Origin of the sequence: Acidithiobacillus albertensis (genome assembly GCF_001931655.1) — a bacterium.
Taxonomy (GTDB): domain Bacteria; phylum Pseudomonadota; class Gammaproteobacteria; order Acidithiobacillales; family Acidithiobacillaceae; genus Acidithiobacillus; species Acidithiobacillus thiooxidans.
The window spans coordinates 2,666,532-2,724,202 of the sequence record NZ_MOAD01000001.1 but is presented as its reverse complement, the minus strand read 5'-3'; the positions used below and the strand labels follow the sequence as shown (position 1 = coordinate 2,724,202).

Sequence of the window (57,671 nt, the reverse complement as noted above, 5' to 3'; positions counted from 1 at the left end):
GAAATAATATCCACCAGCGTATTTTCGATAAAACCCAATTCAGCCATGTCTTCAGGATGCATGAAGCAAATATTGCGGGCACCCGATACTCCCCGGTAGCGATCTTCGTAACCATAAATGGTGGTGTTGTATTGATCATGGCTACGAATCGTCATGAGATTGAAAACCCGCTCAGAACTTTTGGGAATAAAGCGGTCTTCGGTGATGTGATGCAATGGCTGGGCAATAAACTGAGCCTTGCCCGATGGGGTCGTCCAGCGCCGGGAGCGTGGCGGCAGATCGAGATGAAACCCTCTGGGTTGATGGACCCGGGCATTGAAGTCCTCAAAACCTGCAACTACCCGTGAGATGCGATCGCGAATCCGGTCGTAATCCTCTATCAGTGCGCGCCATGGGGTTTTGCTGTCGGGCAAGGTGGCTTCAGCCAGTTCGGCGATAATGGCACATTCGGATTTCAGTTGGGACGATGCCGGTGCCCGCATTCCCTGGGAAATGTGCACCATGCTCATGGAATCCTCAACGGTAATGCCCTGGGGCTGACCATTTTGAATGTCTATTTCTGTTCGACCCAGACAAGGAAGAATCAGGGCGTTTTTTCCGTGGACCACATGAGAGCGATTGAGTTTGGTGGTTACATGCACGGTCAGTTCACAATGGCGCAAGGCTTCATGCACGCGCCGGGTATCCGGGGTGGCGTTGGCAAAATTGCCCCCCATCCCGAAAAACACCTTGGCCTCACCTTTTTCCAGAGCGGCAATGCTGGCAATGACGTCATGGCCGGGTTCTCGGGGCGGCTCAAAACCAAACTCCTTGCCCAGACGATCCAGAAAATCGGCAGCGGGACGTTCCCATATCCCCATGGTGCGATCACCCTGAACATTACTGTGTCCGCGAATGGGGCAGGCTCCCGCTCCGGGCTTACCGATATTCCCTTTGAGGAGAAGCACATTGACCAGCATCTGAATGGTAGCCACGGCATGCTTGTGTTGGGTGATGCCCATGCCCCAGGTGATGATACTGGCTTTGCCCGAATCATAAATTTTACCGATTTCCATAAAATCGGCATGGCTGAGACCGCTTTCCGACTCAATTTCTGCCCAGGGGGTATCCAGGGTAATTTTTTTCAGAGCAGTGAAACCCTCAGTATGCGTATCAATAAAATCCTCATCCAGAGAGCCTTGCTCCAACAGATAACGCACTATGCCGAGGGCAATGGCATAGTCGCCGCCAATGCGGGGCTGATAGTAATGGGTAGCGATTTCGGTCCCATGATTGGTGAGCATCTCGCCGGGATCCTGAGGGTTAACAAAACGCTGCAGGCCACGTTCCCGAAGCGGATTGAAAACCAGAATCCGGCAGCCACGTTTGGCCGCATCTCGCAAGGTGCCGAGCATGCGCGGGTGATTGGTGCCGGGATTATGGCCAAAGAGGAGCAGTGTATCGGCGTGGTCAAAGTCTTCCAGGGTGACGGTACCTTTGCCAATACCAATAGACTCAGGCATTCCGAGACTGGTAGGTTCGTGACACATGTTGGAGCAGTCCGGCATGTTGTTGGTACCAAACTCACGGACAAAAAGCTGATAGAGAAAAGCAGCTTCGTTGGAAGTTCTGCCGGACGTATAAAAAATAGCCTGGTGGGGGGAGTCGAGCACCTGCAGGTGATGGGCTATCTGGGCAAATGCCTGCTCCCAGGAAACGGGTTGATAATGGTCGCTGGCGGCATCATAGATCATCGGTTCGGTCAGGCGGCCGAATTCTTCCAGATCATAATCACTTTGCTGGGCAAGCCAGCTCACGGAATGCCGGGCAAAAAAATCCGCTGTTACGCGTTTGCTGGTGGCTTCGGCAGCAACCGCCTTGACGCCGTTTTCACAAAATTCAAAGGTGGAGTGGGCATCGGGATCAGGCCAGGCGCAGCCCGGACAATCAAAACCTTCGGCCTGATTGGACTTCAGCAGCAGGGCTGTACCTTCCGAGAGAATACCTTGCTGGCGCAGGCTCTGCATGGAAGCACGAAGTGCTCCCCAGCCTCCTGCTGGTTGATGATAAGGACGAAATTTCAGTTCAGACATGGTTTTCTCCTTGTGAAGCATCACCGATATTCAGGGCAGAAGACCGGCATCCTGCGCGGCCAATGCCCCTACGGCAGACCAGTCACGGGTGGTGCCGCCTTCGGCAGCGAGACGAATAAAGCGATCACGCAGGAGGCTTGCAAGAGGCAGCGGAACATCCAGATGTTCCGCTGCTGCCAGAACCAGACGCATATCTTTCTGGCCCAGCGGCGCGGCAAATCCTGGCGGCGTAAATTTCCGGTCGGCAATCAGTGCGCCATAATTTTTGTAGAGGGGCACATTGAACAGGCTGGAGGTCAGCAAATCCAGATAGGCATGGCGGTCTACTCCCCCTTTTTCCACCAGTGCCATGGCTTCACCCAGCGACTCAATGACCGAAGCTATCAAAAAATTACCACTGAGTTTGACCAGATTGGCCTTTTCCGGCGCATCTGCCACCACAAAACTACGTTGACCCATCACATCAAAAAGGTTTTGCAGGCGGGAGATGATCTCCGGCTTTCCTGCCAAGGCCAGGAACAGCTTGCCGGCAGCCGCCGCATCGGGCCTTCCGAAAACCGGGGCGGCCAGATATTCCTGCCCGGCTCGGGCATGGGCTGCGGCCAGCTGCGCTGAAAGGTTGACACTGATGGTGCTGCAGGACACATGCACGGCCCCTGTCCGCAAATGCGTTATCAGGCCGTTTTCCTCCAGAACCAGGGATGTTACGGCTGGATCATCGGCGAGCATGGTGAATACCACATCGGCATCGGCAAGATCCTGAAGGCTACTGGCGGCTTTTGCGCCCTGATCAACAAGCGCCTGTATTTTCTCGGGAGTGCGGTTAAATACCTTCAGACTTACTCCGGAAGTGAGCAGTCTGGCTGCCATTCCCGAGCCCATCTGCCCCAGTCCTACGAAACCCACTTGCATGGTGACCTCCTCGTTTTGCATCTGCTACATACCGGACGGTTGGTTCTAACCTTAGTCAGAATCCCTGTTTTCGTCAACATTGAATGATTTGGCGCGAAATTTTTGCGAAATGCCTTGCATGTCTCAAGAATAGTCCCTATGCTCGCTCATGGACACGTGGTCCGAATTTACGCAATAGGAAGTGCATCAAATGGCAACAGGTACAGTAAAGTGGTTCAACGATAGTAAAGGTTTCGGTTTCATTACTCCTGAAGATGGCAAAGAAGATGTATTCGTACATCACTCCGCCATTCAGGGCAGCGGCTTCAAGACCCTGGCAGAAGGCGCACGTGTATCGTTCAACAGTGTTCGCGGCCCCAAAGGCATGCAGGCTGAGGACGTGCGCGAGATCTAATCCCTAGCGGATGATCATCGCCCAGGGCGCCGCAATTGCGGCGCTTTTTTTTTGGGCTCGTGAAATTAGGCTCAGGGCGCGCATGGCACCCAGCACTGCGTATGTCAGATAACCCTGGCCAGCAATAAATCCTGAATACCTTCAGATAGAGACCAGGACGGTTGGCATAAGTCCTTGCGCATTTGCTCGTTATCCGCAATGGAACAGAGGATGTCTCCTTCTACGGGTGGAACCCATTCAATACGGGATGGCGCATTGACAAGTTCTTGGATGGTTTTTGCCAGATTGAGAATGGTAGTCGCTTCTCCTCGGGCAATGTTAATGCTTCCCTGCACCTTTCCTGTTAGAGCCGCCACGTTGGCCTGAGCAACATCTTTTACATGAATGAAATCGCGTTCCTGGTTGCCATCACCACGGATGGTCAGTGCCTGCCGGGATAGCGCCTGGGCCACAAAACGGGAAATCACCCCGCTATAGGGGGATTGGGGATCCTGCCGGGGGCCATAAACATTAAAATAACGTAGGCCTAAATGCGAAAGTTGATGCGTACGGCCATAGAGGTCTGCATATAACTCGTTCGTATATTTTTCCATTCCATAAGGAGAAATTGGCAAAGCTGGTTCATCTTCATTCAGAGGCAGTTTTGTGGGGTTGCCATACACGGCTGCCGAAGAGGCGTACACAAAGCGCGCATGGTGTTTCCGCGCCTCTTCGAGAACACCAACATAAGCCAGAATATTCTGCTGACAGGAAAAAACAGGATCCTCCTGACTTCTGATGACGGAAACCTGGGCGGCGAGATGTAATATGTGGGTCACCCCTTCACAGGCGCTATGCAGTAGTGTGCGATCAGTCATGTCGCCCAATATAAAATCCAGGCGTTCATGGCTTACGGGTAAGTTATCCCTTTTCCCGGTGGAGAGATTATCCAGAACACGGACGTGATAACCTTCAGAAAGCAGAAGTTCAACCGTGTGGGAGCCGATGAAGCCGGCACCACCAATAACAAGCATTATTGTAGGCTCTATGCTGAGCGTATCCATCCATTCTCCCGAATTTTAACTTATGGCCAAGCCTGAAAATTTACCTTTACGGGCATATCCTTCACAACATCATGCAATTGTAATGGGTACTTAAGACGGAGTTTTATCCGTAATGTATTTCCTCGCGTCGAGGAAAACACAGAAAACTGAGGGGGCAATCTACTCGCTTCAGCTGAAACACTCATAACGACACCCGGAATATGTTGTCCATTACTAAAAATAATGGTTGCAGGTGTGCCAGGATGTGCATAGCGTATGTCTTTTGGGCTAAGAAATGCCTCGATCCATGGCTGACTATGGCTAAGTAGAGTCAATATTGGGGTATCATGGGACACCCATTGGCCTGGATAGACAAGTGGACGGATAACCTGTCCAGCAAAAGGTGCCCTGGATGCCTCCGTGACCTGTGGAAGGACAGAAGTTTGCGCAGCCAATCGCTCCAAAGCTGCTTTGGATTGATCAGCCGATGATTCAGCGGATAAAAGTTGCTCTTGAGCCTCAGTAAGGTCCGCTGTCGTAGCTGCACCCTCATCCAAAAGTTTTTTTAAGGCCTTAACTTTGTTCTGCCGTATAACAACCACTCTTGCCTGCAGATTCAGCGCTGTCTGCAAGGATCGTAGAGCACTTTTGGAAATTCTATTGCTTCTGGAAGCTGCAATCGTATCATTCTGTTCATAGGGTTGGATACGGCATAAGGCTTCTCCGCTCTTTACGGTTGCTCCACTAGTTAAAACAAATAAAACATGCCCAGCGGTACCTGCAGTGATAGTGACTTGCTGCATTTGCACAAAACCTGGAGCGCTCACGACCAGTAAATCGTGGATAAACTGAATACCGTAGTATACTGGTAGGGCTAGCACGGCGAGCACAATAAGATACCATCGCCAACGTGGTACATGACGCCTAGAAGCTGCATACCGCACCGATAGATCGTTACTAGAATCGGGAGTTGCAGGTGGCGTATCAAAACTGATTTTCAAAGGGTTATCCTCATCGAAGTGAAGCTTCGCGAAGCTGTTTCAGTCATGGTTTTGCTTTGTAAAAATCTTCCCATGATTGTATATCTATGCCGTCAAAGTTTGGGAATGCATTAAGTGAACGTGATAAGTTTTGCCAATGAGTCATCGCAGCACTTTGTCCCTGTGGATATAGACTTTCAACCGCTGGAAGACCGGGTTCAATACTTTGCACGATACTGATAGACAAATTTGAATATTTTTGTAGTATTGGTATCACAATCTGTTTAACACGATTCGGATTGCTTATATAAATCATTATCGCAGCATTACTAAGTCCTGCTCCTATCAACTGATTGATTAGATTTTTATTTTTGAATTCTTTATAATTAATAGTCAAAGTGATAGGTCGTCCAGTTTCACTGTGAATCACAGCTATAGTTTTGATAATCCCAGATTTCCAGATATTTTGTTTATTCTTCGGAAGTTGACTGCGTTCAACATCAAGGTCTACACCATCGAAACCAAGTGCATAAATTGCCGGTAACCATTGCATTAATTTTCTGCGTCCATTTGCTGTAACTAAATCAGGCTCACCAATCAACCAATTCACAGTAATTCCCATATCTTTGGCTTTTTCCAAAAAATTTGCCAGTCCTGGTAATTTATGTAGCTCCATAATAGTTTGCATCTGCGAGGGAGTAAAAGATAATTCAACCCGTCTTGTTTGGTATAGAAATTTTTCATTATTGTGCCACTCACGAATAAAATCTGCAGCGTTCCAAGTGTACCATCCATAAATTTTAGCACTTCTATTGCTTATGGTTTTAATTGGCTTGTGACCAAGATATAGGGCAGCTTGGACTACTTTTTTCCAATTATGTTTCAGTGAATTAAGCGCGCTGTTTACATTATTATTTTGTATGTTTTCTAGTTGAATATTGGACGTTTCTGATTGTTCTTTGTCTATTAGTTTATTTGCAGATAACTTTCCCTCGAAATTTTCAGCATGAATAATGTTTTTTGCTAATAATTCTTGACTATAGCTGTAGTTTATTGCTGCTTGATAGAGCAAGTAAGTTTTTTTTAAGTCTTTCTCTATGGCATCATCAGGAATTGCCTGAGCGCGAAGATGGGCTATCTGCCAAGCTGAAAATGCGGCTTCCAATTGTCGCCATGACGCTATTGTATCCATGTCACTTTTTTGTACGTTATTTAAGGCTATTTGTGTATCCTGATTTGCTTTTAGTTGAGCTTTTCTTAAAGATAACTGCGCCTGATCGATCAATGCAGCTTTCTCGCGATGAATTACAGAACGTTCATGCAGGATATCTATAGGCATATCGACTTGTACACCAATGGTCGTAGCAAAGCCTGAAGGTACACCAATGCCTTTTGTGAGTGATTGTGAAAGTATAAGGTTTCCATTTATCCCTTCCCAATTTAGCTTTTCAGCAGAATTTTCTGAGGCAGCTAGTACAGCCTCAGCACTTTTCACGGAAGCAGCACTTTGAGCGGCACTTGAAAGCACCTTTTCAAGATCTGTTGGAGGAGAAACAGTCGGGGCTTGTGGCTGATAAGTGGTGAGGGTTTTTTCAGTGAGTTCCTGCAAAACTAACATGGCCTCACTTTTTTCGGCTTCGTTTTTGATCAGTTCCCTCTTTGCAATGTCGAACATTGAATCAAAATCTAGTTGCCTTGATTTAAGTAAGTAATGCTCTTTTAATCTATAGGAAAGAATTTTTTTTGCGTTATCCTTCCTTGACAAAAATGAATTGTCAAATTGAATTCGCTCTTCGGCGTAATATAGTTGTGCATTAGCAGTAAAAAGAAGATTTAAAACGTCCCCCTCAATTCTCTTGTGATTTATCTGAGCTAGTTTAAGTGAAAGTTCAGTGTTCATTACCTTCTTTTCTAGTTTCTCTGCGGAGCCCAATAATGGTAGAGTCAATCCTAATTGCATATTTGCAGACTGATATGTGAGAGTGGATGTATTAGAAATTACCGCACGGTTATTTCCAAAACCTGATCCCAAAAAAAGATTTAAACCTTGATTGGCTTGGTCAATTTTTAATTGCTGTTGCAAAACGTCTATGTCTGCTTTGGCAAGCTGATTATCAATAGCCGAATAGTTTGCCCAATGAACAAGATCATCCACTGTTACTTCGGCAGAAGCTGGAGTGCAGATTACCAGGAGCCACATCATAATTAATCTAATTGGCAGTGTTTTCATGTTAGAATTTTGTTTTACGTAATACCCACCATGGTGCCATGGCAGAATCATAATGAGTACCGATAAATATTTCTTGGATGATTGCAAATGCACTGTTGACTCTGGTAATGAATGCAAAAAATGGATATAATAATAAAAATGGTAAGTATTTTATATCTTGACTAATGCGTTCTGATATCCCAATGATGTAAAAAATGAATAGTATTAATAGTGCAATAAGGTATACGCAGTATATAAACATGAGAAGGCCTACTATTACCCCTGTATCAAATAATATGAAAAGTGCTACAGTATAAAAAGTGATTATGAAGGGCATTAATATCTGCTGGATTAATCCGGAGTATAAGATAAAAAAGAAATTCTTCCAGCCTAATAGTTTTGGACGAATATTGTAACGGTATTTTCGTATAAAAATATAAAAAAGATCACCGTCCCATCGCCATCGCTGTTTGATGAAATCTTTAAAAGTCACTGGTACATCCGTGTGGCCTATAGCCATCGGATCGAAAACTATTCTTAAACGGCTATGCCGTCCAAAGTGCTGCTTAATTCGCAGAGTCATATCCAGATCTTCCGCAGTACCAGCATCCCAACCTCCAGTTATTCGAATAAAAGATGTGCGAAAAACTCCAAAAGCGCCAGATATATTATTGACTACATTGAATTCGGAAAGTCCAGTTTTTCCCGCTGCGATGGAAAGCATGTATTCGATATTTTGAAATATGGTTGTCAGTGATTTATCTCTGTTGCGTACACGTAAACAACCAGCTACACCAATCACATTCGGATCGTCAAAATGCTGCGTAGCATTTTGTATCATATCATTATCAAAAGAAGTATCGCCGTCTAAAGCCATTATTATTTCCCCGGTGGCAAACATCAGGCCTGTATTCAGAGACGATACGCGTCCACCTCGTTGCCACTTCGGTATCACCTGTAGGTGTCTATTTGGTAATTTGTTTACCTCTTGTATGCAACTAAGGGCTGCGCTTAGAGTGTTAGCATTTTGCAGTGCGCCATCAATAACAGGAATTATTTGAATGAATCCAGGATATTCTTGATATGCGAGAGAAAGAATGGTTTTTATAACATCTCTTCCTTCTGAGTAGCAAGTGATTGTGCATGATACAGAAGGATATTTTTCACGCCATAATACTGGGCGAGTCTTAGCCAGAGTGTAACGAATTATTCCAATTAATACAAGTAGGTACAGTGGAAGTTCAAGTATGATAGCGAACGGAAAAAACTTTAATGCGAGATTCAGTGCGGAACCGTGCTTCGTTGTATCCATCAATCGCATAAATGTCCATACCGCTTCAGCCCACATGCTTTTGTACTTTTTTGCTGAGTTTTGCCATAACATCATTTACCGTAGTCTTAGGTATGATATCTTGTGGACATTGTAGTGAATGTATTTCCGCCTGAATATTTGATTGTTGGGGTATATTTAACGTAGATAATATGCCTTTAAGCCTATTCGCAAAGCCTTCTGCTGATGACATAGGTAAAAATATCCATAATCCATATTCACCAAACCGAGTTGCCAGGTCAGAATCTCGTTGCAATTCACTAATTCTCAATGATATTTCATCAAATAATGCATATGCACGCAATGCTCCAATCTGTTCCATGATTTCTTGAGCGTTTTGAATGTTAAAAAGTACAAGCCCAAAGCCTATATCTGGATGGCGTTCTTGGATGCTGAGTGACCATGCGATTGTTTGGCGAAAATAAGCACCTACTACATAGTTTGAAGTCTTCACATTGGTGAAGCTTTCGTTTGAGGCTCCTGAGCGAAGTAGCATCCGGCCTTGTACTGATAGTACTAGGGTCGATATATCATGGGGAATCAGTTGTTCAGGAAGATTTTCTGATCCACAATCCAAGCAATTCGCTCTGATCTTAGGCTCGATAAATATATGATGGCAACTTTGACACGCGTATTGAGTCAGTGGCCGATCATAGTCTACACCGATGTGTCGGAGTCTGGTGTTACATTGAGGACAAAGCATTCCACTGGGTGACTGAAAGTCTGTTTCCGGACCGACATGCCCGCAAGTAAAACAGTGTAGAGCTGCTGTTTTGTGAATTTCTATACTTTCGCATTGTGGGCAAACATCAATAAAGTGCGGGTGTGCGCTTCCGCAATGCGGGCATTCTCTGGTTCGATCCAGCAATGTTCTTGGAATTAGTGTTTGCCTTTTGAGTAGATCGATTAGTACGATGTCTGCTAATTCTTCTGTTTTTGAAAGAACGTCTATCACAGGATATCGGTACAGTCGCTTGCTGTTTCGATCGAGTACCGGTCGAAGCTCAGACTGCTCACGAATATATTGGTAGAGCATTATTTTTTCATCAGTCTGCAGGGCTTGCGGGTCAAGCTTGAGGCTTATAAGTAATTCTTGCATTTGCTGTGCAGAACTCATCGCTTCAACAAGTGTTTTATGACCATCTAACAGAGGATTCTTGTTGTTGGTGTTATCTGTATATACAGGATGGACCCAGTACTGAGACTGACGGATATGCGAAACGGCCTTGTTTTGTTCAGCTTCAGAAAGCCCCTGTAACAAGAAGCCGAATAGATTGATATTCCCTTCAACTACAGCGGTCTGGTCTGTGACATGAATTACGTTTTCTGGAAGCTGGCCCGGCTTGTCGGGGCTGATCAGTACCAAAAAAAAGCGTTTTGAAGTTGGAAAGGAAGTCATACTCGAAACTGACTCATCTGAAGCTGTCATTTTGGTTTCAGGGGATTTCATAGGCTAATATCCATTGGACACAGCGAATAAAAATTCGAAGCATGGAAGCAACATCTAGTTTTCTCTTGAAAACTATACACGATTTTCATGGTAATTTCTATGGGTTATATAACTAGCAACTCAGTGGATAACGCCCATAAAATCAAAAGGATGATTACAGTAAAATGTAACAAGATAAGAAAAAAGCTCAGACCGAGGTCTAAGCCTTTGTAATATTTGGTGGCGCTTCAGGGATTCGAACCCCGGACACGCGGATTATGATTCCGCTGCTCTAACCGACTGAGCTAAAGCGCCAAGAGCAGCAAATTAAAGCGTTTGCAGTCGCTGTTGTCAAGTTAACAATAGCGAACGAAGCAGGAAAATTCTCCATCCCGATGACCCGGTGCAGTCTTTTTATAATTCGCAATTAATTGATTTTAAATTGTTTAAAATATATTTACTGGTGGGTTGGATCAGGATCCCCGGCTTGTAACTGTTTTGCGAGCGCATCCAGTTTTTGCAGGGCAGGTATGACCGGTTTCTGTAGTTGCTGCAGGTTCGCTTCAGGAAGTTTTACCGGGCAAGTTGCTGATATCCAGCGACCTTGTTGAGTGAAGTGATCGCCGAGTTCAGGAGAGGAGGAAAAAGTCAGTCTGCCGGAACCCGACATGATGGCGCGGTGCAGGACACTACGATTGTCACTGAAAATCATGGTGATATTTTGTGTTGCCGTACCGTTGGGGAGATTTTGAAAACTGTGGAGATGCACCGTGGTACGGTGTGGAGAGTTGATGACGGCATTGTCGGTCTCCAGATTCCGGCTATTTCCAATGCTTGGGAGAAAGGCCTGCAGGCTGCCTGTTTGGGCGTTCCAACATTCATATTGAGTCATCTTACTCTGCTGCTGCCAAGGCCCCTGGATGATCGATACTATCCGCCACAGTCCCGATGCAATCATGGGCTGGGTATCGGGGCTAGCCGCAGCCGGCGACAATGACAGTGTGATAGCCAGGCCTAAAAATGAGAGTACCCATAGCCTGAGGGCTTTATTCATATACGCTCAATGGTAAGAATATTCTAATTGATTCAAAGTATAAACAGGCATACCAAAAAACGCAAAAAACCTTCCCGCGTTTAAAATCGGGAAGGTCTGCGAAATTCCGGCCTAGGTACTCAAGCCATGGCAGGCTTTTGAAAGCGTCGCCGCAAATACGGGGTGAGAGACATTCCCATTATCATAGTCAGGAAAAATACGATGCCACTGATTCCGTTCAGGCCCAATCCAGCTACGGCCGGTCCGGGACAAAGACCGACAAGTGCCCATCCGGCACCAAATAAGGCAGCGCCGAAAAATAGCTCCCTATCAATACGAACCGAGGCTGGTCCAGGCAGGACGTTGCCCAGCAGGGCTTTGCCTCGACGGGCGCTTAAGGGCCATGCGAGGAGCATGGGCAGAATGGCACCCCCGAGAACAAAGGCGAGGGTCGGATCCCAATTACCCAGAACATCCAGCCAGCCCTGGACCCGATCGGCATTGAGCATATCAGAAACAATCAATCCCAGGCCAAAAAGAGATCCTGCAAACAAGGCGCTGATCAGTCGTAACATTAAATCACCCCCAAAAGTTGCCGGAAAATAGAAATGGCGATGACCCCGCTCATTAAATAAACTGCCGTTGCGAAAATACTGCGTATGGAAAAGCGCGAGATCCCGCAGACACCATGTCCGGAAGTACAGCCATTGGCCAGACGACTACCGATACCGACCAAGAGGCCGGCGATGATGATCAGGCTGAGGTTGTTGGTGACGTGAGTTTCGACCGGGGCAATAAAGCGGACCCAGAGCACCGGAACCATGAACAGGCCGAACAGGAAAACGATTCGCTCCCGGCCATTTCCCCAACCAGAACGATCAATAAGACCGCCAATAAGACCACTGACGCCCATAATGCGACCGTTGACCACCAGAAAGATCAAGGCCGCAGTGCCAATCATCAAACCTCCGATAAAACCTATGAGCCATTCATGTTGCATCAGAATTTCTCCAGTCTGCTTCGGGGCAAATTAAACCGCATTGAGAGGAATGCGGAGGTAGGCGACGCCGTTATCCTCCTTCGGGGGGAGCTCGCCAGCGCGGATATTGACCTGAAGTGCTGGCAAAATCAGTTTGGGCATGGCCAGGGTTGCATCCCTTTTTTGGCGGAGTTCAACAAAATCGGCCAGACTCCGATGATTGCCGAGATGAATGTTGTGGGCTTTTTCCTCGGCGACTGTGCTCTCCCAGCGGTATTCGTCACGTCCCGGAGCCTTGTAATCATGGCAAACAAACAGACGTGTTTCCTCCGGAAGCGCAAATATGCGTTGCACCGAATGGTACAGTGTCTCGGCGCTACCACCCGGAAAATCACAGCGGGCAGAGCCGTAGTCCGGCATGAACAGGGTGTCGCCGACAAAGGCCGCGTCGCCGATGACGTAAGTCAGGCAAGCGGGTGTGTGGCCGGGCGTATGCATGACCTGCACGGACAGTTTGCCGATGGTAAAAGTCTCGCCATCGGCAAAGAGATGGTCAAACTGTCTGCCATCCTGAGGAATCTGATCGGACTCGTTATAGATCTGGGCGAAAGTTTTTTGCACCCGGGTGATGTCAGCCCCGATGCCTATTTTGCAGCCGAGTTCCTTGCGGAGAAAATGTGCCGCACTGAGGTGATCGGCATGGGCATGGGTATCGAGTATCCACTCAACCTGCAGATTTTCCTCGTGGACGCGCGCAAGGAGTTTGTCAGCCGAGCTGTGCGAAGTGCGCCCGCTGGCATAATCAAAATCCTGGACCGGATCAATAATGGCGCAAGAGCGGCCCTCGGGCTCTTTGACCAGATAGCTGGCGGTGAACGTGGCTTCATCAAAAAAGCATTCAACAATGGGTTTCATACGCTCGCTCCTCATTTAGATCATATTTGTATATTTAATTATTCTAATTCTATAGTCAATATGGTCGCGAGTCCACAAGCTGTTGCCAAGGAGCAACTTAATCTGTCAGCGCAACAGGCGTCGGACCAGTAAACGCCAGGCGATCAGGTAGGGAATTACGGTATATAGCAGTAGAACGCCGAGATGGTAAGGCACTTGCCGGGGGAGTTGTCCGGTCAATAGTGGGCGCATCAAGGCTACTGCATGGGTCAGCGGCAATACCTGGGCAATATCCTGGGCAAAGGCGGGGAGTGAGTGCAAAGGATAAAATACCCCGCAAAATAAAAACATGGGGGTGACAGCCAGGGTGAAGTAGTACATGAAAAAGTCATAACTGCGGGCCATGGCGGTCATGACCAGGGCGAGGCTGCCGAAGCTTAATCCCGACAGCAGAATGACCGGAATGCTCAGCCATACCCAGGGTCCCTGAATAGCCCCGAAAAAGCTGGCCACGATGATAATGGCGATAGCACTGATCAGGCCTTTGATGGCAGCCCAGAGCACCTCGCCGGCCAGAATGTCGCTGACCCGTAAGGGGGTGGCCAGCATGGCGGCATAAGTATGTTGGGCGCTCATCCGGGTAAAAGCCGAATACAATCCCTCAAAACTCGCCGTATTCATGACACTGCTGGCAACAATGCCCGAAGCAATAAAAGTGATGTAGGGCATGCCGTCCATGTGTCCGACAAAATGCCCGAGTCCATAACCCAAAGCCAGTAAATACAGTAATGGATCACCGAAATTGCCAAGCATGCTGGGGAGCAGGAGTTTCCGCCATACCCCGAAATTGCGCTGTACCACAGCCAGGGCTCCGGGATTGGGAATGGCATCTTGCCAGGACATCAGTGCTCGTCCTCACGCAGATTGCGGCCTGTGAGTCTTAAAAATACATCTTCAAGACTGGCGGGACGCTGCAACCATCGGTAATCCGGGTTATGGACAAAATGCGCCAGCACTTGCTGCAGGTTCTGCCCATAACAAATGAGGGTGTCCCCGACTCTTTCACTGAGCGCTACCTGCTGTTGATGCCAGTTTTCGGGATCCGGGGTGCTGCCATCCAGGCGGCGCAACTCCAGCACTTCACCGGGAATATGAGATTCAATCAGACCTCCGGGGGTGTCCTGCGCGAGAATGTGACCCTGATCAATAATGCCGACCTGATCGGCAAGTCGTTCTGCCTCGTCCATGTAATGGGTGGTGAGCAACAGGGTGGTTCCCTGCCGGCGTAAGTCCCGCAGACGTTGCCAGATCAGGTGCCGTGCCTGCGGGTCGAGTCCGGTGGTCGGTTCATCCAGCAGCAGGAGCTGCGGCGCGTTGATGAGCGCGCGGGCAATGGTGAGGCGACGTTGCATGCCACCAGACAGGGCGGAGATAGGTTGCCGGGCGTAGCCGCTCAGGGCCATGAAATCCAGCAATTCCGCACTGCGTTGACAGATTCTGGTCTTGGGAAGACGAAAATAGCGTCCGTAGGTCCAGAGGTTCTCTTCTACAGTAAAATCCGGGTCGAGGTTGTCCATTTGCGGAACGACGCCGATTCTGGCACGGCCCGCTGCCCCCAAGGTGGAAAGGGCCTGTCCATCCATGCGGATTTCTCCGCCGTCCAGGGGGGTGAGGCCCTGGATAGCCCGTACGGTGGTGCTTTTGCCCGCGCCATTGGGTCCTACCAGGGCATAACAACTACCCGCAGGAATGGAAAAATCCACCCCCCGCAGGACTTCACGGTTACCGTACTGCTTGTGCAGATGTTTCAGTTCAAGAAAAGCGGGATTGAGCACAGGGGCTTGTTCCCGTATAGCGCATTTTGGCTACGTCGTCTGCAAGGGATTGCAGCAGCGCTGTCTGCAGGGTGTTGAGTTGACCATGAAAAAAATGATCCGCAGGCAGCAGCAGGGTTGTGGGGTTGACGGGTAAGGCTGCCAGCCACTGTTTGACGTTGGCTGCGGGTACCAACTCGTCCTGCTCACCCTGAATCAGGGTCCAGGGACAGCGGGGTGGCGACAGGTGCTGGAAGTCGAACAGATTGACGGGCGGGGCCACCGTCAGCAGGCGCGTGATATGGGGATGACGGTGTACGGCCCGATAGGCCACGTAAGCGCCAAAAGAAAATCCGGCCAGCCAGATATCAAAACCCGGACGTCTTTCCTGCACCCAATTCAGGACGGCCAGACAGTCTTCTGTTTCCCCCCGGCCGTCGTCATAACTGCCGGCGCTTTCGCCAACGCCCCGAAAATTGAAGCGCAGGGAGGGAATCCCCAGCAGGTTGAAGGTTCTGCTGAGATAGTGCACCACCTTGTTGTGCAGGGTGCCGCCATAGAGCGGGTGCGGGTGGAGAAGGACGGCCACTGCCCCCCGGGTTTCCTTTTCAGGACAGGCGGTAAGGCCTTCCAGATCACCTGCCGGGCCGGGGATGAGGACTTTCTGGCCGACGCATTCCAGGCCCGCCAGCTCCCCTCCGTCATACAGGTGACTGCGGTCTATGGGCAGCATCAGATGCGCAACCTGTCTACGGGAACCCCGTCACGCAGATGGGATTCGACAATTTCCCGCACATCATCTCCATCGACAAAAGTGTACCAGATGGCGTCCGGATAAACGACGGCCACCGGGCCTTCCTGGCAGCGTCCCAGGCAGCCACAGCGATTGACGCGGACCTGATGATCACCATGAATACCCAGGGATTTGGCATGTTTCTTGGCCAGATGAAACATTTCGTCGGCCAGCCCGCTGTTGTTGCAGGCCTGTTCACCATTGTCGCGATGATTCAGGCAAATGAACATGTGCCGTTGATAAAAACCTTCTTCCATAAGCGTTGACCCTTTCTCTGCTCAGGGACATCATACCCGAATCAGCTTTTACAAACAGCGTACGGAGAAATCATGCTCAGCGATTTGCTTGTCGCCAATCTGGATAATGCCCTGCGTACCCTGACCGGTCAGCACGTCGGGAGTAATCGCCCCTATCCCGGCCGGGCGGTGCCCGATACCTTGCTGCGTCCCTGGGAACGTCAGGAGGCAGGGCGAATGATGCGGGTCAATCATGCCGGTGAAGTGATGGCGCAGGCCCTGTATACGGGCCAGGCGGCAGGTACCTCTGATCCAGAATTACGCGCGCAATTGGAACATGCCCGCAGCGAAGAAGAAGATCATCTGCGCTGGTGCCAGACCCGGCTGCAAGAACTCAACAGTCGTCCCAGTCTTTTATCCCCTCTTTGGTACGGAGCGGGCTGGAGCATGGGCTTTCTCGCCGCCCGCCAGGGTCGTGCAGCCAATCTCGGTCTGGTGGTGGCGGTGGAAAATCAGGTGGAAGAGCATCTGAACGGGCACCTGGATACCCTGCCGGCTGATGATGATCGCAGCCGGGCCGTGGTGGCGCAGATGCGGGATGATGAAGTAGGACATGCCGAGACTGCAGAATCCCTGGGTGCCGGGAAACTGCCCATGCCGGTGCGGATGGCCATGGCGGCGTTTTCCAGGGTGCTGACGCAGGGAGCACTCTGGATTTAAGCCTCCCGAAAACTCAGGATGCCTGGTTTTTGGTGGCCAACGGCCGGATATGGAGTTCTGAACCCCCCGGCAGATGAATACGGTAACGACCGGCCCGTACGGCTTCTGCCATGCTGCCAATGGTTTGCTTGCCGAGTAAACTCATGACTTCGGCCTTCAGAGGCTTCCACTGATAGTGGACCGGGCAGGCGGTTTCGTCGGCACAGGCCTTGAGTCCCAGCACGCAACCCTGGCCGAAGGGTTGTCCTTCCACCACTTCGACAATATCCAGAATGTTCATCTGGTCGGCTCCCGGCCTCAGCACAAAGCCACCACCACGGCCCTTAAAAGAATCCAGTACCCCGCGTTTGGCCAGATCCTGAAGGATTTTTGCCAGATATTGGGCCGGAACCCGCAGATAATCGGAAATATCCCGGCTCAGCACCGGTTCGCCCTCCGGTTGGGCGGCAAGATAAATTAATGCTTGTAAAGCATATTCGCTGGTTTTACTCAGTAGCATGAAAACATCCTCAGGATTCGTCGACGACTGTAAAGTCGTGGGTGATTTCCGCTGTTTTCCCCAGCATGACGCTGGCTGAACAGTATTTTTCCGCCGACAGGCTGATGGCGTGTGCTACTCGCTTGGGATCCAGTGCGTTGCCGGATACCATAAAATGCAGGTGTATTTTGGTGAATACCTTGGGGTCGGTATCCGCCCGTTCGGCCTGGATGTCAACCACACATTGCTGGATGGCCTGCCGGGATTTTTGCAGGATCATGACCACGTCAATGCTCGCGCAACCACCGAGACCCATGAGCAACATTTCCATGGGACGTGCGCCGAGATTGTGTCCACCAATTTCTGCGGATCCATCCATGACCAAGGCATGACCACTGTCAGCATTGGCCACAAAACTCATTTGACCCGGGCCCATCCATTGTACGCGTGTCTGCATGCGTCGCCCCCTTTTACTTTTGAACAACAATCTATCATTAGATGACAATATGGGCGTCATGTAAACCAAACAGCTTACTCAAAGCCGCACCGGGTTGCGCTTCGCGCATGAAGGCTTCGCCGACGAGGAAAGCGTTGACGTCCGCCGCACGCAGTTGCAGGACATCCTCAACCTGGCGAATGCCGCTTTCGGTGACCACAATGCGGTCTTCGGGTATCTGTGGAAGTAACTGCAGGGTGGTTTCAATATCGGTCACGAAGCGATGCAGATCGCGGTTATTGATGCCAATCAATGGAGTACGCAATTTTAGGGCACGCTGGAGTTCTGCGCTGTTGTGTACTTCGACGAGTACGGCCATACCCAGGTAATGTGCAGATTCTTCCAGGGTTTGCAGTTGTTCATCAGACAACGCCGCGACAATGAGGAGGATGGCATCTGCGCCAATGGCGCGTGCTTCCCAGACCTGATAGGGATCAATGCAGAAATCCTTTCTCAGCACTGGAACGGAACAAGCTTCCCGGGCAGCCGTCAGATAAATGTCGGCGCCCTGAAAATAATGTTCATCCGTCAGTACTGACAGGCAGGCAGCGCCGTGGGCTGCGTAATCCTGGGCAATGCTGACGGGATTGAAATCTTCCCGGATAATGCCTGCGGAAGGGGAGGCCTTTTTGATTTCGGCGATGACTGCGGCTTGCCCGGCGCCGATTTTACTGCGGATAGAACCGATGAAATCACGCGCTGGCCCGCTCAGGGCTACAGATTCCTGCAATTCAACCAGGCCAAGGCGAGCCTTGCGTTCAATGATTTCAGCGTGTTTGCGGGTAATAATTTCCTGGAGTATGTCCGTCATACGGATCCTTTATTGGTTTTTGCCCAGTAATTCCTGCCATTTATTCCAGGCAGCTCCTGACTTCAAAATGTCTCTTGCCAACACCACACCAACCGCCATATCGGGTACCACATCTGCCGCATAAAGTGCCGCCCCCGCGTTCAGTAAAACCACATCCAGGCGCGGTCCAGCCCGGTTTTGCAGGACCTCTTCAGCGGCCGACAATGCTTCTGCTACGCTGTTAATTTGCAGGCTGGCAAGCGGTGCGCGCGCAATACCGAAGTCCTCCGGCTGAATACGGCTGCGCGAAATCACCCCATCCTTCAGTTCGGCCATGTCCGTGGGGGCAGAAAGACTGATTTCATCCAGGCCGTCATGACCATGAACCACCAGTACGTGACGGGAGCCCAGTTCCCGTGCCGCTTCGGCCAGTGGCATCAGCCAGCGTTCGGCATATACGCCGAGCACCTGATGCGGGGCTCCCGCCGGGTTACTCAGGGGACCCATCAAATTGAACAATGAGCGAATAGCCAGTTCCTTGCGCGGACCGACGGCATGGCGCATGGCACCATGATGCGCCGGTGCAAACAGGAAGCCGATGCCGATTTTTTCGATGCTCTGGGCCACCGCTTCGGGGTCCATATCCATGGGCAGACCCGCAGCTTCCAGAACATCTGCACTGCCACTGCGACTGACCATGGAACGGTTGCCGTGTTTGGCTACCCGGGCGCCCCCCGCTGCTGCGACGACGGCAGATACCGTGGAAATGTTGAAGGTGCTCAGGGCATCTCCGCCGGTCCCGCAGGTGTCGAGCAGATGATCGGTGGAAACTTCTACCCGGGTCATGCAGGCGCGCAGCGCCAGGGTGGCACCAACCAGTTCTTCGACCCGTTGTCCCTTCATGCGCAGGCCCATGAGGAGGGCACCAATTTGCGCAGGCGTCCAGTCATCGGCCATGATTCCGGCAAATACATGCTGGGCTTGCTCTCGGGACAAATCCTGCCCGGCGGCAATTTGTTCAAGAATGTCGCGGACCATCATCGGGTTGCTTCTCCCTGTAAGAAGTGCTGGAGGAGGGTTTTACCACATTCGCTGAGAATGGATTCAGGGTGGAACTGCACCCCTTCCACGGCCAATGCGCGGTGACGTAAGCCCATGATTTCTCCCGCTTCCGTCCAGGCCGTAATTTCCAGACTCTCTGGCAGACTGTCGCGTTCGACAATCAGGGAATGATAACGGGTGGCGGGAAAGGGATCGGGCAGGTCGTGGAAGATTCCCTGACCATGGTGATGGATGGGCGAGGTCTTGCCATGCATCACCTGATCGGCGCGGATCACCGTGCCACCAAAAGCCTGACCGATGGCCTGATGGCCGAGACAAACGCCCAGCAGCGGGATTTTTCCGGCAAAGTGCTGGATGGTGGCAATGGAAATGCCCGCTTCATTGGGGGTGCAGGGACCGGGCGAGATGCAGATATGGCTGGGAGCCAGTTTTGCAATGCGGGCAATATCAATGGCGTCATTGCGTTCTACCCGTACTTCTGCACCAAGCTCACCAAAATACTGCACCAGGTTGTAGGTGAAGCTATCGTAATTATCGATCATGAGCAGCATAATTTCACCATCCTATTGATTTTTATGCATTCAACCATAAAACACTCGCGAATCATGCCCTTTCATACCCTCTTTAGCGACGGCTACTTGGCAGGGACAACGACTGCAGGTGTAACACCAAGACGTTTGGCGCGGCGCGCAAAGCGACGGTCATCAAAGCTTATGAATTCCGTGCAGTGGCTGCTGGCCAGCAAGTGCAGGGCATCGGCGAAGTCCAGCCCCTCTGTGTGCCAGGCCAAGGCATCGGCGATGCGCGACCATTCCTCGACATTGACGTTGGGCAGACCAAGCAGATGTTTGACGACCCTGACGAAATCCTCGTCCGCGAAGCCATAAAAGGCGCGCAAGACCCATTCGAGCTCAAGGATTACGGTCAGGGGCACGAACACCTGGGGAGATTCGGTCAGGAGTCTATGGGCAATCGGTCGTTGTCTGGCGGCCTCGGGGTCAGCCGGGTCAGCCACATAGAAACGTGCCAGAATGTTGGTATCAAGGGCGATCATCTTTGCTTTCCCGCATGGCGAGGGCGACATCAAAATCGGCAAGACGGCGCTTGCCCGGCCGCGTGCAAACCAGCATGCCAAAGCCGTCTTCGGCAGCGGTTTGAGTGACTTGGCGCTTCACCTCGGCGTGGATGACATGACCTTCCAGGCTGAAATCGAGTTGACAGCCGGGGGTGATGCCCAAGCGGCGACGGATTTCCACCGGAATGACAACTTGGCCTTTATCGGAAACAGTTGTTAACATGGCAACATTCCCCTCTTACCTAGTAAGAATATTTTAGCACAAGGCATTACTCCGACAACAGAATGCAGGTGGCGTAGTCTGTAATTGTCAATCATGAGCAGCATGATCTGCCCTCCCTTCGGGGTCGAGGCCGTTTTCGGCCAGTGCTACAGCCCGGAACATGGCGCGGCGCTTGTTCATGGTTTCTTCCCACTCTGCTGCGGGTTCGGAGTCGGCCACAATGCCTCCTCCGGCCTGAATATGCAGGGTGCCGTTTTTGATGACTGCAGTGCGGATGGCGATGCAGGTATCCATGTTGCCATTCCAGCCCCAGTAGCCCACGGCCCCGGCATATACGGCTCGGGATACTGGTTCGATTTCCCGGATGATTTCCATGGCACGAATTTTCGGCGCTCCTGATACGGTGCCCGCCGGAAAGCTGGCACGCAGGGCATCCATGGCATCCAGCTCCGGGCGCAGCCGACCAGTGACCTGGGAAACAATGTGCATGACATGGGAGTAGCGTTCAATGCCAAAGGAATCCGTCAGCGTGACCGAACCGACTTCGGCAATTCGGCCCACATCATTGCGGGCCAGATCAATCAGCATGAGATGTTCGGCACGTTCTTTGGGGTCTGCCAGAAGCTCTTTTTCCAGGGCTTCATCTTCTGCCCGGGTTTTGCCCCGGGGACGGGTTCCGGCAATGGGGCGTACGGTGACCTGCTGGTCTTCCACCCGGACCAGAATTTCTGGCGAAGAGCCCACCAGATAAGTGTCGTCCAGATCTACATAAAACATGTAGGGAGAAGGATTGACGCCCCGCAGGGCCCGGTAAAGGTCCAGAGGATGGGCACTCAGTTCGGTGGACAGGCGTTGCGAAGGCACGACTTGCATGACGTCGCCAGCAGCGATGTAGTCCTTGATGTGATCCACTGCGGCCATGTATCCCTCACGGCTGAAACTGGCGGTGAAGTCTTCTTCCCTCACCCTGCGGGTTTGCACGGGGGGGGGCGGCGGCATGGCGCTTTGTCGTAGCCGCTTCTGCAGCGCATCCAGGCGCTGAAGACCCTGGTGATAGGCCTTGTCTTGACTGGGATCCACATGAACCAGAAGACGGATGGTTCCACGTAAATTGTCAAAAATCAGCAGTTCATCGGCCACCAGCAACTGGATTTCCGGCAGATCGAGCGGATCAGGGAGGGTTGCGCTACGCGCAAGACGCGGCTCAATATAGCGAACAATATCGTATCCGAAGTAACCGACCAGTCCGCCACTGAAACGGTCATCAATGGCTTCTTCCAGGGGCGCGACCCGAAAGCGCGCGCGAAATGCACTGATCCATTCGAGCGGGTCTTGCGGCTGGACCCGTTCCGTTTCGACCCCCTCATTATGAACGGTCACCAACCCGTGATGCACGCGGATGATCTGCCGGGCAGGGAGCCCGATGATGGAGTAACGCCCCCATTTTTCACCGCCCTGAACGGATTCGAGTAGATAGGCATAGGGACCATCCACCAGTTTCAGATAGGCGGAAAGAGGGGTATCGAGGTCGGCAATGACCTCGCGGGAAAGGGGAATGCGGTTATAGCCCTGGTTTGCCAGGGCAGCAAAAGTGGCTTCAGAAATCACGGATCACCTCGTTGGAACGATAAAAAGAAGGGCACTGCTTTTCAGCAGCAACGCCATCGTTTTCCCGCACGTTCCAATTTCCGCATAATTTCCGTTACTCCTGTCTCAGGCGAGAATATCCAATAATTCACTCATATTGTCCAGTACAGCATCGGGATTGAGCGTGTGTACGGGTTCGTCACCATGATATCCATAGGTTACACAAGCTACGGGCATGCTAGCTGCGCGGGCTGCCTGGGTATCATTGCAGGAATCTCCGACCAACAAACAGTCACCTACCGGCTGATGAAAGTGGGCAGCAGCATGCAGGAGTTGCAATGGATCCGGCTTCTTTTTGGGAAGGCTGTCACCAGACAGGACCAGGCCAAAAAAGTCATATAACTCCAGACGTTTTAACAGGGGTTCGGTAAAAGCCTTGGCCTTGTTGGTGATGCAGACCAGCTCCCGGCCTTGCGCCTGAAGGGCTTTGAGGGTGTCGCTTACGCCTGGATAAATCTGACTGTGATCCAGCAGATGCTCTCCGTAGTATCGACTGAAATCGACCATGGCGGCGTCCAGTTCTGCTTCGCTGGGTTCCTGCTGAATACTCAGGGCCCGGCGCATCAGTTCACGTACGCCATTGCCGATGAAGCCGCGAATCACCGGCATCCCGGCAGGTTGACGCCCCAGTTTGCGAAGGGCGTGGTTGGCGGCTCCCGCCAGATCCGGAGCGGTATCAATGAGCGTACCGTCCAGATCCAGCAGTACCACTCGCGCCGTGAAGGGTGCGCTGACGTTCAGTTGCACCGTCATTTAACCCGCCAGTGCCTTGCGGAAAGCCGCAATGGTAGCTTTATAGTCTGGAGTGTTATAAATGGCGCTGCCGGCGACAAATACATCGGCACCAGCATCGGCGACCCGGCGCACATTATCGACTTTAACGCCACCATCTACTTCCAGTTCAATATGCTTGCCGGTAGCGTCAATGCGCTTGCGGATGGCTTCGATCTTACGCAGGGTGTAGTCAATGAAACTCTGACCGCCAAAACCGGGGTTGACGCTCATGACCAGTACCAGGTCCAGATTTTCCAGGACGTAGTCCAGCACATCGAGGGGCGTTCCGGGATTGAGCGACACGCCAGCCTTGCAACCGAGGCTATGGATCAACTGAATGGTGCGATCCAGATGAATGGTCGCTTCCGGATGCACGGTGATGATGTTGGCACCGGCCTTGGCAAACTCGGGAATGATGGCATCCACCGGGGCAATCATCAAATGCACATCCAGAGGCTTCTGGGTATGGGGTTTGATAGCCGCAGCGACCAGCGGTCCAATAGTCAGGTTGGGTACAAAATGGTTGTCCATGACGTCAACATGAATATAGTCGGCGCCAGCTTCATCCACTGCCCGCACTTCTTCACCCAGGCGGGCAAAGTCAGCAGAGAGAATGGAGGGTGAAATCTTGAATTGTGTCATACGGCCTCCAAAACAGGGCGAGAGCGCCGTGCGCCCTCGCCGGTTGCAAAAACCGGAATCGCTTCAGAGACCAGTGACGCGGGGATCCAGTTCACCTTTCTTGTAGCGTTTGAACATGTCATCCAGCTGAACGACCTTGATCTTGCTGGCATTGCCGGCCGTACCAAAGGCTTCGAAACGCTGACGGCAGATGTCGCGCATAGCATCCAGAGAAGCCGTGAGGAACTTGCGGGGATCGAAGTTCTTCGGGTTTTTGTAAAGGCTCTGGCGCACAGCACCCGTGGCGGCCAGACGCAGGTCGGTGTCTATATTGACCTTGCGCACCCCGTTTTTGATGCCTTCCTGAATTTCTTCGACGGGCACGCCATAGGTTTCGCCAATGTCACCACCAAATTCGTGGATGATTTTCAGCCATTCCTGGGGCACGGAACTGGAGCCATGCATGACCAGGTGAGTATCGGGAATACGGGCGTGAATTTCCTTGATCCGGTCAATACGCAGTACCTTGCCGGTTGGCGGCTGGGTAAATTTGTAGGCGCCATGACTGGTACCAATGGCGATAGCCAAGGCATCCAGTTTGGTGGCCTTCACAAATTGGGCGGCTTCTTCCGGATCGGTCAGCATCTGGTCGTGGGTCAGGCAGCCTTCGGCGCCGACGCCGTCTTCTTCACCAGCCATGCCGGTTTCCAGGGATCCCAGACAACCCAGTTCACCTTCCACAGAAACGCCTACAGCATGGGCCATTTCAACCACTTTGGCAGTGACGGCGGTGTTGTAATCGTAGCTGGCCGGGGTTTTGGCATCTTCCATCAGGGAGCCGTCCATCATGACGCTGGAGAATCCGGAGCGGATGGCCTGAATACAAACGGCTGGGCTGGCACCGTGATCCTGATGGAGGACGACAGGAATATCGGGATATTCTTCAATGGCCGCCAAAATGAGGTGGCGCAGGAAGGGTTCACCAGCATATTTGCGGGCACCCGCAGATGCCTGCAGGATAACCGGCGCATCCACAGCAGCGGCGGCTTCCATGATGGCACGAACCTGTTCGAGGTTGTTGACATTAAATGCGGGAATTCCGTAGCTGTGTTCTGCAGCGTGATCCAAAAGCTGGCGCAGTGAAACGAGGGCCATAGCACTTCTCCTAAACGTGAATGAAAAATGGTTGGTTTCTAATCAATCCTATAGACGGGATAGGCAAACTGCAAGCCGCCCGTCATACCGGTGTTTTTGTCTAACCGCGATGGGTGACATCTCCTACGCGGACCAGTTTCAGGGTGTTGGTTCCGCCCGGAGAGCCAATGGGCTCACCAATGGTAATCAACATAAGATCTCCGTCGCGTACTGCACCACGACGACGCAGCTCATCTTCGGCAGCGCGCATCACCTGCACAGGATCATCATGACGGTTTTGGGGGAAATTCACCGGATGAACGCCACGGTACAAAGTCACCTTACGGCGGGTATACACCTGGGGCGTCAAAGCATAAATGGGTACCTTGGGATTAGCCCGCGATAACCACAATGCGGTAGAGCCACTTTCGGTAAAGGCGGCAATGGCGGCGATAGATGAGCGCAGGGTAGCCAGAAGCGCGGCAGCTGCGATGGTTTCATCCACTCCGGCCAGCGGGCGATCAATAATCTGCAGGGTGTTGGTGCTGGGGGCATGCCGTTCAACTTCGCGACAGGTACGGTCCATCGCCGCCACGGCCTCTACCGGATAAGCGCCGCTTGCCGTTTCTGCCGACAACATGACGGCATCTGTACCATCAAGAACCGCATTTGCCACGTCGGAAACTTCGGCACGCGTGGGTATGGGCTGATGAATCATGGACTCCATCATTTGGGTGGCGGTGATACTCAGGCGATTATGTTTTTGGGCCAGAGCGATAATGCGCTTCTGGACTGTAGGAACGGCTGCATCGCCAATTTCCACCCCGAGGTCTCCCCGGGCGACCATGATGGCCTCGGATACTGCCAAAATTTCTTCAATCGCATCAACCGCTTCGGCACGTTCTATTTTGGCAACCAGGGCACCATGTCCTCCGGCTTCACGAAACAGGCGACGTGCTTCATCCATATCTGCTGCACTGCGCGGAAAGGAAACCGCCAGATAATCGGCTTCCAGTTGGGCGGCCGTGATGATGTCGGCCCGATCCTTATCGGTCAGGGCCGGCGCGGTCAGGCCACCACCGGCGCGATTGATCCCCTTGCTGTTGGACAATTCACCACCCTGTACTACCCGGGTATGAATTTCGCCGCCCTGAACCTTCTCGACCCAGAGCACAATCATGCCATCATTCAGCAGCAGTGTGGCACCACGATCAACATCGCTGACCAGCTGCGGATAAGTCACCCCCACCCGGGTTTGATCTCCCATGCTGCAGTGAATATCCAGAATAAAGGGTTCGCCTTCTTGCAGATGAATTTTGCCATCAGCAAATTTGCCGATGCGGATTTTCGGGCCCTGCAAATCGGCCAGGACCCCAATGGCGCGACCATGGGCACGTGCCCGTTCGCGCACCATTTCCGCTCTTTGCACGTGGTCTTCGGGGGAACCATGAGAAAAATTGAGGCGGACGACATCGACGCCCGCCTCGATCAGACGATCGATGACCTGCACATCAGAACTGGCAGGGCCTAGGGTTGCGACGATTTTCGTCCGGCGTATCAAGCGTTGTTACCTCGTGCACGTTCTTCAAGTATGGCAACGGCCGGTAAGGTTTTGCCTTCCAGAAATTCCAGAAAGGCACCGCCACCGGTACTGATGTAAGAAACTTTGTCTTCAATATGGAACTGATTGATGGCCGCGATGGTATCGCCACCACCGGCAATGGAAAATGCCGTGCTTTCGGCGACAGCCTGGGCAATGGCCTTGGTTCCCCCCGCGAAACTTTCAAACTCAAAAACGCCTACCGGGCCGTTCCAGACGATGGTCCCCGCTTTTCTGAGAATCTCGCCCAACGCTTTGGCGGTATCAGGCCCGATATCCAGAACCATGTCGTCTTCGGCAATGTCGGCTACTGTACAGGTACGAGCTGGTGCCGTGGCCGAAAATTCCTTGGCAACGACCACGTCCGTAGGCAGGGGAACCGCGCCACCCTTGGCTTTGGCAGCGGCAATGATGGCTTTTGCCTCGGGGACCAGATCAGCCTCGCAGAGCGACTTACCCACTCCATGACCTTCGGCAAGAATGAAGGTATTGGCAATACCACCGCCTACCACCAGCTGATCTACCTTATCGGCCAGTGATTTGAGAATGGTGAGCTTGGTGGATACTTTTGAACCCGCAACAATGGCCACCAATGGTCGTTTGGGATTCTGCAGGGCCTTACCGAGCGCATCCAGTTCACCCACCAGCAGGGGGCCAGCACAGGCAGTCGGTGCATACTTGGCGATGCCATGGGTACTGGCTTCGGCGCGATGGGCGGTACCAAAAGCGTCATTGACGAAAATGTCACATAGTTTTCCGTATTTCTGCGCCAAAGTATCGTCATCTTTCTTTTCGCCCTTGTTGATGCGGCAGTTTTCGAGCATAACCACATCACCTGGCTTGACTTCAAAACCACCGTCCACCCAGTTCGCCTGCAAACGGACTGGACGACCGAGCAACTCGGAAAGTCGCTTGGCCACCGGTGCCAGAGAGTCTTCGGGTTTGAATTCACCTTCCGTGGGGCGACCCAGGTGTGAGGTGATCATGACGCCGGCACCGGCATCCAGAGCCATTTGGACCGCAGGTGCAGACGCCCGCACCCGGGTGTCGTCGGCAATGGCCCCTTCCTTGCTCAGGGGAACATTGAGATCAGCGCGGATAAAAACCCGCTTGCCTTGGGCAAGGCCACGCTTGCACAGGTCTTCAAAAGTCAAAACATGCATGATGCCATCTCCAGTTTGCAGTGATAATCAGTGACTGGCGACGTGCTTGACGAAGCGCATCATGTTGCAGGTATAACCATATTCGTTGTCATACCAAGACACTACCTTGACGAAAGTCGGATCCAGCTGCAAGCCAGCACCAGCGTCAAAAATGGACGGGGTCGGATAGCCACGGAAGTCGGTGGAAACCACTGAGGCTTCAGTGTAGCCCAGAACGCCTTTGAGCGGACCTTCACTGGCGGCTTTCATGGCCTTGCAGATTTCTTCGTAGCTGGTTTCCTTATTCAGCTCGGCGGTGAGGTCAACCACCGAAACGTCAGAAGTGGGCACTCGGAAAGACATACCGGTCAGTTTTTTGTTCAACTCCGGAATCACCTTGCCCACGGCCTTGGCAGCACCCGTGGAAGAAGGGATGATGTTTTCGAGAATGCCACGGCCACCGCGCCAGTCCTTGGCAGAAGGACCATCAACGGTTTTCTGGGTCGCGGTAGTAGCATGCACTGTACTCATCAGGCCGCGTTTGATGCCGAAATGATCATTCAGCACCTTGGCGATGGGCGCCAGGCAGTTGGTGGTGCAGGAAGCTGCTGATACGATTTTTTCACCGGCATACTTGCTGTGATTTACCCCGTAAACAAACATCGGGGTGTCATCCTTGGAGGGCGCAGACTGCACCACTTTTTTGGCGCCGGCATCCAGATGCTTCTGACAGGTCTCGCCCGTCAGGAAAAAGCCGGTAGACTCAATGACTACATCTACGTTTACATCGCCCCACTTGAGATTGGCAGGATCGCGTTCGGCGGTCAGGCGGATGCTCTTGCCGTTGACGACGAGATCATTGCCCTCAACCTTGACTTCACCCTGAAAGCGGCCGTGAACTGAATCATACTGCAGCATGTAAGCCAGATAGGCAGGTTCAAGTAAGTCATTGATGGCAACGACTTCAATGTTGTTGAACTCTGCTTCCTTGGCGATGGCGCGGAAAGCCATGCGGCCGATGCGGCCGAAACCATTAATACCTACGCGAATGGTCATTATATTTACTCCTCAAAATTGCAAATGAATTCAAAGCGCCTGGAACTGGGCAATAATGTTGTCCACAGTGAAGCCGAATTTGGCGAAGAGCGTCGCTGCCGGAGCGGAAGCCCCGAAATGATCAATACCGACGACGGCTCCGTGCAATCCGACGTATTTGTACCAGAGTCCCGTGGTGCCTGCTTCAATGGCGACCCGCTTGCTGATGCTGGCCGGCAAAACACTTTCCTGATAAGCAGCATCCTGCGCGGCGAAGATGTCCATACAAGGCATGGAAACCACGCGAACGGCGTGACCCTGTTCAGCCAGTTTCGCCTGGGCGGCCAGAGCCAGTTCAACTTCAGAACCGGTAGCAATCAAAATGCCTTGCGCCTTACCACCCTCGGCATCCTTGATGACATAGCCACCACGACGGGCATTGGCTACGGTTTCATCCGTATGGGGCAGTGCCGGCAGGTTCTGACGGCTGAGCGCGAGCAAGGAAGGCGTACGCTGCAGCTTGACGGAAGATTCCCAGGCAATGGCGGTTTCCACGGCGTCTGCAGGACGCCAGACGTTGAGGTTGGGGATCAGGCGCAAGCTATTGACCTGCTCGACCGGCTGATGGGTGGGGCCATCTTCACCCAGACCAATGGAATCATGAGTCATGACATAGACGACACGAATACCCATCAGGGCTGACATGCGGATCGCGTTGCGGCTGTAATCCGAGAAAATCAGGAAGGTGCCACCAAAGGGCAGGAAGCCGCCATACAATGACACACCGTTCATGATGGCCGACATGCCGAATTCACGCACGCCGTAGTGAATGTAATTACCCATCAAACGGTGCTTGCCGATGTCAATCGCTTCTTTCCAGCGGGTATTGTTGGAAGGCGTCAAATCGGCGGAGCCACCGAGAAACTCGGGCAGTGAGGCCGCAATACCCTGAATGGTTTTACCCGAGGCAACACGGGTCGCAATTTTCGGATTTTCCTTGCGGAACTCGCTGATCATCCGGGCAATGGCGGCGTCAAATTCGGGGCTGGCTTCGCCGCTCAGGCGCCGTTCAAATTCGGCCGCTTCCTTAGGGAAGTTGGCCTTGTATTTGGCAAACTTTTCCTTCCAGTCGCTCTCCGCTTTTTCGCCCTTGGCCTTGGCATTAAAGCCGTGGTAAATCGCTTCCGGAATTTCAAAGGGTGCACCACTCCAGCCGAGATTCTTGCGCGTCAGGGCAACTTCTTCAGCGCCCAGCGCGGCTCCATGTACATCGTGGGTGCCGGCTTTGTTGGGTGAGCCATGACCAATGACGGTCTTGCAGCAAATCAGGGTCGGCTTGGTGGTCTGTTTGTGGGCCTGAGCAATGGCCTTTTTGATGGCTTCAGGATCATGACCATCCACATGACGAACGACATGCCATCCGTAGGCTTCAAAACGCGCCGGGGTATCGTCCCCGAACCAGTCATCCACATGACCATCAATGGAAATGTTATTGTCATCGTAAAAACAGACAAGCTTGTTCAGACCCCAGACCCCGGCCAAAGAGCAGGCTTCATGGGAAACCCCTTCCATGAGGCAGCCGTCGCCGAGAAACACATAAGTGTAGTTGCTGACGATTTCATGGTCGGGGCGGTTGAACTGGGCAGCCAGCATACGTTCCGCCAGGGCCATACCCACTCCGTTGGCAACACCCTGACCCAAGGGGCCTGTGGTAGTCTCGACGCCGGGCGCATCGCGATATTCGGGATGACCGGGAGTTTTGCTGTGCCACTGACGGAATTGCTTAAGATCATCAATGGACAAATCGTAACCGCTCAGATGGAGGAGCGCATACTGCAACATCGAACCATGACCGTTTGAAAGAATGAAACGGTCACGTCCGGCCCAATGCGGATTGGCCGGGTTGTGTACCAGAAAATCATTCCACAAGACTTCGGCGATGTCCGCCATGCCCATGGGCATTCCGGGATGGCCGGAGTTCGCTTTTTCGACGGCATCCATGGCCAGAACGCGAATGGCATTGGCCAGATCAGTACGGGTTACAGTCATAACTCACTCCTTGGATAAATGAAAATGTCAGTCGGCGCGCTGGTGGGTGCGGACCCGACGTAAAATACCGTCGTGACCGGAAATGACCAGGGTTTCGCTCTCTACAAAGTAGTGGGAACGGGTAACGCCATCAAGAATGTCGCCGGAAGTCAGGCCAGTCGCGACGAAAAGCACGTCGTCGCTGGAAACCAGTTCATCACGGCTCAGCCATTGACCTACTTTCAGGCCTGCTTCGGCAATCGCTTCGGCTTCGCCGGGTTTTTGCGGGGCCAGGCAGCCAAACATATCTGCGCCCATGGCACGGGCGGCGCAGGCCGAGATGACGCCTTCGGGTGTGCCGCCGATGCCCATCATCGCGTCCACTTTGGTACCCAGGGCTGCCATGATGCCACCACTGACGTCACCGTCTGTCTGCAGGCGAACCGTCGCGCCTGCGGCTTGAATTTCCCGGATCATGGCGTCATGACGGGGCTTCTTCAGAAGGAAAATACGCAATTCTTTAACATCTTTGCCGAGAGATTTGGCCAGTGCCTGCAGTTTGGCTTTCATAGGTGCTTCGGGATCGATTTTGCCGCGTGCCGGGGCGGGGACAATCAACTTGTCCATGTAATAGGCGGGGCCGGGCTGGAACATGCTGCCTTTGGGGGCTGCAGCCAGTACACAAATGGAACCGGGCATGCCCTGGGCTAAGAAGGTGGTGCCTTCGACGGGATCCACGGCGATTTCCACTTCCGGACCGGTGCCCGATCCGACCTGCTCACCGTTGTAGAGCATGGGCGCTTCGTCTTTTTCGCCTTCGCCGATGATGACCACGCCGCGCATGGGGACTAGAGCAATGGCAGCGCGCATGGCATCCACAGCGGCCCCATCTCCCAGTTCTTTTTCACCTCGCCCAATCCAGTCGCTGGCAGCGCGGGCGGCAGATTCGGTAACGGGGAGTAGAGACAGCGCAAGACTACCTATGGATGACATAAGCTTGTTCCCTTCAGTGGCGGAATTAGATAGAAGACATAATTCGTTTTAGCATAAATCAATGGGCCGCGTTTGGGAACTCGGGGGCAGGTCGCTAACATGCTCCAGCCAGTTTCGCCAGGTCTGGTGCAAATTCGGATCCAGTGTGGCCAGAACAGAGCGTGGCTTCAGGTTTTTTTCCTGAAGAGCCTGACCATTGAACTGGGAAATTTGACCCCCGGCTTCCTGGAGAATCAATGCGCCTGCGGCGCGATCCCAGAGTTGCTGGGCACCATGCAAATAAAAATGATAGCGCCCCGCCGCCAGCCAACACCATTCCAATACGGATGAACCGAAATTACGTTGGCTATGAAAGGGGCGTTCATCAATGATGCGCAGGGCCAGATTTCGATCCAGTCGCTTGTAATCCACCACCCCTACGCAGTGTTTCAGTGTCGGCGCTTCGCGCGTGTGGAGCATAGCCCCATCAATTTTAGCCCCTTTTCCCTGTACGGCTGAAAAAAGTTCAGCGCGTACCGGATCATAAATCCAGCCCATGACCGAGTGCCCCTTTTCCAGCAGGGCCAGAGAGACACCAAAAACCGGCACCCCGGCGGCAAAATTACTGGTGCCGTCCAGAGGGTCCAGGCACCAGAGTGCATCACTGTTTTCCAAAAGGGATTGTTGTTCTGCGCGGGGCATCTCTTCACCCAGCAAGGGAATATCGGGATAGCGGGCGGCCAGCATATCCTGAAGAAAATTCTGGCTGTCTATGTCGGCGCTGGTAACGATGCTGCCGTCAGGCTTGCGACTGCTGACTACGGTATGAAAACGCGGCAGAACAAAACGCTCGGCACTGGTGCGCAGCAATTTCCCCACCCATTGCTGGTCGATTTCATTGATTCTGGACATGCCCGTCTCCGTGAATTTTGACCCACTACTACGGCGCTGCGATGATATGCGGGTTATTTCTTGCTGAAAGTCTACAGTGATGCCGCGCATTCATTTATACGCTGATTCCGAATTGCCCGAAAGCGGTGCTTTTCTTTTGCCCACGGAGCCCAGCCATCATTTATTGAAAGTACTGCGCGCGCGCATTGCTCAGGAGCTGACCCTCTTCAACGGGGATGGTTGCGTCTATGCCGGCACATTGAAAGGCATTTCCGGTAATCGCGCCGAAATCCTGATCAGCGGGCGTTTTGTGCGGCAAACACGTTCTCCGCTCATGATTCATCTGTGGTTGCCCTTGATGCGCGGGGAACGTTGGGACTGGAGCCTGCAAAAAGCCGTAGAGCTGGGCGTGCAGACGATTCAACCAGTGGCTTGCCAGCATGCCGTCGTGCAGATTAAAGAGACGCGCGGCGAAAAACGCCTCCAGCGTTGGCAGGATATGGTGATTGCAGCCTGTGAGCAGAGTGGCGCGACAAGCATTCCGAAGGTGCTGCCGCCTATGGCTCTGAGTGATGCCTGGTCCTTGTGCCGGGGGCGGGGTCTGGTTCTGGACCCTGCGCCGGAGAATGCGAAAATGCGTGAACTGCTGCACCCCGAGTCGGAAGTGACGTTGTTAAGCGGGCCTGAAGGTGGACTGAGCAGTTCAGAACTGGCGGCGGCAAGTGCCCATGGTTTTCAAAAGGTGCATATGGGGCCACGCATTCTGCGGGCGGAAACCGCTGCTGTTGCAGCAGTCGCCGTGTTGCAGGCGTTGTGGGGGGATCTCTGAAAACTAAATCCAGCCGGCTTTTTTGAAGCGACGGTAAAGGTAATAGGAGGATCCGGCCATGACGGTCAGGGCCATGGGGTATCCGAATTTCCAGTGCAATTCCGGCATGTATTCAAAGTTCATGCCCCAGATGCCCGTAAAAATGGTAATCAGCACCAGAATGGCACCCCAGCCCGCCAGTTTTTTATTGACCTCGCCGTGGTCGATGGCAATCAGGGAAAGATTGACCTGAATGGCTGTGGAAATGGTGTCACGGATGGTATCCAGTTGGCTGTTGAGCAACATGATGTGATCATGAACATCTCGGAAGTAGTTTTCTGCACCATCTATCTGGGCGGGGACCCGTCCGCCAAACAGTTTGCTGAAGCCGTCTGCCAGAGGCAGTAATGCATGGCGTAACACATTGCTTTTGTATTTGAAATCATATAGACGCTCCATGTTCTGGCGCGCATCCTGATTGTGAAACATCACGGTTTCCAGTTGTTCCAGTTCATCATCCAGCATATCTACGACCGGGAAAAACAGGTCGACAATGGCGTCAGACAGGGCATAAAGCACATAGGCAGAGCCGTATTTGAGCATATGCGGCTCGCGTTCGGCCCGGGCACGGACGCCCAGCAGGGTTTGCTCACACTCCTGACGGACGGAAAGCACAAAATTGCTGCCGACAAAAATATTGATCTGCCCCATATGCAGATCTTTGCCGTGGTAGGCCGGAGCCTGAAGTATGACGAAAAGATGTTCGTCGTACTCTTCCACCTTAGGCCTTTGCAAGCCATTAAATACATCTTCCACGGCCAGTTCATGCAGATTGAACTGCTTTTGCAGAATGCGCAGTTCCGGTTCCGTCGCATCCTGCAGGGCAACCCAGACAAAGTTACCGGCTTGCTGCAAGTACTGAGTAACGTCCTCCAGTGTGCTGTCTGCAACTTTATGTCCATCGTTATATACCACACAGTTGACCAGCATATATTTACTCCTTTGCGGAAGTTGTGGTCGTTTACCTCATAAACGGTTCCGCCGGAAACGCTAACAGCCATTTCCGGCGGAAAAACAGGCCCGCAAGCTGCGCGGACCCATAAGCAAAACCCTCAGACCTGGGGTTGCACGCGCGCCTGTTCAATTTTTTCGAGGCTACCACGGGTTTCGACCCGGAAAACCCAGGTCAATACGGCCCCCAGTATTGACGTGCCCACCAGAATGATCAACAGGGTTTGGGTACCAATGGTGTGGAGCAGGATGGGGAACAAAAAGGCCGTCATGACCGCCCCAATTTTGGCGAAAGAAGCCGCAAAGCCGGCACCATAGCCGCGAATGGAGGTCGGAAACACTTCACCGGCCAGCAGATAGGTCTGGGCGTTGGGGCCGAGATTGGTCATGAAGTTGAAAAGCATGAATCCGGCAAAAAGCAGAATGGTTTTGTCCCCATCGGGCAGATTCAGAGAAATGGCGGCCAGACCCAGACCGACTGCACAGCCGATAAAGCCGATGATCTGCAACTTGATGCGGCCGGTCCCTTCCACGAAGAAAATGGCAGCAAGCACCCCCAGAATCAACAGCACATCGAGCAGGGCGGTTCCCTTGGCAGAGAGCATCACGTTTTGTGCCAGGTCAGCAACGCTGTGTACATCCCTGGAAGCACCCAGGGTGGTGGCCAGAATGATCGGGGTAAAAATACCGATACCGTAAGTACCTAAATCCTGAATGAACCAGGGGATGGCGGCGAGGAAAGTGGCGCGCCGGTTTTTGTTGTTGAAAAGCACAGCAGGACTGACTTTCTGGTGATGATGGGCGTGTTCTCTGTTGAGGACCACTTCCTTGGGGTATTGGGGAACCCGCTTGAGCAGGCGGCGGGTTTCCTTTTCCGCTTCTTCCATACGCCCCTTGCTGGCCAGCCAGTGGGGGCTGTCGGTGATAAAAAACCGGCCGACAATCACCAGAATGGCCGGGATAACCGCTGCAGCGTACATCCAGCGCCAGGCATCCACTTCGGGATAAACATCGAGAATGATAATGCCCAGACCGGCACCGACAATTGCACCTACCGCCTGAAAGGCAAAGGCGCCAAGCACCAGGCCGCCGCGTCCCTTGCTGGGAACCGCTTCAGAAATGACCAGATGGGCGGTGGGGTAGTCACAACCCAGAGCCAGCCCAATCCCGAAGAGGCAGATCACCATCCAGAGATAACTGGGGCTCAGGGTGAGACCGATGAGAAACACCACAAAAATCACCATTTCGGCAATAAACATGCGTTTACGTCCGAATATGTCGGATAATCCGCCCAGCATGGTGGCACCAATCAGGATACCGAAAAGTGCTACGGCAGTGACTACCCCTTTTTGGGCTGCCTGCAGGGTAAAGTCCCGGACAATGAGGGGTAAGGCAATACCCGTCATGAAAATCACCAGGCCTTCAAAAAACTTGCCGGCCACGGCAAGGCTCCAGATGCGCCACTGCATGGCCGTCATGGGGGTTCCCTTGAGGGACGTGCCATCGGACCAGACAGGTGTTTCGTCAATATATTGCTGGATACTTTTCCCCGAAGGCGGGGTGTGAATTTTTTCTGTGCTCACGGTCAGGTGCTCCTTGGAGTGGATTTAGCCAGCGGATTCCGGTGAATGGTTACCATTAAAGGGATTGAGTTCCTGAGAATTGGTCTCGCCGTACATGACGTGGGCGCGGCTGACCACCAGTCCGTCGACGGAACCAATGGCATGGAGGTCCTTATTGTCGTAGGGAATGACCTGGAGCAGATGCCGCAAGGCATTTAGTCGAGCCCGTTTTTTGTCATTGGATTTGACCACCGTCCACGGCGCATAAGCGGTATCTGTATGAAAAAACATGGTTTCCTTAGCGCGGGTATAATCTTCCCAACGATCCAGGGAGGCGAGATCCATGGGAGATAGCTTCCACTGCTTGAGGGGATGCACTTTACGCTCTTCAAAACGCCGGTGCTGCTCGTCACGGGTCACCGAAAACCAGAACTTGACCAGATAGATGCCGCTGTAAATCAGGTGTCGCTCAAATTCCGGAACCTGGCGCATGAATTCCTGATAATCAGCTTCATTGCAGAAACCCATGACCCGCTCGACGCCCGCGCGGTTGTACCAGGAGCGATCGAAAAATACCATTTCACCAGCAGTAGGCAGTTGTTCCACATAACGCTGGAAGTACCACTGTCCCTTTTCTCTTTCAGAGGGTTTATCCAGCGCAACCACTCTGGCGCCACGTGGATTGAGATGTTCCATGAAGCGCTTGATGGTGCCGCCCTTGCCCGCCGCATCCCGCCCTTCAAAAATGACGACAACTTTCTGACCGCTGGATTTTACCCAGGCCTGTAACTTGAGCAGTTCTACCTGCAGGCCATATTTATCGTGTTCATAGTCCCGGCGCGTCATCCTGAATTTGTAGGGATAACCGCCGGTTCGCCAGTCATCATTGAGGGTATCATCCGTGTTGGCGACGTGCTTGCGCGGATGGATGGCTCCACTCTCATGCAGATGCTCCAGGTCTTCCGGGCTGACATCCGAATGAATCACCCGAATGGCGTCATCCAGAGACTGGGCGGCCTGGGGATGGCTGTTGACATAGTCGGTGACGATGGCACTTTGCTGAGCCTGGGCTGCTTCTACGGCTTCATGGATGACGAAATCACGAATACCTTCAGGACTTAAATCCGGGGCAATATCTCCCGAACTGGTAAGGCTATGGGCGCTGTCCTTTGCGGAGAGAGCTTGTTCCTGCAGATTTTGGGTGGATTTGGAGCTTTCTGCCATGATGACCCCTGATAAGTGATTGGAATTGCAAAAGGATAATATCAGGTAAATATGACACTTTTATGACAATCGTTTGAGTTTTATCGGCCCGGATGAAATTCCGGTGAGATGAATTTGAGCCTTGGTCAGACGGTGCCGCTTGGGTTGACAGCGCCTGCGGCAGGATGGACCATTCCCTTAAATCGTTTAGAGAACTTCAATATGGAAATTCTGTTAGCCAATCCGCGCGGTTTTTGTGCCGGGGTCAATCGTGCCATTCAAATTGTGGACCGCGCCCTGGAGCTTTTCGGGGCACCGATTTATGTACGTCATGAAGTGGTGCATAACCGCCATGTCGTCGAGGACCTGCGTGCCCGTGGGGCGGTTTTTGTGGAGGAACTGGACGAAGTTCCCGATGCGGCAACGGTGATTTTCAGTGCGCATGGGGTACCCATTGCGGTACGTCAACATGCGGCCGCCCGGGGGCTGAGCGTATTTGACGCGACTTGCCCGTTGGTCACCAAGGTCCATATGGAGGTCAAGAAATACAGTCGGGACGGGATGGAAATGGTGCTGATTGGTCATGCCGGGCATCCGGAAGTGGAGGGCACCATGGGGCAGGTGGAAGAAGGAATGATGTATCTGGTCTCCAATGTGACTGATGTGGCCAGCCTGACTCCGCGAAACCCGGAAAAGCTGGCTTATATTACCCAGACTACCCTGAGTATGGATGATACCGCCGAGGTGATTCAGGCCTTGCGTGCGCGTTTTCCCCATATTCAGGGCCCCAAAAAAGATGACATTTGTTATGCCACCCAAAATCGTCAGGATGCCGTCAAAACCCTGGCTCCCGAGGTGGATATTTTGCTGGTGGTCGGTGCGCCCAACAGTTCCAACTCCAGTCGTCTGGCCGAGCTGGGCGGAAGGCTGGATACCCCAACGCATCTGATTGAAGATTCGAGCCAATTGCGTCGGGAATGGTTTGCTGATGTCGGCAAAATCGGGATTAGTGCCGGTGCGTCGGCACCGGAAAGTCTGGTGAAAGGTATTATCGACCAGTTACAGGAATGGGGTGCTACAGCGCCGCAGGAAACGGCGGGGGTTGAAGAAAAGGTCATTTTCAGCTTGCCTCTGGCGCTCGTGCAGGCACAATCCCGTCGGCAGGATGCCGGGCAGGTGACCGGGGACTCCGCCTAATCGCTGGAGTCAGGCAGCTTTTCGCCGATCAGTTCGTCTGCCTGTAATTGACGCGGATTGAGTTCTACCGGCTCCGAGACAGATAATTCCTTGTTGTCTGCTATCGCCTTGAGGTCCCGGAACTTTCTGGCAGAACTGAGAACACGACCTTCCAGTGAGCCGGTGGCCTTGTTATAGGCATCAACGGCCTGTCCCAGATTTTTCCCTACCCTGCTCCAGTGTCCGGCAAGCGTATGAAGACGATCATAAAGTTCTTTGCCAAGCTCGCTGATGGCTCTGGCATTTTCTGCCAGAGACTCCTGCCGCCATCCGTAAGAAACCGCGCGCAGCAGGGCAATGAGGGTGGTTGGGCTGGCAACAATGACTTTTTGTTCGACGCCAAATTCAATCAGCGCAGGATCGGCCTGGAGCGCCGCGCTGAAAAATACTTCTCCGGGGACAAAAAGCACCACGAATTCAGGGGTGGGCTGAAATTGTTCCCAATAGGACTTTTTGCCGAGTTGGGTCATGTGCGTGCGCAGTTCCTGGGCATGCTTGAGCAGGAACTGCTGACGTTTTTGCTCATCCTCGCTTTCCATGGCTTCCAGGTAAGCGTTAAGGGGCGCCTTGGCATCTACAATCAGGCGTTTGCCGCCGGGCAGTCGGACAACCAGATCGGGGCGTTGCTGCCCGGTTTCCGTCTGCACGCTTTCCTGTTCAGCAAAATCACAGTAGGCCAGCATTCCTGCCATTTCCACGACGCGTTTGAGCTGCATTTCGCCCCAGCGGCCTCGCGCGGCAGGTTGACGCAGTGCCTTTACCAAGGCTGCTGTTTCCTGATGCAGGCGGGGCAGATGGTCCTGAACGAGGCCACGCAGTTGTTCATTTAAAGCGCCATAAGCATCAATGCGCGTTTTTTCCATGGCATCCATGCGCTGGCCCACTTTTTCCATGGATTCACGAATGGGCTCGATGAGTTGTCCCACGGCTTTCTGGCGGCCATCCCAGTCAGTTTTGGCATTTTCCTGAAAGCGTTCGAGGTTTTCCCTGGCGAGATCCAGAAAAGATTGATTATTGCGGCGCAGGGCATCGGCAGAGAGGGACTGGAAAGTTTCGGTGAGGCGCTGCCGGGCTTCTTCCAGCAAAGTCAGTTTCTCATTACTGCGCAAGCGCTCCTGTTCCAGGCGTTCCTGTAATTCTGCCTGCTGACCGCGTATCTGATTGAGATTATTATGCAACTGATTGATTTCATCCTGAGCAGTTTTGAGTGCTTGATTCAGCAAGGGGATCTGCTGGTTTTCTGTCTCTGCCCGGACCCGGTTTTCATTTTGTTTCAGCAGCTCGGATTGTTGCGCCTGAATATGGGCGCGCAATTCGGAGATGACTTGTTCCTGACGTGCCTGGACAGCTGCTGCCTCGTCCTGCTGGCGACGTAAGTTTTGCCGGCTCAAAAAAAACAGAATACCCAGACCGAGCAGCATCCCGGCCAGAAAAACCAGAAAAAGTTCCCAGATCACATGATCCACCCGTGTACATAATGAGTCATGAGCATACGGCAAGTGCGCAGGAAAGGCGAAGGGGCTCTCAGTGAGCGGGCTTCGCCAAAGTAATTACCTGATCAGGATTCCAGTTGGGAGGTACAACTGGGGCAACGCGTAGCCGCCAAAGGGATGGAGGAAAAGCAATAGGGGCAGTTTTTGGTGGAAACCGGTGCAACAGGCTTGGGGTAGAGTTTGTTGATGACGCGGACAATGGAAAATATGACCAGAGCAATGATGAAAAAGCTGATCAGGGACATGATGAACAGGCCATAATTTAGGGTGACTGCGCCTGCTTTTTTCGCCGCAGCGAGGGTCAGGTAAGGACCGGGAGTGCTGCCCTCTTTCAATATGACGTAAAGATTGGAAAAATCGACCTTGTCGAGCAGCAGGCCGATGGGCGGCATGATGATGTCGCCTACCAAAGCGGTGACTATGGCAGAAAAAGCCGTACCAATAACAAAAGCGACCGCCAGATCGATCACATTCCCACGCTGCAGAAATGTTTTGAAGTCTCCTATAAAATCCTTGAACATGGTTTCTCCCTTTTTGAGTTATGGGCAGGAAAATCTTTTAGTTAATTGTAAAGTAAGTGTTTTCTACCGATTTTTATCCTACTCAATTTCTCCAGAGATGCCTATAGAGCTTCGCCTTAAAAAGTGGCCTGGATCATTATTTATTGGTGCATGCAAAACTGATTCACCTGCTTCTTCTCCTGATCCATTTGCTGATGACCTGAGGCTTGGGTACATGCAGCACCGCCATCTTCGCAGGTCATGGCCCAGCTTTGGGCCAAATCGAAAAAGTGTGCGGCATGCCCTGCGGGTTCCGCGTAGGGGCTGTGGGTGAATAAAGGATGCAGGGCATGAAAATATTGGCTTTCTTCGTTGGCCCATTGGGTAACCGCCTGCCAGCAGGCGGATTGGGCATTGATCGGCATTTGGGCGCAGCCGATAGCATTATTACGGGCGTGTAGGAGTGCCTGTTGCCAGTTGGGACAAAACTGCCGTTCTGCAGTAGCCCGTTGGCCAGCAATGGCTGCCAGGTGCCGTTCGGCCAGTTCAGCTTTTTGTTGCGCGAGTTGGGCGCTTTGGGTAGCGGCGCTGCTCGTCAAATGGTTGGGCCCGGAGGGCGTTATAGTGGCGCAGCCGGCCAGGCTGGCAAGGACCAGTAATAACAGGATTTTTGCAGGCATTACGGACTCGCTATTCTACGGATAGTCGTTCGTTGTATATCACAATTCAGTGATAATGCAGAACTTATCCATTCAGATGTCATACCGAAACAGGTCCGCGCAGTCTACGGCGCGGACCAAGGTCGCTGCAAAGCTTCCCGCCCAAGCGCCGTTTTGAGGTTTATGGGTGATCCCCGGAAATCGCCGAGCTGCTCTGTGCCGGCTGAGGCTGGCGTCGCCAGCGTCCTTTCCAGTTTTCAAAAAGTACATAAAAAGCGGGAGTGATATACAGGGTCAAAAATTGTGAAACAACAATGCCCCCGGCTACCGCAACACCCAGCGGAACCCGCGATTCTGCACCAGCGCCGATGCCGATGGCGATAGGCAAAATACCCAATACCGCCGCAAGGTTGGTCATCATGATCGGGCGAAACCGGGTAATGCAGGCATCGACAATGGCATCTTCTGCACTGGCACCCTCGCGCCGCCGATGGACGGCAAAATCCACCATGATAATGCCATTTTTCTTGACCAGACCCACGAGCATAATAATGCCCACAAAGCTGAACAAATCCAGTTCCTGATGGAATATCCACAAAGCCAGCAGCGCGCCGAAACCTGCCAGTGGCAAGGCGGTCAGAATGGTCAACGGGTGGATGAAGTCTTCGTAGAGAATGGCCAGAATCGCATAAATCAGGGCGATGGTGGCAAGAAGCAGCAAGGGCAGCGTGTTCGTGGATTGAGAAAAGGCCGCTGCCGAGCCGCCAAACTCACCCTGCACGTTGGCGGGAAGAATTTGTGCGGCAGCCTTTTGCACCCTTTGGGTGGCCTCTCCCAGGGAGACACCGGGGGCCAGATTGAAGGAAATGGTGACACTGGGCAGGCCATCATAATGACTGATACTCAAGGGCCCTACGCCATAGGCAAAATGGGCGATGGCTGCCAGGGGGACCAGACCGGCAGTACCGGGAATGGTAATTGCCGAAAGGGCTCCCAGATTTTCCTGAAACTTTCGCTCCAGATCCAGAATGACCTCGTACTGGTTGGTGGAGGCATAAATGGTGCCAACCTGGGTGCCACCGAAGGCAAAGTTGAGGGCCTGCTCAATACCTTGGGGTGTTACCCCGAGGGCCTGGGCACGTTGGTGCATTACATGGACCTCGATTTCGGGATTGGCGAGCTGCAGATCACTATTGACGGCCTGGAGTCCCGGCACTTTGCGCAGGGCTTTTACCAAATGGGGGACTGCTTCGTTGAGACTGTCCTGATCTTCGCTCTGGAGAATGTATTGGTAGTGAGACTGCGACGATACCGGCCCCATCTGAATGGCTGGAGGCAACTGGAAGCTGGCCTCGACACCATTAAAGTGACTGACAATTTGGCGTAACTGGATGATGACCTGCTCTCCGGAAGCTCTTTGTCCCAGGGGCTTCAGACGGATAATCAGGCGTCCGGTATTGGCGGACCCGAAAGCGCCCGCTCCCTGCCCGGCACTGGACATGACCGCCTGTACGGCCTTGTTGTGACCTACGGCCGTGGCGATACGTTGCTGGGTATCTTCCAGTTGACTGAAGGAAATACCCTGAGGGTACTCCAGATTGCCCATGATCATGCCGCTGTCTTCGCTGGGAATGAACCCTTTAGGCAGAATGACGAACAGGCCGATCATGCCCAGCAGACTGAGCAGTGCAGCTATATACACCCAGCCGCGATGCTGCATGGTTTTGCGCAAACTGCGTCCATACCAGTTGCGCAGCCGCGAGAAGCCCGACTCAAAGCGGCTGGGACTATGATGTTTTACCCGCAAATAACGGGCGCAGAGCATGGGGGTCAGGGTCAGCGAGACCAGTCCGGACATGAGGATGACGATGGCTATCGTGACCCCGAACTCCCGGAACAAACGACCAATAATGCCACCCATAACCAGAAAGGGCAGGAACACCACAGCTAGCGAAAGCGTCATGGAAATGACGGTAAAACCAATTTCCCGGCTGCCGGTAATGGCCGCATGGAAAGGTTCTTCACCATTTTCTTCGTGGCGGGTGATATTTTCGAGCATGACCACGGCGTCATCCACCACAAATCCGACGGCCAAAGTCAGGGCCAGCAGGGTCAGGGTGTTCAGGGTGTAGCCCAGCTCGTAGATAATGGCGAAAGTGGCCAAAATGGAAGTTGGAATGGCTACTGCCCCAATCAGGGTGGGGCTACCCCGGCGCAGGAACAGCCAGAGCACGCCCGCTACCAGCAGGGAAGCCAGAAGCAAGGTGATTTCCACTTCTTCCACGGCGGAGCGGATATAGTCCGCCTTGTCATAAACCACCGTCATTTTCGCCCCGCCGGGCAGACTGGCAGCAAGCGTCGGCAGGCGCTTGCCGATGGCATCGGAAATGGCGACCGTATCGGCGTCGGGCTGACGGACGACCGCCAGAATCAGGGCGCGCTGGTTACCAATCCAGCTGGCAATCTGGTCATTATCCACCCCATTGCGCACCTGAGCGATGTCGGAAAGGGGGACTACAGCGCCGTTGGCAAAAGTTACGGGCATGTTGGCAAAAGCCTGGGCGTCCTGTAGCTGACCATGAACATTCACCGCGTAATTACGGACGGCGCCCAGAACCGTTCCCTGGGGTAAATTCACATTGTGATTGTTGATGGCCGTGCTGAGATCCTGCAGGGAAATACCATGCGCCTGCATGGCAAATGGATTGGCATGAATGCGTACGGCGTAATTCTGCTCACCAAATATTTGCACCTGCGCTACCCCGGGAATCCCGGAAATGGCTGGCACCACCTTGTCTACTGCGTACTCATTGAGCTTGTAGATGGGCATATTGGGTGCGGAAAGGGCGATGAATTCGATGGGGGCCGCAGAAGGATTCAGCTGTTTGACAAAAGGCAGGCTGGTCATGCCGGGTGGCAACAGATGACTGGCCTGGGTGACGGCATTGGATACATTCTGGGTGGCTACGTCGATATTCTGGCTGAGATCAAACTGCAGAATGATGCGTGTGGAACCCTGATTATTCACGGAACTCATCGAAGACAGTCCGGGAATGGAAGAAAACTGTTTTTCGAGAGGCGTGGCGACGGCACTGGCCATGGTCTGAGGGCTGGCGCCAGGCAAACTGGCCGATACCATGACGGTTGGGAAATCGACGCTGGGCAGGAGGGCGACGGGCAGATTGGTAAAGGCAAAAATGCCGTAAATCACCAGCCCGAGAATGATGATAACGGTCATCACCGGGCGCCGGATGAATAACGCCGAGAAATTCACGAGGGGCTACCTTGATGCTGCTGCTTGGTAGAGTGCCCGGCCGCACCGGTTTGTACGGCGGCACCGGGATATAGTCGCGCCGGGAGCGGGAAAATGACCCGGGTTTGGGGCGTAATACCACTGATCACCGCCTTTTTTCCTGTTTCCCAGAGAACCTGAATGGCCTTGTCCGTTGCTTTGCCCTGTTCGACGGTATAAACGAAAGGACCGGAACTACCCTGCTGCACAGCTCCTACGGGCAGAACCAGAGCATTAGCGATGTGCTGGACCGGCATTTGCACCAGCACGTACTGACCCGGCCAGAGTTTATGGTTGGTATTGGGTACCGTGACCTGCAGGCTGACCGTGGCGGTGCTGGCGCTGACGGTGTTATCAATAAAAGTCAGCTTGCCTTGAGCCAGTAGGGTCCCGCCTTTTTCTTCCTGGATGGGCAGGTTGGTGTTTTGGGATTGTGCCTGTCTGGCGGCCCCCAGTTGTGCTTGAGGAACACTGAAGTTGATGGTGATGGGGTTGATTTCATTGATGGTGGTTAATTGGGTTTGATTGGCGACCACCAGATTCCCGGCTTTGACCAGCGCCAAGCCGATGCGACCATTGATAGGTGCGGTAATCCTGGTGTAAGACAGATTAATCCGAGCCTGCTGAACAGCAGCTTGATCCTCGGCCACCTGAGCCGCCGCCGCCTGCGCCTGGGAAACCGCCTGGTCAAAACTCTGGCGGGTAATAAAATCTTTTTCCGCCAGGGGGCGATCCTGATCAACCAGATTGCGGTTGTAGCGGGCAGTAGCCTGATCAGCAGCCAGTTTGGCCAGAGCCTGGGCAAGCTCCGCTCGGGTTTGAGCTGGATCAATGGTAAACAGGGTTTGACCCTTGCTGACCATGGCCCCCTGCGTGAAAGAGATGTTTTGTAGCAGTCCCGAAGTCTGGGGAATGACGGTGACGGTCTGGATAGGCGTCACGGTTCCAAGATAACCGACGTAGTGGGTCATATTTTCTTGGGTCGGAGTGGTCAACTGTACCTGAAGCGGAGGCATTTCATGGCGGGCTTTGCCCTGACAGCCCGTCAGACCCAAGGTAACAGCGGTCAGAAGAAAAATAAGGGGATAACGCATCACGGTTGTTGTGCTCCCAAAGGCATGCCCACGGCCTGACTGAGTTGCGCCAGTGCCACGTAACTGCTGACCAGATTTTGAATGAGGGTGTAACGCGCCTGCGCCAGGGTGGATTCTGCCAGTAACACATCCTGGATGGTGGCTTGCCCAACGCGATATTGTGCCTGTACTACTTCCAGAGCTTTGTCGGCGTTTTGCAGACCACTGCGAGCTCCTGGCCATGCTGCCGTCGCACCCTGAAAATTATGATAATCCTGCCAGACTGTACTTTCGGTGCTGTTTCGGCTACCAGCAAGATTGGCTTCAGCCTGATCACGCAAGGCCTCGTTCTGGCGAACCTGATAGTGGTTATTAAAGCCCGTAAACAATGGAACGGTCAGAGTAAAACCAACGGTCCAGGTGTCGCCGGGCCGAAAGCCACCCTGAAACAGGTAGCCATAGGAACTGCTGGCCCCCAGAGTGGGCAAGCCGCTGGCCTCAGCACTCCGCAGATTGGCCTGGGCTGCAGCCACCTGGGCTCGTGCTTCCTGCAAGGCCGGGTTGGCGCTTAGTGCGGATTGCATCAGGGTGTCTGCCGCATCGTGCAGTTGCGGGGGTGTTTGATTGAGTTGCAGCGGGTGAATTTTCAGAACGGTTTTGGGGCTCAGGCCGAGGGTGCTGGCCAATACGCCCTGACTGCTACGCAGGGTCTGCTGTTGGGCGGCAAGGGTGGATTGTGACTGAGCCATGGCCGCCCGCGCCTGATACAAGGCTCCAACTGTTGCTTGACCGGCGCGGTGCATAACTTCTGCGGCTTCCAGGTTTTTCTGATTTTCGGCAACGGTTTTTTCATCGGCAAGGAGCAGGGACTGGTTGCCGAGCACCTGATAATAGGCCTGGGCCACGCTGAAGGCCACAGATTGGATTTCCTGATTCTGGGTGAAGCCGGCTACCCATTCCTGGGCTTTTGCCGCATCGGTTTTGGCGGAGCGCAGGCCAAAGTCCCAGAGGGTGTAGCTGAGGGTCAGATTCGGATTGACGCTGTTGCGCGCGGGTACGGTAAAGCCCGCCGTAGAAGCCGACTGGCGACGTGAAGCCGAAGTGCTGAGGGTTAGAGTCGGCAACCAGGCACTTTCTGCTACACCCACTCCTGCTGCTTCGGCACGCAGGGAGTCCCAGGCGGCCGCTGTTTGCGGATTGTGGGCAAGGGCATAGGCGGTCAGTTGCGGCAGGCTCCAGACCTGCTCCTGTTCAGCCTGAGCAAGCGTATGGGCATCGGGTATGGTCGGCAGTTTACTGGGGCCGGTCCACGGCTGTCCGGGTTGCTGGCTGATTCCGCCATCGGTATCAAAGGGATCTGCCAACCAGCCCATCACCCTGGCATCCGCCTGAGTCAGTCCGGTGACCGCCAACAAGACGCCAGTGACGGCGCTTAGCACTTTATGGGGCACGCTCAAGCTCCTCATTCGTGGAGCCTGCATTCTCCTGAAAAAGCGTCAGGGAGGGAAGTAGGTTTTTGTGCAAAATTGTTGTAAAGTGTGAATGGATTCGGTGCCTTATTCACAATTATTGACAATTTGTCGCTGGCAACAGAGGGGGCAAGCCGTTAACGTGTATTCCACGGAAAGGGACGAACCTTTTCCCCCTGAGAGACGAGGAGCAATACAATGTCGAAACTGAAATATGCAGTATCCGGTTTGATGATTGCCGCATTCGGTATGACTGCTTTGCCGGCATTTGCCGAAGATGCACCCCCGCCGCCCATGGCCGGACATGGCCCCATGGAACCGGGGATGATGCATGGCCATCACGGACCCTGGCAGCATGGACCCATGCGTGGCCCCTGGATGCAGAATATGCCCGTTCCCATGTTGATGCCTATTGTCTGGCGACACGCGATTGACCTGAAATTGACCCCGGCACAGGAGAGTGATCTGAAAAATTGGCGGAATACCCAGCGTAAGGATTTTCCGGCCTGGCGTCAGGGCATGATGGCGCATAACAAGGCATTGCGCGATGCTCTCCTCAACGGTGAATCGGGGGCCGCACTGGCACCCCTGAAAGCGGCTGTGGTCAAGGATCATGAAATGATGCTGGATCGGGGTATTGCGCAGGTCCAGTACCTGCACAAAATCCTGACCCCGGTACAATGGCAGACCGTCGTGAAGATGGCGGAGCACAAGGGCCATCGTCCAGGACCCTGGGGTAAATAAAATGGCTGAGAACGGCAAGATACTGCTGGTCGATGATGATCCCAGAGTGCGGACCATGCTGGTCCGCTATTTGGAAGGGCAGGGTTTTGCCGTTCAGGCAGTGGGGTCCGGGGTACAGATGGACCGGCATCTGGAGCGGGAATATTACGATTTGCTGCTTCTGGATGTCATGATGCCCGGCGAAGATGGTTTCAGCATCTGTCGTCGCCTGCGTGCGCAGGAACCTCATCTGCCAATTATCATGCTCACGGCACGGGGCGACCTCAGTGACCGGGTAGAGGGGCTGGATGTGGGCGCCGATGATTATTTGCCCAAGCCTTTTGAACCCCGTGAACTGACGGCCCGTATTCGGGCGGTGTTACGGCGTAGTCAGGAAATCCGGACGGTGGATCCGGCGCCTGGGGCCATAGAATTCGGCCCCTTTCGTCTGGCTCTGGATACGCGCAGCTTGTGGCGGGGAGCGGAAAAAATCTCCCTGACCGATAGCGAGTTTTCCATTTTACATGCCCTCGCCAGTCACGCCTGGCAACCCTTGTCCAGAGAGCGTCTGCTGGCCATGAGTCATGGGAATGAAGAAGTCACTGCGGGATCGCGGGGCGTCGATGTGTTTATTTCCCGGTTGCGGCGCATTGTCGAAACGGATCCGGGTGATCCGCGTTATATACAAACCGTGTGGGGACGCGGCTATGTGCTGGTGCCCGATGGTGGCAATGCTGCTGCGGAGCGGGATGAAACCTAGCACCCCCAGGTTAAACCTAAAAACGGCAGTTGCCGTGGGTGCTTTGCAGCGACTTTTGTTTCGAGCCGTTGTTGTTCTTGGCGATATCCAGCGCCCGTCAGGAGAGCTGTTTGAGCCCGCAGGGCGAGTTCTCTCCTGACAGCAGGATGAGCCTTAGAACAACAGGCAAGGAACAATGGAGCAAAAAGCACCCACGGCAACTGCCGTTTTTAGGCTAAAGGGTTCTTTTTGACGAGGGCATTTTGGGCAAGGCCGGGGCGGTGCTTCTCCGACATCGCGTTCTGTTGGTTCAGAATGTCCTCGTCAAACAGTGCATTGGGATGAAGGATTATGAAAAAAAATCAATTCTGGTGGCCGGATACTCTGTTTAACCGGATGTTTCTGATTATTGCCGGATTGCTCTTTCTGAGTCAGTTAGCGGTTTACTGGTTTTTTAATATTTATCAGGCTAATCCCCAGGCCGAGCATATGGCTCAGAATTGGGCGCAGGTTCTGACCCTCAGCGAAACGCTCAGTCCTGCCCAGCGGACCGCCATTCAGCCGATTTTGTCTCGGCAAGGTTTGCAGGTGTTGCCGGCCAGCGCGATGAGCGGGCGCAATCCCCGAATTCCTCCCTTGGTCAATGCCCTGCAGCAACTCCGGCAGATGGGCTGGCCGGACGCCCTGTTGCGTTTTGATCCGCGCTCCGGGACCTTGTGGTTGCAGACGCATCCCGGTGCGGCTCTGGCTCTGGCCATGCCGATGCCACGTCCGGCAGGCTTACCTCTGCCCTGGTTCAAGCTTGCCGCTATTCTGCTCTTGTCCTGGTTGGGCGCGTATTTGGTGGTGCGCCAGGTTACCCGCCCCCTGACGCGTTTGATGCAGGGCGTAGATCGCTTGCGCAGCGGGGATACCCTGGGGGATTTGCCGGAAGCCGGGCCTGCTGATTTACGGCGTCTGGCGGAAAGGTTCAATCAGACCCTGCGGGACCTGCAGCGTTTGTGGCGAGAGCGGGAAATGGTTCTGGTGGGCGTTTCCCATGATTTGCGGACGCCTCTGACGCGGATGCGTTTAAGTGCGGAGTTTCTGCCAGCTGAGGAAGAAGCCCGGCAGGAAATCATCGACAATATTCAGGAAATGGACAAAGTCATCCATCAGTTCATGGGATATGCGCGCAGCGGCGAACGCGAGCTGCTGGTGGAAACTGATATTGGGAGCTGGTTGCAGCAACTGGTGCTGCGTCAGCAGGCTGAAGTGCGCTGGCATCCTGCGCCTGGTCCTTTGCCGAAATTGGCCATCCAGGAGGTCGGTTTGGCGCGCGCCCTGCAAAATCTGATTGATAATGCTCAGGTGCACGGCGTGGGACCCGTAGATATTTATGCCGAAAAAGTCGGTCAGCAGATGCTGATCCGGGTGCGGGATCATGGTTCAGGGATTGCCGAATCCCAGCTACAAAGTGTACGGGCCCCTTTCGCCCAGGCGGGTAAGGGCGGTGGGATTGGTCTGGGCCTGGCCATAGTCGAACGGGTCATGGCCTACCATAACGGTCAGTTGAATTTGTACAATGCCCCTGATGGCGGCCTGGTTGCCGAACTGGTCCTGCCCTTGCGTCAGCCGTACTGAACCGATCTGTTCAGGGTGTCGGCTTTTGCGCCGGGCACAACTTGCGGAGATTGGCTTCGGCGGAAGGGCTGAGATCGTGCCAGGCAATATTGCCGCATTTGCCACTGAGGGGGCCTTGCAGAGAACCTTCCTGAGAAATGGTTTTTCCCACCGGAAAGTCGGCCACGGACACTGTAGACACTGTTGGTGCCGCGAGTTTTACGGCGGCGGCCGCTTCAGCTGCTTTTTGGGTCCGTTGGACCGATTGCTTATGCTGCCAAAAGAAAAAAGCCAAAACGGCGATCAGCAGCACAATAATGACCACGATCAGCCAGCGCCAGCTTTGGGATGATTGCTCTTGTTTCATTGCTTCGGTCCCTCTCGGTGTTCAGCAGACTAACTGTAGCAAGGCATCGGCTGTTTTGCCAAAGTTGCTGCAAAGCCTCCGGGCCAACTGCTGTTTTTAGCGGGAAGAATGGGGCAATGCTGGCGTAAGCGCTGGGGTTTTCGTTATAGTCGCGGGCAGAAAGGAGGTGCAGGCATGAGTGAAAAAATGTGGGGCGGGCGCTTCGCTGCAGGTACGGATAGTTTGGTGGAAGCCTTCACGGCATCCATTCAGGTGGACAGCCGGTTATATGCGGAGGATATCCGAGGTTCGCAAGCCCATGCCCGCATGTTGGGGCGGGTTGGCGTGCTGACCGCCAGCGAGGTGGAAGCCATTGTCGCCGGACTGCAGCAGGTGGAGCAGGAAATTGCCGAACAGCGCCTGCCATTTGTCGACAGCCTCGAAGATATTCACATGCATGTTGAATCCCGTTTGACCGAAATCATCGGGGACGTAGGGAAAAAGCTGCACACGGGCCGTTCCCGCAATGATCAGGTGGCCACCGATCTGCGCCTCTATACCCGCTCCTGTGTGGATGATCTGGTCGCCGCTTTGCGCCATCTGCAGGGAGTATTTGTGGACCTGGCCGAGCGCGAGGTGGAAACCATCCTGCCCGGCCTGACCCATATGCAGGTGGCGCAGCCGGTCAGCTTCGGCCACCATTGCATGGCCTATGTTGAAATGTTTCAGCGCGATGCCCAGCGTCTCCAGGACGCCCGCAAACGAGTTAATGTACTGCCTCTGGGTGCAGCGGCTCTGGCAGGTACCACTTTCCCGATTGATCGTTGGGATGTGGCGCGGCAACTGGGTTTTGATGCCGTCGCGGAAAACAGCCTGGACGCCGTTTCCGACCGGGATTTTGTCATGGAAGTGCTGGCTGATCTGGCCATGATTGCCGTCCATTTATCGCGTTTATGCGAAGAATTGATTTTGTGGATGTCCGCACCTTTTGGCTTCATTGATCTCCCGGACAGTTTTTGTACGGGTTCCAGCATTATGCCCCAGAAGAAAAATCCGGATGTGGCGGAAATCATTCGTGGCAAAAGCGGTCGGGTAGTCGGTGATCTGGTCGCCATGCTGGTGCTGATGAAGGGCCAGCCCCTGACTTACAATCGGGACAATCAGGAAGACAAGGAAACTTTTTTTGATGCGCTGGATCAGGTGCGGGCCAGCGTCGAAATCATGGGTCGCATGTTGCCGGGCCTGCAAACCCGCCCCGCAGTTATGCGCGCCCAGGCAGAACGAGGTTATGCCACGGCTACGGATCTGGCCGATTACCTGGTGCGTAAAAGTTTGCCTTTCCGTGATGCGCATGCGGTGGTGGGTAAAGCCGTGCGTCTCGCCCAGGATCGCAATATAGGCCTGGAAGCCATGCCCTTGCCTGACTTGCAGGCCCTGTCCCCGCTTATTACCGAAGAGGTTTATCAGGTGCTGACCCTGGAGGGTTCGCTTGCGGCCCGTAATCATCTCGGCGGAACGGCCCCTGATCAGGTGCGGGCGGCTATCGCCCGTGCCCGTGCGCGCCTGGCTGAGGAGCAGTCTGCATGAAATCCCTGGCCGCTGTGGTCTTCGTCTGGGTGTTGGTCCTCGGTCTGGCGGGCTGTGGACGGAAGACGCCACTGAGTCTGCCGCCACCCCCTCCGGCACATCCTGCCGCCAATACGGCTGTCGCGCCAGCACCAATCAGCCCGACCAGCAGTGCCACGGGGAGTGCTGCGCGGCCATGAATCCCTTCCATTACCATCAGGGAGACTTGTACTGCGAGGATTTATCCCTCGCCACCATTGCCCGGCATTATGATACTCCCTGCTATGTATATTCCGGGGCGGCGCTGCGCGAACGCTACCATTCCTTCAGTAACGCACTGGGTGACGGCACGCAGGTGTGTTATGCCGTCAAAGCCAACAGTAATCTCGCGGTGCTGCGTTTATTTGCTGAAATGGGTGCCGGTTTTGACATTGTTTCGGGCGGAGAACTGGAACGGGTGCTGCGTGCCGGAGGTGCAGCGGAGAAAATCATTTTTTCGGGCGTAGGTAAGTCTGCTGATGAAATTCGTGCCGCCCTGTCTGCCGGCATTGCCTGTCTCAATGTGGAGTCTGCTGCAGAGTTGTGGCGGATTGCCGATATTGCTGCTGATATGGGCCTGCGCGCGCCCATTGCCCTGCGCGTGAATCCGGATGTAGACCCCGGCACCCATGCGTACATTGCCACCGGCCTTAAGGAAAGCAAGTTCGGGATCCCCATGGATGCTGCGCGGACTCTCTACCTGGAGGCCGCAAAACATCCTGCTCTGGAGCTCAAGGGCATAGCCTGTCATATCGGATCTCAATTACTTAATCTTGCGCCCCTCGGCGAAGCGGTGACGCGGGTGCGTGCCCTCTATGCAGACCTCTCTGCCCAGGGCCTTACCCTGGAGCATCTGGATCTCGGGGGGGGGGTGGGTATTCGTTATCACGATGAGAACCCGCCCAGTCCTGCGGATTATGCGGAGGTTCTCAACCAGGCCCTGCAGGGCCTGGCCGTCAAAAGGGCGGTAGAGCTGGGCCGGGCCCTGGTGGGGAATGCAGGGGTTCTGCTGACTAGGGTGGAATACCTCAAGGATAATGGCAGCAAGCAGTTTTGTGTGGTGGATGCCGCCATGAATGATTTGTTGCGCCCCGCTCTTTATGGGGCCTGGCACGATATTTTGCCACTCCGCCAGGATGCGGCAGCCGGGCAGGTCATGGATGTGGTTGGGCCGATCTGCGAAAGCGGCGACTTCATCGCCAAGGACCGCCCCGTTAGTGCGGAGGCAGGACAGTTGTTGGCCATTATGGGTGCCGGTGCGTACGGCTTTGCCATGAGTAGCAACTACAATACCCGGCCCCGGCCCCCGGAGGTGCTGGTCCATGGTCATCAACATCGCCTCATTCGGCGACGGGAAAACTGGGATGATCTGATGGGCATGGAGCTCCCCTGACCCCAATTCATTGTCCAGGGCTTGGTGTTTGATCTGCACCATGACTTGCCCTGCGGCCATCGCGAGTGCTCATTTTCTGCTATCGTTATATAAAGTTGGTTGTTTTTTTTGCGGGCGAAGTGATTGCACCGTTTGTCGATGTTTTGGCCAGCAGCCCGCACGTCAGTGAGGAGGCAGACATGGCAGCAGAAATGAAAGTATTCAGTACCGGAATTGATCCAGAAGACTGGATTCCCAAACGTTTCGCCCATCCTGGTGAAGGCAGGACCCCGTCCATTTTTTGGCAACATCTTCCCCCCAACACCAAGAGTCTGGTGTTGCTCATGGAACATCGGGAGGCCGAATCGGGGCAACGAGTACATTGGTTGCTCTACGATATTTCTCCAACGATCGAAGGTTTACACGAGGGGGGTCCTCTCCCCGATGGCATCCTCACCGGACGCAACAGTTTCGGGACGTTGGGTTATCGCCCCCCTGAGGCAGCGGCTGATCACCAGTTGCAGCATTATGATTTCCTGCTGCTGGCGACGGACAAAGCCACACTGGGTCTGGCCGAAGGGGCTGATTGGGAGGCGGTAAAGGCGAGATTGCATACGCCAGGCCATGACGCCGACCAGCTTGGCCCGCCCCCTGCCGCAGATCCGCGTGCCCGTGAAATGCACAGTTTGGGGCATGTGCTGGATCATGCCGAATTCTCAGGGCATTTCGCGCTGGATAATCCTTGACTTGACCGAAGCTGCTCCACCGCTGATAATACGCGGCCTTGACGCTGTTCTGGTGTCATTTGCGTATGTATGGGAATGTAGCTCAGTCGGTAGAGCAGCGGCCTTTTAAGCCGTGGGTCGCGGGTTCGAATCCCGCCGTTCCCACCATTAAAAACAATATGCTGCAAAATAAAGCAATCCCGCAATTTTTTGGTTTCCCGGTTTTGGTCCCCTTTTGTTAGATGATATGCGTGCTGGCGCTGTTTATCTAAGTTGCCTTCTGAAAGAGGAAAAAATATGAATTGTGGTCATCATGGATTTCGTGGATTGTTTTTGAAATGCTTTTATATTATTGGCTGTGTAGGTTTACTGTTTACCAGCAGTTCGGCTTGGGCGAAACAGCTGGAATTGCATGTTTATGGTCCAGGTGGACCATTACCTGCCATGAAGATGGCCGCGCAGGCGTTCTCCAAGAGTCACCGGATCAAGATACTGGTTGAGGCGGGTCCCATTGAGAAATGGCGGGATCAGGCCATGGCTAACGGCGATCTCATCTATAGCGGATCTGAGAACATGATGACCAGCTATTTGCAGGGACTTCCCGACCTTGTGGACGTAAAAACCATTATCCCCGCTTATTTACGACCAGCGGCCATCCTCGTCCATCCGGGTAACCCGCTGCACATCAAAAACTTTCGGGATCTCCTAAAACCGGGAGTGAGGGTGATGGTGGTACAGGGCGCAGGGCAAACAGGTCTGTGGGAGGATATTGCTGGCAAGAATGGTAACCTGAATACTATTCGGCGCCTGCGCGCCAACATCGTTTATTTTGCCCCCAACAGTGCGGAAGCTCTGCAACGCTGGACGAGGACCAACCCCCCTGACGCCTGGATTATCTACAACATCTGGCAGATTGCACATCCGCAGGTCGCCGATTTGGTGCCTCTGGGCCCGCGTCATATTCTCTACCGTGACATGGACATTTCGCTCACTAAACAGGGCAAAAATAATCATGAGGCGCAGGCTTTTTATCACTTCCTCCTTTCCAGGAAGGGTGCGGCTATTTTCAAAAAGTATGGCTGGAGTGACTGATTTTTACCAGGAAGAGCGCAGCGCTGGCATTTTTTGTCCCAATAAGGTTTCCAGTTTTTCAATATCCGGTGCGTAAATTTGTTCCAGATACTGACGTGCAGCCGGATCTATCTGCGGTTTGGAAGCGGTTTTCAGGATCAGATTCTGATATAGCCACCATTGCAGCTTTCTGGGCATCAGATGATAACCAATCCAGCGGGCTAGCGGGCTGGATGCGCAACGCCGCGACCAGTTCCCCCGGGGGGCCTTGAAGCCATTGTGCACCTGGTCTACATCCATTTCCTGAAAGGGTGCAGGGTCAATATGCAAGTGAGCAGCTACGCGCTTTAGAGTCTGTTCAGGCGCATTCACCAGATCGTCAAATTGCAGGACCAGTACCTGATCCTCACCAAAAATTTGCAGATAGCGCTGCACCTGATCGTGATATAAGCCAAGATCCACATACAGTCGGGACACACCCCAGCCTTTTTCACTTTGCGCAAAATCCCCCTGGAGTAACTCTACTGAAAAAGGAAGATCCACAAGACCCTCACGAAAATCCATCAGGTAGTGGGAGTGGGCGCGGCTGACCGGGTCGCGCAATAAAATGATAATACGGGCATCGGGGGCGACGTCATGAATGCGTGCTGGAGCTTCCGGATACCAGAGGTTGGAAGTACTGGCATCACCAATGGCCGGAAAGTCTCCGGCATTTTCGTAAAGATGCAGGTAGGCATGTTCTTCACTAATGTGTTCAATGAGATGCCGTTGTTCTGGCTTGGGCTGAATCCGGGCAAAATAGTGTGGTTCTTTAAAGGCCGGTAAAAATACCTCGGGATGCCCGCGAAGGTGACGATACATAGAGGTGGTGCCACCTTTCACTGTTCCGGTAATAAAAAAATTGGGCCAGAGGGCATGGCTGACGGAATTTAGGCGGGAAGGGACTGAACTGGACAAATCAACTCCTTGACTGAAGGTTGGTGTTGCATCCGAAGCTGTAAGCCCGGCGAACTCGTCCCAGTATAGCATTTCCTGTCTCTATCGTGCCTGAAGCAGCTAACGGGGTGACTGCCCTGCTGGCTACCATGACGCACAAAAACCCTTCAGGAAAGCAGATACTCCGGCATTTCAGGGCAAATTTCTGGTCATGATGCGCAAATACGCTTTTTGTGCGCAGGTGCTTAAATTCTCCGCTTCATGCAAGCGCGCTCTAACCCATGCGTCGGCTTTTTCTGCATTATCTTTGGCGGCAATCAGGTTTTCCCAGTCTTTTGCTCAGGTTAAATTCTCAGGGTTTTCGATCATCTCAAGAAATTTCTGGAGCATTATCGAGCGCCGGTCAGGTTGTGGTGCGGCCATGAAATTCAGGCAGACCATCTGGTGGCTTTCCAGCGTGGCGGTAGCTACCTGCCAGTCGGAGCGTTTGTCTAACACTCTTTTGCTCATGAAGCCGATGCCCAGGTTGGCATTGATCATCGTGCCTACCGATTCAATATCGGCTACTTCGATAAAATGCCTGGGGACGATGCCACGGCGGCGAAATTCCTTTTCTATGGCGCCGCGTACAGCAGAACCCGGTTCGCGCCAAATAATGGGATAACTTTCCAACTCCTCAAAGGAAACATTTTGGCGTCCGGCTAGAGGATGCTGCAAGGGAGTGGCAATGACAATTTCATTATCCTGCTAGGGTACGCTTTCAAAATAATCAGGAAGTTCCGGGAGGTCACTGTCGCCTTCATAAAAAAACACATCCACTTCCCCCGCCGCTGCATCTTTCCAGTATCGTTCGCCACTTTTGATGTAGAGATTGATCCCCGGATATTGCTGTCTGAATCGGGTTAGAAAAGGGGGTAAATAATAATTGGCAATGAGGCTGGTAGAAACAATATTGAGTTCTCCTTCCATGAGGCGCTGACGACGCCTGATAATACTGTCAATATCGCGCAGGACGCGGCGTAGGCGTTCAATGTCGGGAATGAGCACGGCCCCCGCCTGAGTGAGCTTTACCCCATTGATTTCACGCGTATAAAGAGGCTCTCCGACCAGTTCGGTCAGTTTTCTCAGGCGTTCGGAAATGGCCGATTGGCCCCGATGTAAATGCTCGGCGGCCGCACTGATGCTACCGTGCTCGGCTATGGCCAGTAGGGAAAGAAGTTGTTCGTCATCTGCCATTATCGATTTCTCCGATAAAGTTACCAATAAAATACATTTGCTATGATGTCTGGTGTATCCGTATGTTTAAACCCTGGCGCGCTCTAAAATGAAGTGCAACACCTCTGGTCGAAGGCAGACGGAGGTGAGAGATGGCCAGAAAATACAGGCAATTGTTGCCCGATCAGCGAAACCAGATACAGCGTGGATTGAATCAGGGGCTGAGTATTCGTGGCATTGCCAGGC

At 53.4% G+C, this 57,671-nt stretch carries 56 protein-coding genes, 2 tRNA genes and 1 pseudogene (1 of these 59 only partly in view); 14 read left to right on the top strand and 45 right to left on the bottom strand.

Annotated features, from left to right (window positions below):
• Together BLW97_RS14000 and BLW97_RS13995 are read right to left on the bottom strand one after the other, a co-directional pair.
• Positions 1–2,072 carry the 5' portion of an FdhF/YdeP family oxidoreductase gene (locus BLW97_RS14000; protein WP_031573573.1) on the bottom strand. 196 nt of this gene lie to the left of the window's left edge, so only the first 2,072 of its 2,268 coding nucleotides appear in the window; it begins with the start codon at positions 2,070–2,072; its stop codon lies off the left edge, out of view.
• Between the two features lie 30 nt (positions 2,073–2,102).
• Complete coding sequence (locus BLW97_RS13995; RefSeq protein ID WP_075323479.1) at positions 2,103–2,984, bottom strand: NAD(P)-dependent oxidoreductase; 882 nt, start codon at positions 2,982–2,984, stop codon at positions 2,103–2,105.
• Between the two features lie 190 nt (positions 2,985–3,174).
• Here BLW97_RS13995 and BLW97_RS13990 point away from each other — a divergent pair, with 190 nt between their 5' ends.
• Complete coding sequence (locus BLW97_RS13990; protein WP_010642828.1) at positions 3,175–3,378, top strand: cold-shock protein; 204 nt, start codon at positions 3,175–3,177, stop codon at positions 3,376–3,378.
• A 104-nt stretch (positions 3,379–3,482) separates the two neighbouring features.
• Here the strand turns inward: BLW97_RS13990 and BLW97_RS13985 are convergent, their stop codons facing one another.
• From BLW97_RS13985 to BLW97_RS13920, 14 genes are all read right to left on the bottom strand, one after another.
• Positions 3,483–4,421, bottom strand: coding sequence for an NAD-dependent epimerase/dehydratase family protein (locus BLW97_RS13985; RefSeq protein ID WP_075323478.1), 939 nt, complete (start codon positions 4,419–4,421; stop codon positions 3,483–3,485).
• A gap of 20 nt (positions 4,422–4,441) precedes the next feature.
• Positions 4,442–5,401, bottom strand: coding sequence for an HlyD family secretion protein (locus BLW97_RS13980; protein WP_143214893.1), 960 nt, complete (start codon positions 5,399–5,401; stop codon positions 4,442–4,444).
• A 43-nt stretch (positions 5,402–5,444) separates the two neighbouring features.
• Positions 5,445–7,610 (bottom strand): TolC family protein, encoded by a 2,166-nt coding sequence (locus BLW97_RS13975; protein WP_075323476.1) that lies wholly within the window; start codon positions 7,608–7,610, stop codon positions 5,445–5,447.
• 1 nt (position 7,611) lies between these two features.
• A complete protein-coding gene (locus BLW97_RS13970; protein WP_075323475.1) occupies positions 7,612–8,937 on the bottom strand; it encodes a glycosyltransferase family 2 protein in 1,326 nt (441 codons plus the stop codon).
• Complete coding sequence (locus BLW97_RS13965) at positions 8,927–10,369, bottom strand: TackOD1 domain-containing metal-binding protein (RefSeq protein ID WP_075323474.1); 1,443 nt, start codon at positions 10,367–10,369, stop codon at positions 8,927–8,929. Before BLW97_RS13965 ends, BLW97_RS13970 begins: the two co-directional genes overlap by 11 nt.
• A gap of 217 nt (positions 10,370–10,586) precedes the next feature.
• A tRNA-Met gene (locus BLW97_RS13960) sits at positions 10,587–10,663 on the bottom strand.
• A 142-nt stretch (positions 10,664–10,805) separates the two neighbouring features.
• Positions 10,806–11,402: a hypothetical protein gene (locus BLW97_RS13955; protein WP_031573890.1), complete on the bottom strand. Its 597-nt coding sequence runs from the start codon at positions 11,400–11,402 to the stop codon at positions 10,806–10,808.
• Positions 11,403–11,521: 119 nt separating this feature from the next.
• Entirely contained in the window at positions 11,522–11,956 is a 435-nt protein-coding gene (locus BLW97_RS13950; protein WP_075323473.1) for a DUF6691 family protein, read from the bottom strand.
• Entirely contained in the window at positions 11,956–12,381 is a 426-nt protein-coding gene (locus BLW97_RS13945) for a YeeE/YedE family protein (RefSeq protein ID WP_010642802.1), read from the bottom strand. The genes BLW97_RS13950 and BLW97_RS13945 overlap by 1 nt, the downstream gene beginning before the upstream one ends.
• Positions 12,382–12,411: 30 nt before the next feature.
• The gene (locus tag BLW97_RS13940; RefSeq protein ID WP_075323472.1) at positions 12,412–13,275 is read right to left on the bottom strand and encodes an MBL fold metallo-hydrolase; all 864 of its coding nucleotides are present in this window, start codon (positions 13,273–13,275) and stop codon (positions 12,412–12,414) included.
• A 105-nt stretch (positions 13,276–13,380) separates the two neighbouring features.
• On the bottom strand, positions 13,381–14,157 hold the full coding sequence (locus BLW97_RS13935; RefSeq protein WP_024893176.1) for an ABC transporter permease: 777 nt from the start codon (positions 14,155–14,157) through the stop codon (positions 13,381–13,383).
• A complete protein-coding gene (locus tag BLW97_RS13930) occupies positions 14,157–15,089 on the bottom strand; it encodes an ATP-binding cassette domain-containing protein (protein ID WP_075323471.1) in 933 nt (310 codons plus the stop codon). Before BLW97_RS13930 ends, BLW97_RS13935 begins: the two co-directional genes overlap by 1 nt.
• The gene (locus BLW97_RS13925) at positions 15,067–15,801 is read right to left on the bottom strand and encodes an alpha/beta hydrolase (RefSeq protein ID WP_075323470.1); all 735 of its coding nucleotides are present in this window, start codon (positions 15,799–15,801) and stop codon (positions 15,067–15,069) included. The genes BLW97_RS13930 and BLW97_RS13925 overlap by 23 nt, the downstream gene beginning before the upstream one ends.
• Positions 15,801–16,118 (bottom strand): (2Fe-2S) ferredoxin domain-containing protein, encoded by a 318-nt coding sequence (locus BLW97_RS13920; protein WP_024893179.1) that lies wholly within the window; start codon positions 16,116–16,118, stop codon positions 15,801–15,803. Before BLW97_RS13920 ends, BLW97_RS13925 begins: the two co-directional genes overlap by 1 nt.
• A gap of 72 nt (positions 16,119–16,190) precedes the next feature.
• Here BLW97_RS13920 and coq7 point away from each other — a divergent pair, with 72 nt between their 5' ends.
• Positions 16,191–16,817: a 2-polyprenyl-3-methyl-6-methoxy-1,4-benzoquinone monooxygenase gene (coq7, locus tag BLW97_RS13915; protein WP_031573872.1), complete on the top strand. Its 627-nt coding sequence runs from the start codon at positions 16,191–16,193 to the stop codon at positions 16,815–16,817.
• Positions 16,818–16,830: 13 nt separating this feature from the next.
• On the opposite strand, the gene BLW97_RS13910 is transcribed toward coq7, so the two are convergent.
• The 17 genes from BLW97_RS13910 to BLW97_RS13830 all read right to left on the bottom strand — a co-directional run bounded on the left by BLW97_RS13910 (position 16,831) and on the right by BLW97_RS13830 (position 32,806).
• The gene (locus BLW97_RS13910; protein WP_010641086.1) at positions 16,831–17,316 is read right to left on the bottom strand and encodes an RrF2 family transcriptional regulator; all 486 of its coding nucleotides are present in this window, start codon (positions 17,314–17,316) and stop codon (positions 16,831–16,833) included.
• 10 nt (positions 17,317–17,326) lie between these two features.
• Positions 17,327–17,752 (bottom strand): OsmC family protein, encoded by a 426-nt coding sequence (locus BLW97_RS13905; RefSeq protein WP_010641088.1) that lies wholly within the window; start codon positions 17,750–17,752, stop codon positions 17,327–17,329.
• A gap of 37 nt (positions 17,753–17,789) precedes the next feature.
• Positions 17,790–18,602, bottom strand: coding sequence for an indole-3-glycerol phosphate synthase TrpC (gene trpC / locus BLW97_RS13900; protein WP_075323469.1), 813 nt, complete (start codon positions 18,600–18,602; stop codon positions 17,790–17,792).
• 9 nt (positions 18,603–18,611) lie between these two features.
• On the bottom strand, positions 18,612–19,622 hold the full coding sequence (gene trpD, locus BLW97_RS13895) for an anthranilate phosphoribosyltransferase (protein ID WP_075323468.1): 1,011 nt from the start codon (positions 19,620–19,622) through the stop codon (positions 18,612–18,614).
• Positions 19,619–20,194 (bottom strand): anthranilate synthase component II, encoded by a 576-nt coding sequence (locus BLW97_RS13890; RefSeq protein WP_075323467.1) that lies wholly within the window; start codon positions 20,192–20,194, stop codon positions 19,619–19,621. The genes trpD and BLW97_RS13890 overlap by 4 nt, the downstream gene beginning before the upstream one ends.
• Before the next feature lie 83 nt (positions 20,195–20,277).
• On the bottom strand, positions 20,278–20,697 hold the full coding sequence (locus BLW97_RS13885) for a type II toxin-antitoxin system VapC family toxin (protein ID WP_075323466.1): 420 nt from the start codon (positions 20,695–20,697) through the stop codon (positions 20,278–20,280).
• Positions 20,684–20,941: an AbrB/MazE/SpoVT family DNA-binding domain-containing protein gene (locus BLW97_RS13880; RefSeq protein ID WP_075323465.1), complete on the bottom strand. Its 258-nt coding sequence runs from the start codon at positions 20,939–20,941 to the stop codon at positions 20,684–20,686. The genes BLW97_RS13885 and BLW97_RS13880 overlap by 14 nt, the downstream gene beginning before the upstream one ends.
• An 87-nt stretch (positions 20,942–21,028) precedes the next feature.
• The gene (trpE, locus tag BLW97_RS13875; protein ID WP_075323464.1) at positions 21,029–22,549 is read right to left on the bottom strand and encodes an anthranilate synthase component I; all 1,521 of its coding nucleotides are present in this window, start codon (positions 22,547–22,549) and stop codon (positions 21,029–21,031) included.
• 105 nt (positions 22,550–22,654) lie between these two features.
• Positions 22,655–23,341: a phosphoglycolate phosphatase gene (locus BLW97_RS13870; protein WP_031573857.1), complete on the bottom strand. Its 687-nt coding sequence runs from the start codon at positions 23,339–23,341 to the stop codon at positions 22,655–22,657.
• The gene (gene rpe / locus BLW97_RS13865) at positions 23,342–24,004 is read right to left on the bottom strand and encodes a ribulose-phosphate 3-epimerase (protein ID WP_010642498.1); all 663 of its coding nucleotides are present in this window, start codon (positions 24,002–24,004) and stop codon (positions 23,342–23,344) included.
• A 63-nt stretch (positions 24,005–24,067) separates the two neighbouring features.
• The gene (gene fba, locus BLW97_RS13860) at positions 24,068–25,138 is read right to left on the bottom strand and encodes a class II fructose-bisphosphate aldolase (RefSeq protein WP_010642497.1); all 1,071 of its coding nucleotides are present in this window, start codon (positions 25,136–25,138) and stop codon (positions 24,068–24,070) included.
• Positions 25,139–25,238: 100 nt separating this feature from the next.
• On the bottom strand, positions 25,239–26,678 hold the full coding sequence (gene pyk / locus BLW97_RS13855; protein WP_024893188.1) for a pyruvate kinase: 1,440 nt from the start codon (positions 26,676–26,678) through the stop codon (positions 25,239–25,241).
• Complete coding sequence (locus tag BLW97_RS13850) at positions 26,675–27,880, bottom strand: phosphoglycerate kinase (protein WP_075323463.1); 1,206 nt, start codon at positions 27,878–27,880, stop codon at positions 26,675–26,677. The genes pyk and BLW97_RS13850 overlap by 4 nt, the downstream gene beginning before the upstream one ends.
• A 27-nt stretch (positions 27,881–27,907) precedes the next feature.
• Positions 27,908–28,915, bottom strand: coding sequence for a type I glyceraldehyde-3-phosphate dehydrogenase (gene gap, locus BLW97_RS13845; protein WP_010642491.1), 1,008 nt, complete (start codon positions 28,913–28,915; stop codon positions 27,908–27,910).
• Between the two features lie 30 nt (positions 28,916–28,945).
• Positions 28,946–30,943, bottom strand: coding sequence for a transketolase (tkt, locus tag BLW97_RS13840; protein ID WP_075323462.1), 1,998 nt, complete (start codon positions 30,941–30,943; stop codon positions 28,946–28,948).
• 27 nt (positions 30,944–30,970) lie between these two features.
• Entirely contained in the window at positions 30,971–31,915 is a 945-nt protein-coding gene (glpX, locus tag BLW97_RS13835) for a class II fructose-bisphosphatase (protein WP_010642489.1), read from the bottom strand.
• Between the two features lie 48 nt (positions 31,916–31,963).
• On the bottom strand, positions 31,964–32,806 hold the full coding sequence (locus BLW97_RS13830) for an inositol monophosphatase family protein (protein ID WP_075323461.1): 843 nt from the start codon (positions 32,804–32,806) through the stop codon (positions 31,964–31,966).
• A gap of 79 nt (positions 32,807–32,885) precedes the next feature.
• On the opposite strand from BLW97_RS13830, the gene BLW97_RS13825 reads away from it, so the two are divergent.
• Complete coding sequence (locus BLW97_RS13825) at positions 32,886–33,614, top strand: 16S rRNA (uracil(1498)-N(3))-methyltransferase (RefSeq protein WP_010642486.1); 729 nt, start codon at positions 32,886–32,888, stop codon at positions 33,612–33,614.
• Between the two features lie 3 nt (positions 33,615–33,617).
• Here the strand turns inward: BLW97_RS13825 and corA are convergent, their stop codons facing one another.
• The 3 genes from corA to ppk2 form a co-directional block, all read right to left on the bottom strand.
• Positions 33,618–34,583, bottom strand: coding sequence for a magnesium/cobalt transporter CorA (gene corA, locus BLW97_RS13820; protein ID WP_031573842.1), 966 nt, complete (start codon positions 34,581–34,583; stop codon positions 33,618–33,620).
• 122 nt (positions 34,584–34,705) lie between these two features.
• On the bottom strand, positions 34,706–36,187 hold the full coding sequence (locus BLW97_RS13815; RefSeq protein ID WP_075323460.1) for an MFS transporter: 1,482 nt from the start codon (positions 36,185–36,187) through the stop codon (positions 34,706–34,708).
• A gap of 24 nt (positions 36,188–36,211) precedes the next feature.
• Entirely contained in the window at positions 36,212–37,390 is a 1,179-nt protein-coding gene (ppk2, locus tag BLW97_RS13810; RefSeq protein ID WP_143214892.1) for a polyphosphate kinase 2, read from the bottom strand.
• Between the two features lie 201 nt (positions 37,391–37,591).
• Here ppk2 and ispH point away from each other — a divergent pair, with 201 nt between their 5' ends.
• Positions 37,592–38,566, top strand: coding sequence for a 4-hydroxy-3-methylbut-2-enyl diphosphate reductase (gene ispH / locus BLW97_RS13805; protein WP_029316446.1), 975 nt, complete (start codon positions 37,592–37,594; stop codon positions 38,564–38,566).
• On the opposite strand, the gene BLW97_RS13800 is transcribed toward ispH, so the two are convergent.
• The 6 genes from BLW97_RS13800 to BLW97_RS13775 all read right to left on the bottom strand — a co-directional run bounded on the left by BLW97_RS13800 (position 38,563) and on the right by BLW97_RS13775 (position 47,073).
• Entirely contained in the window at positions 38,563–40,062 is a 1,500-nt protein-coding gene (locus tag BLW97_RS13800) for a DNA recombination protein RmuC (protein ID WP_075323459.1), read from the bottom strand. The genes ispH and BLW97_RS13800 overlap by 4 nt on opposite strands.
• A 101-nt stretch (positions 40,063–40,163) precedes the next feature.
• A complete protein-coding gene (gene mscL / locus BLW97_RS13795; protein ID WP_010642476.1) occupies positions 40,164–40,619 on the bottom strand; it encodes a large conductance mechanosensitive channel protein MscL in 456 nt (151 codons plus the stop codon).
• A gap of 140 nt (positions 40,620–40,759) precedes the next feature.
• On the bottom strand, positions 40,760–41,278 hold the full coding sequence (locus tag BLW97_RS13790; RefSeq protein ID WP_075323458.1) for a hypothetical protein: 519 nt from the start codon (positions 41,276–41,278) through the stop codon (positions 40,760–40,762).
• 160 nt (positions 41,279–41,438) lie between these two features.
• Positions 41,439–44,531: an efflux RND transporter permease subunit gene (locus tag BLW97_RS13785; RefSeq protein WP_075323457.1), complete on the bottom strand. Its 3,093-nt coding sequence runs from the start codon at positions 44,529–44,531 to the stop codon at positions 41,439–41,441.
• On the bottom strand, positions 44,528–45,643 hold the full coding sequence (locus tag BLW97_RS13780) for an efflux RND transporter periplasmic adaptor subunit (protein ID WP_035210995.1): 1,116 nt from the start codon (positions 45,641–45,643) through the stop codon (positions 44,528–44,530). The genes BLW97_RS13785 and BLW97_RS13780 overlap by 4 nt, the downstream gene beginning before the upstream one ends.
• Positions 45,643–47,073 carry a TolC family protein gene (locus BLW97_RS13775; RefSeq protein ID WP_143214891.1) on the bottom strand — a complete coding sequence of 477 codons (1,431 nt, stop codon included), beginning with the start codon at positions 47,071–47,073 and terminating at the stop codon, positions 45,643–45,645. The genes BLW97_RS13780 and BLW97_RS13775 overlap by 1 nt, the downstream gene beginning before the upstream one ends.
• Positions 47,074–47,289: 216 nt before the next feature.
• Between BLW97_RS13775 and BLW97_RS13770 the strand changes: the two genes are divergently transcribed.
• From BLW97_RS13770 to BLW97_RS13760, 3 genes are all read left to right on the top strand, one after another.
• The gene (locus BLW97_RS13770; protein WP_024893203.1) at positions 47,290–47,835 is read left to right on the top strand and encodes a hypothetical protein; all 546 of its coding nucleotides are present in this window, start codon (positions 47,290–47,292) and stop codon (positions 47,833–47,835) included.
• 1 nt (position 47,836) lies between these two features.
• Positions 47,837–48,574 (top strand): response regulator, encoded by a 738-nt coding sequence (locus BLW97_RS13765; RefSeq protein WP_075323456.1) that lies wholly within the window; start codon positions 47,837–47,839, stop codon positions 48,572–48,574.
• Between the two features lie 330 nt (positions 48,575–48,904).
• Positions 48,905–50,176, top strand: coding sequence for an ATP-binding protein (locus BLW97_RS13760; RefSeq protein WP_075323455.1), 1,272 nt, complete (start codon positions 48,905–48,907; stop codon positions 50,174–50,176).
• 10 nt (positions 50,177–50,186) lie between these two features.
• Here the strand turns inward: BLW97_RS13760 and BLW97_RS13755 are convergent, their stop codons facing one another.
• Positions 50,187–50,522 carry a hypothetical protein gene (locus BLW97_RS13755; RefSeq protein WP_010639487.1) on the bottom strand — a complete coding sequence of 112 codons (336 nt, stop codon included), beginning with the start codon at positions 50,520–50,522 and terminating at the stop codon, positions 50,187–50,189.
• 174 nt (positions 50,523–50,696) lie between these two features.
• On the opposite strand from BLW97_RS13755, the gene argH reads away from it, so the two are divergent.
• The 6 genes from argH (at position 50,697) to BLW97_RS13725 (ending at position 55,295) form a co-directional block, all read left to right on the top strand.
• A complete protein-coding gene (gene argH, locus BLW97_RS13750) occupies positions 50,697–52,088 on the top strand; it encodes an argininosuccinate lyase (RefSeq protein ID WP_010639486.1) in 1,392 nt (463 codons plus the stop codon).
• Positions 52,085–52,267, top strand: coding sequence for an LPS translocon maturation chaperone LptM (lptM, locus tag BLW97_RS13745; RefSeq protein ID WP_031575481.1), 183 nt, complete (start codon positions 52,085–52,087; stop codon positions 52,265–52,267). Before argH ends, lptM begins: the two co-directional genes overlap by 4 nt.
• Positions 52,264–53,499 carry a diaminopimelate decarboxylase gene (gene lysA, locus BLW97_RS13740; RefSeq protein WP_075323454.1) on the top strand — a complete coding sequence of 412 codons (1,236 nt, stop codon included), beginning with the start codon at positions 52,264–52,266 and terminating at the stop codon, positions 53,497–53,499. The genes lptM and lysA overlap by 4 nt, the downstream gene beginning before the upstream one ends.
• 179 nt (positions 53,500–53,678) lie before the next feature.
• The gene (locus tag BLW97_RS13735; RefSeq protein ID WP_024893208.1) at positions 53,679–54,224 is read left to right on the top strand and encodes a YbhB/YbcL family Raf kinase inhibitor-like protein; all 546 of its coding nucleotides are present in this window, start codon (positions 53,679–53,681) and stop codon (positions 54,222–54,224) included.
• 71 nt (positions 54,225–54,295) lie between these two features.
• A tRNA-Lys gene (locus tag BLW97_RS13730) sits at positions 54,296–54,371 on the top strand.
• 129 nt (positions 54,372–54,500) lie between these two features.
• Positions 54,501–55,295 (top strand): substrate-binding domain-containing protein, encoded by a 795-nt coding sequence (locus BLW97_RS13725; RefSeq protein WP_077218437.1) that lies wholly within the window; start codon positions 54,501–54,503, stop codon positions 55,293–55,295.
• Positions 55,296–55,298: 3 nt separating this feature from the next.
• Here BLW97_RS13725 and BLW97_RS13720 read toward each other — a convergent pair whose 3' ends face one another.
• Both BLW97_RS13720 and BLW97_RS13715 read right to left on the bottom strand, forming a co-directional pair.
• On the bottom strand, positions 55,299–56,231 hold the full coding sequence (locus BLW97_RS13720) for a sulfotransferase family protein (RefSeq protein ID WP_075323453.1): 933 nt from the start codon (positions 56,229–56,231) through the stop codon (positions 55,299–55,301).
• Between the two features lie 318 nt (positions 56,232–56,549).
• Positions 56,550–57,446, bottom strand: a pseudogene (locus BLW97_RS13715) (LysR substrate-binding domain-containing protein).
• Between the two features lie 131 nt (positions 57,447–57,577).
• Here BLW97_RS13715 and BLW97_RS13710 point away from each other — a divergent pair.
• Positions 57,578–57,671, top strand: a 94-nt coding sequence (locus BLW97_RS13710; protein ID WP_143214894.1) for a helix-turn-helix domain-containing protein, incomplete at its 3' end; no start/stop codon positions are given.

Bases quoted from the DNA above. Each gene is read 5' to 3' on its own strand.
- lptM (WP_031575481.1), top strand. From the start codon at position 52,085: ATGAAATCCCTGGCCGCTGTGGTCTTCGTCTGGGTGTTGGTCCTCGGT.
- BLW97_RS13990 (WP_010642828.1), top strand. From the start codon at position 3,175: ATGGCAACAGGTACAGTAAAGTGGTTCAACGATAGTAAAGGTTTCGGT.
- BLW97_RS13925 (WP_075323470.1), bottom strand. From the start codon at position 15,801: ATGCTGCCCATAGACCGCAGTCACCTGTATGACGGAGGGGAGCTGGCG.
- glpX (WP_010642489.1), bottom strand. From the start codon at position 31,915: ATGTCATCCATAGGTAGTCTTGCGCTGTCTCTACTCCCCGTTACCGAA.
- gap (WP_010642491.1), bottom strand. From the start codon at position 28,915: ATGACCATTCGCGTAGGTATTAATGGTTTCGGCCGCATCGGCCGCATG.
- lysA (WP_075323454.1), top strand. From the start codon at position 52,264: ATGAATCCCTTCCATTACCATCAGGGAGACTTGTACTGCGAGGATTTA.
- BLW97_RS13955 (WP_031573890.1), bottom strand. From the start codon at position 11,402: ATGAATAAAGCCCTCAGGCTATGGGTACTCTCATTTTTAGGCCTGGCT.
- BLW97_RS13880 (WP_075323465.1), bottom strand. From the start codon at position 20,941: ATGTTAACAACTGTTTCCGATAAAGGCCAAGTTGTCATTCCGGTGGAA.
- BLW97_RS13885 (WP_075323466.1), bottom strand. From the start codon at position 20,697: ATGATCGCCCTTGATACCAACATTCTGGCACGTTTCTATGTGGCTGAC.
- BLW97_RS13920 (WP_024893179.1), bottom strand. From the start codon at position 16,118: ATGGAAGAAGGTTTTTATCAACGGCACATGTTCATTTGCCTGAATCAT.
- corA (WP_031573842.1), bottom strand. From the start codon at position 34,583: ATGCTGGTCAACTGTGTGGTATATAACGATGGACATAAAGTTGCAGAC.
- trpC (WP_075323469.1), bottom strand. From the start codon at position 18,602: ATGACGGACATACTCCAGGAAATTATTACCCGCAAACACGCTGAAATC.
- BLW97_RS13850 (WP_075323463.1), bottom strand. From the start codon at position 27,880: ATGCATGTTTTGACTTTTGAAGACCTGTGCAAGCGTGGCCTTGCCCAA.
- BLW97_RS13995 (WP_075323479.1), bottom strand. From the start codon at position 2,984: ATGCAAGTGGGTTTCGTAGGACTGGGGCAGATGGGCTCGGGAATGGCA.
- BLW97_RS13910 (WP_010641086.1), bottom strand. From the start codon at position 17,316: ATGCTACTGAGTAAAACCAGCGAATATGCTTTACAAGCATTAATTTAT.
- BLW97_RS13760 (WP_075323455.1), top strand. From the start codon at position 48,905: ATGAAAAAAAATCAATTCTGGTGGCCGGATACTCTGTTTAACCGGATG.
- BLW97_RS13890 (WP_075323467.1), bottom strand. From the start codon at position 20,194: ATGCTGCTCATGATCGATAATTACGATAGCTTCACCTACAACCTGGTG.
- rpe (WP_010642498.1), bottom strand. From the start codon at position 24,004: ATGACACAATTCAAGATTTCACCCTCCATTCTCTCTGCTGACTTTGCC.
- BLW97_RS13825 (WP_010642486.1), top strand. From the start codon at position 32,886: ATGCCGCGCATTCATTTATACGCTGATTCCGAATTGCCCGAAAGCGGT.
- argH (WP_010639486.1), top strand. From the start codon at position 50,697: ATGAGTGAAAAAATGTGGGGCGGGCGCTTCGCTGCAGGTACGGATAGT.
- BLW97_RS13985 (WP_075323478.1), bottom strand. From the start codon at position 4,421: ATGGATACGCTCAGCATAGAGCCTACAATAATGCTTGTTATTGGTGGT.
- BLW97_RS13870 (WP_031573857.1), bottom strand. From the start codon at position 23,341: ATGACGGTGCAACTGAACGTCAGCGCACCCTTCACGGCGCGAGTGGTA.
- BLW97_RS13905 (WP_010641088.1), bottom strand. From the start codon at position 17,752: ATGCAGACACGCGTACAATGGATGGGCCCGGGTCAAATGAGTTTTGTG.
- mscL (WP_010642476.1), bottom strand. From the start codon at position 40,619: ATGTTCAAGGATTTTATAGGAGACTTCAAAACATTTCTGCAGCGTGGG.
- fba (WP_010642497.1), bottom strand. From the start codon at position 25,138: ATGGCCCTCGTTTCACTGCGCCAGCTTTTGGATCACGCTGCAGAACAC.
- BLW97_RS13765 (WP_075323456.1), top strand. From the start codon at position 47,837: ATGGCTGAGAACGGCAAGATACTGCTGGTCGATGATGATCCCAGAGTG.
- BLW97_RS13790 (WP_075323458.1), bottom strand. From the start codon at position 41,278: ATGCCTGCAAAAATCCTGTTATTACTGGTCCTTGCCAGCCTGGCCGGC.
- BLW97_RS13940 (WP_075323472.1), bottom strand. From the start codon at position 13,275: ATGAAACCCATTGTTGAATGCTTTTTTGATGAAGCCACGTTCACCGCC.
- BLW97_RS13935 (WP_024893176.1), bottom strand. From the start codon at position 14,157: ATGTCCTGGCAAGATGCCATTCCCAATCCCGGAGCCCTGGCTGTGGTA.
- BLW97_RS13950 (WP_075323473.1), bottom strand. From the start codon at position 11,956: ATGTTACGACTGATCAGCGCCTTGTTTGCAGGATCTCTTTTTGGCCTG.
- BLW97_RS13725 (WP_077218437.1), top strand. From the start codon at position 54,501: ATGAATTGTGGTCATCATGGATTTCGTGGATTGTTTTTGAAATGCTTT.
- ispH (WP_029316446.1), top strand. From the start codon at position 37,592: ATGGAAATTCTGTTAGCCAATCCGCGCGGTTTTTGTGCCGGGGTCAAT.
- tkt (WP_075323462.1), bottom strand. From the start codon at position 30,943: ATGACTGTAACCCGTACTGATCTGGCCAATGCCATTCGCGTTCTGGCC.
- BLW97_RS13965 (WP_075323474.1), bottom strand. From the start codon at position 10,369: ATGAAATCCCCTGAAACCAAAATGACAGCTTCAGATGAGTCAGTTTCG.
- BLW97_RS13780 (WP_035210995.1), bottom strand. From the start codon at position 45,643: ATGCGTTATCCCCTTATTTTTCTTCTGACCGCTGTTACCTTGGGTCTG.
- BLW97_RS13970 (WP_075323475.1), bottom strand. From the start codon at position 8,937: ATGTGGGCTGAAGCGGTATGGACATTTATGCGATTGATGGATACAACG.
- BLW97_RS13755 (WP_010639487.1), bottom strand. From the start codon at position 50,522: ATGAAACAAGAGCAATCATCCCAAAGCTGGCGCTGGCTGATCGTGGTC.
- BLW97_RS13975 (WP_075323476.1), bottom strand. From the start codon at position 7,610: ATGAAAACACTGCCAATTAGATTAATTATGATGTGGCTCCTGGTAATC.
- ppk2 (WP_143214892.1), bottom strand. From the start codon at position 37,390: ATGGCAGAAAGCTCCAAATCCACCCAAAATCTGCAGGAACAAGCTCTC.
- trpD (WP_075323468.1), bottom strand. From the start codon at position 19,622: ATGATGGTCCGCGACATTCTTGAACAAATTGCCGCCGGGCAGGATTTG.
- coq7 (WP_031573872.1), top strand. From the start codon at position 16,191: ATGCTCAGCGATTTGCTTGTCGCCAATCTGGATAATGCCCTGCGTACC.
- BLW97_RS13770 (WP_024893203.1), top strand. From the start codon at position 47,290: ATGTCGAAACTGAAATATGCAGTATCCGGTTTGATGATTGCCGCATTC.
- BLW97_RS13945 (WP_010642802.1), bottom strand. From the start codon at position 12,381: ATGCAACATGAATGGCTCATAGGTTTTATCGGAGGTTTGATGATTGGC.
- BLW97_RS13830 (WP_075323461.1), bottom strand. From the start codon at position 32,806: ATGTCCAGAATCAATGAAATCGACCAGCAATGGGTGGGGAAATTGCTG.
- BLW97_RS13735 (WP_024893208.1), top strand. From the start codon at position 53,679: ATGGCAGCAGAAATGAAAGTATTCAGTACCGGAATTGATCCAGAAGAC.